We start from the raw sequence: 45,565 nt of genomic DNA, 5'->3' as shown, positions 1-45,565 counted from the left end.
CTCAATTTCTTGCAATCCTCGCTACGGACGCTTAAGTCCGACAGGCTGCTAGTCAATCTTCTTGCTAATCATTCTTCTTGTAAGTGGTCTGCAGCATGACCCGGGCATCTGTCGAGCCACCTGTTGCCAGTACGGTAATTCGATAAAACCGGGCCCAGTCACTAAAACTGGCCGGGTCGGGAATAGGGCCATCACTTTCCTTGGGTAGATAGCACCGGAACTCAACAATGTACTTGGCCTGAGCAGAAACTCCCTCCAGATTGATGACAGTTGTCCGATGCTTTGAAGACGTGGACCAGACAGACTCATCTTCCCATGGTCTGTCAGTGCTATTTTCGCAAGTTCCAACCTCGGTACTCTGGGTGCCATTGAAACAAAGCCCATTAATGCAGTCCGCATTAAAACTGGAAAGCGAAAGAATAGTATTGGCAACGTAATTTTCAGCTTCAAGCACGCCTACTTCGGCAGAGTGAAAGGCCAACTGTTCATTTCGGAAGTTACCGGTCATTTTCTCTTCCAGACTGGCCACCCTGATCGAAGTAATACCTGCTACTGTAATAATCAATAGCAGCACCAGACTAACCAGTAAAACACTACCCTGCTGGGACTCTATCGGACTCTTCATTGAGCGATCCTCACTGCGGAATTCGATTCCGCAACTCCATGGTGAACACAAAAGATCGGCGTAAAAAATTATCTGTGGGGGTTATTCGGTTTCCGGCAAAAAAATAGGACTGAGGTGTGTCCGTTACTTCCTGAAAACTTCTAACCAGTAATTCCATCCGGACACTGGTGACATTTTGCCAATCCAGACTGAATAACCCTATGTCTGAAGCCGTCCTGTACTGATTTGCAATGCCATCGGCGTCAGTGTCATAGCCATAACGCAGACTTAAGTCTTCTACACCTTCTAGAAGGGCTTCAGCTGAATTAATTGCGCCAGAGGCTGTTTCACCGGCAAACCTGCGATAGAGATTCGGAACACCATTGCTGTCCCTGAGGTAGTAAACGACAGACGACAGGGGAAAAACCTCTGAGCCGGTATGACTCTCGTCCCTGGCATCCGCAGCAGATGTCAGACAGTTATAGTTGCCACCCAACTGGCTGGTGCAGTTATACAAGTTGCCACTGGAAGCTGATTCGTGAGAGACCGTTGAGCCGGTGGTATTGGCTCCGGCGCTGAAAACAGAAACTCCCTGGCAGTCAGAGCGAACCGCAACCAGAAGATCCCCCTGATTAAAACTATGAGGTTCCGAAAGCGTCATTCTGGCTGTGCCGGTATTATGGCTGACAACATTCAGCCCGCTTTCCAGGTCAATCCTGTGTATGACAACACTCTCTGAAATAGCATTGCTATCGACTCTGGAATGATTAGCCACAGGAACACCCAGAATGCCCTTATCAAAGTGCGCCATCCAGGTGCGGTTATCCGTGTTGGTATATACTGCATTGGCAAGATCCGCACTGTGAGGACACCCTGTAGAACCAGCCATGCGAATATCCCTTGCGATCAGATCAATAGCAAAGCGGGCATTTTCCTGAATACGGGAGAGTTCATCCTGCAGCATGTAAGTACGATTGGCGGTCAAAAAAAGGTGTCCAATACCTGCGATAAGAAAAAGCCCCAGCAGCAGAGCGACCATCATCTCCACCAGCGATAACCCTGCCTGTCTTACCCTCTCTCCATTCATAATGCACTCCTCAACACCACTTCCCGTAAGGCTTGGGCACCACGGGAATCATTGAATTTCAGAGTGATGACATAAACACGACCTGAGGAAGTATCTTCCATGGCAATAGAGCCTGTGGCGTCTGGCAACTGACAGGCCATCTGGAATTTCCATTGCTGAACATCATAGGTAGCTAACTGAGACTCAGTGCAGGCTGAAGATTCACAACTATTAATAAAATCCTGAGTAGTACAACCAGCAGCAACATGCTCTAATTCCGTGGTAATGTAATCACTACCTGTGGCCGCGACTGTTTTATTGGCACGAATACGATCCATCATATCGTTAACAATAATGACAGCCTGGGAGCGGAGATAAGCCAACTGATTATGCTGAAGGCTTTTGGTTTGCAGGCCAGCCATGCCCAACACACCGACGGATATCACCAGCAGAGCCACCATAACCTCAATCAGGCTAACCCCATTTTGACGCAGTCGGTTGAGCAGGTTGCGTGTACTTCCTTTCATACGCACCTCAGTAGATTTCTCAGTCTAATCAGTTGCACGTTCCCGACTCTGACACCCTTGCTCTCCCGGTGAGACTCAGGACTATCTGCCTGACTTCAAAGCCACTCGAATTGGCTTCACAGAGAGTAAAAGTGCCTGCTTGTCGGGCTTGCCCATGATGGTTAAAACCCAGCGTATTGCCGTTATTCCACTGCATGGAAACCAGATTATCCGTTTTTTCAAAGACCCTGATTAACTGATCTCCCGAATCCAGAGCACCATCAGCATCTTCATCTTCAAACACCAGCCACCCTGTGCTCCAGTTCGTCAGTGAGTTATCACACCCTGACCCATTACTGGACTTGCAAATCGAAACAGGACTTCGTCGTTTAATAGCCTCACTTCGGGCCAGCAACATACTGCCGAACAGTGTCTGGGTATGTGCTGCGACACGACGATCTGCCAGCAAGTCTTTCAAAGAGGGAGCTGCAATAGCGATAAGAACTGCAAAAACAGACAGTGTTACCAGCATTTCAGGGAGCGTCATCCCTGCTTTGCTTATCCGCTTTTGAACCAGTCTGAACACCATAATCAGTTCTCTGCATCGCCACTTCAGGAAGAAGGTTTTTCATCGTTTTACTGCACTCTAGTTGTTCTTGATATCGAACCGTAGAAGTACCACTTAAGGGCCGGATAGTAAGACCACTTCAACCGACCAATGGCAAACACCACTTTATTTACCAGAATAAAAACCTGCGACACACAAGAAAAATACAATATTTATCGCAGCTCGTCCGGGCTAAATGCCGATTATCGATATCCACTGCCAACTGAAAAAACATTGTGATCAACTCTGGCATGCAACGTTGCAGTCCACGCTTTGCAACGTGCGAAAAGAAAAAAATAAATATAATAAGAATTACTTTCTAATGGATGTTCAGATTTCAACAACCGACTCAGGCTTTACCCTGATAGAGCTAATGGTGACAGTAGCCATCATCGCTATCGTCGCCAGTATTGCGATACCCAGCTATCAGAGCAGTATTCAAAACAGCCGAATTACCTCTAACTCCAACTCTGTACTTGCGGCTCTTCAATACGCCAGAAGCGAAGCTGCCTCCCGAAATATTCCTGTACAGGTCTGCGGATCCACCGATCAGACAAACTGTGACAACGCTGACTGGTCTGCCGGTTATATCATTCTCGAGACCAATACCAACACTGTGCTGAAAGTGTTTGAAGGCGTTACAGGAAATGTCATCACAGGAGGCGCAATCGTTGCATTTAATGACGAGGGTCATTCAACTAACAATACTCTCTCGGTTTGTGATTCACGCGGTAATAACTACGCAAATAGTATAACGATCAATGGTTCAGGACAGGTAAGGATTGGAGGGACTCCGTCGTGTTGAAGAAAGAAAAGGGCTTCACCATGATCGAAATAATGGTGGCAGTATTAGTTTTGGCCATCGGCCTTCTTGGCGTGGCAGGGTTACAGATACTGAGCATGCAATCTTCCAATGGAGCTTTAAATCGCAGCCAGGCCACGATGCTTGCTTATGACCTTGCCGAGCGGATGAGACGTAATCCTGGCACAGCTCTCAGTGACGGCTATTCAGACATTTCTATTGAAGCTGATGGTTCACAAAAGGCGGCTCCAAGCTCTCCAAATTGTATTTCTACCGGTTGTACCAATGCCCAGCTCGCAACACAGGATATCAGGGAGTGGCTTAACAATATCACCGATGTTCAAGGTATAGGGCTGAGCGGAAATGATTGGCAATCTGCTCTACCGGGAAGCACTGCCAGTCTGGTACGAAACGCTAATGAATTTACTCTGACTATTAACTGGACGGAAGCAGGTACTGATAATGGCAACAAGCAAGAGTTAAACAAGAGTTATGAGATGAGGTTTACATTATGACAACTATTCAGATGCCTCATCAGCAAACAGGTTTGGCTTTAGTAGAGTTAATCATTGCCTTAGCGTTAAGTGCAGTTCTGATGCTCGGCGTTACCAGAATGTTCGCAGACAGCGTTTCCAACAGTTCATCGGAAACGGCCCTTGCCCAGGTTCAAGATAGTGCTCGCATTGCCATGGAAGTCATCAAGAAAGACGTACGGATGGCCGGCTTTCAAGGCAATGCTCCAAGTTCCGTTGTACCAGAAGCCAATTCTCTGGTTGACCTTTCACAGCAGGCTGTGAGTATTGTTGCAGACACTACTGATGCTACAAACAGTGACACCCTTAGAGTACAGAGAGCTTTCGAAACCAGTAAATCAATGGACTTGAGCGATAGCAACGCAGGAAATGGAGTTGTAAGAGTTGTCAACTTTTATGACACTGCCAACGGCAACCAGTTACAGTTTGACCGGGCAATCTGTTATGACTCAGACGATATATTCTTGATCACTGATGGGCAAAAAGTTGCCACCTTTAAGCCCCAACAAGCTGCAGCATGCATCACAACCAATCCTGAAACCTCTAGTAATGAAAGAGTCACTCCAATCGGGGAGAACGACAACGGTATTAACTTATCAGTCTTTGCTATTCCTGATGATTGCTCGACAGCAACACTTGAATTTTGTCCTATTTTGTATCAACTGGGTTCTGCAAATGGAAGCACATATACAGTTCAAGACCGATTGGACTCAAGCAATAACCCATTAACAGCCACTGACGGAAATACTATTCCCGCTCTGTTCGTGAACGGGGATGAGATGGTAGAAGGGGTAGAGAACCTGCAGTTTCTCCTGGGCATTACGGATTCATCAGGAAACACTAAATATGCCGAAAGCTGTTCAGCAGCAGAGATTTCTTCTGGTGATTGTAATATTACTCATATAAAACTCAGTATGGTGGTCTCTTCAAGTTTCCCCGTCAGCTCACAGCAAAACAATCAGTCTTACCCCATCTTAAATATGCAGGCTGCCCAAAGTACATTTCAGCCCAATGACCGCAGGTTGAGAAGAGTATTTACTAGCACCATTCAGCTGAGAAATAGAGGCTAAACATGAATAAGACTAAACAAGATGGTGCGATCTTATTCGTCTCATTGATTATACTACTGCTGATTACCATCGTTGCTATAGGGAGTAGTCGCCTCTCAACAAACGGCCAGAGAATTTCATTTAACTATCAGCTGAAGAACTCAACCTTTCAGACTGCAGACAGCTCTTTGATTGAAGCTCAAGTCATGTTATCTGATAGCCCAATAGCATCAGAGCAAGCTAATGATTCTGGTGGATTTAGTTTAAGTTCAACGACAACCAATTCAGTTACTGGTCTGCAGATTCAGTCCAACACAAATACTGTTCGGACAGGTATTCTGGGGGGTAACTCCTTAAGTGCTGATGGTTCTGCACCAAAGGTTTACGTCTATACCACTGAAGCCACATCAGAACTTACCGCTCTGAATATCAGCACAGTGCTGGAAGAAGGCTTTATAAAGCCTGACGTCGTCTCAAACTAACAGGATGATAATAATGTTGTTTCGAAAAGGGCTAACAACGTTAGTCACCTCTTTATTATTAACAACCAGTACTCTGTCCTCTGCAGACGACACTGACATTTTTCTGAGTAATCCTAATTACGACAGCAGCATTAAGCCAAACGTCCTTTTTATACTGGATAACTCTGGCTCCATGGACTGGTCTCTAACTTATAATGATGATGCTGGCTATGGTGAGGACTCTCGTCTGGACGTGATGAAAGTTGCATTTTCTGACATTATGAGCAATGCATCTGATATCAATGCTGGCTTAATGAAACTTCATTCCAGATCCGGGGAGTCCAGCAGACTGACATTTCCCGTAAAAGATATCGACTCTCTCTATGGTTCAAATATTATTCTGGCTGGGACACCTGAAATTCTTGAGTCTTCTGATGATGCTGTGGAAGAGTCAACCAGTGGTAATGTCAACATAAGTTCACAGGAGCTAACTTTAGGCAGGTTTACCACACAAGCCATAAACAGTCATGAGAAAACCACTGAAATAGAAAATTACTATGATAATCCTGAGGGTTATGCGTCCGATAATTCAATGTTTTTCAGCTCCTTAGCCTACTCCTTCAGGGAGAATCAACTGAATGGTCTTTACTTTAGAAATTTAAATATACCTTCCAATGCGACCATAGAAGAAGCACATATAATTTTTAGAGGTTATGAAACGAGCCAGGAACCTCTCGAGATAAAAATAAATGCTCAGCTCTCAAAGAATCCAGAAGAGTTTTCCAGTTCACAGACTACTTTCGGTATTAGAACAAAAACATCTGAACACACACTATGGAGGCCAGGAGAATGGATTAGTGGAAACAATTATGAATCCGAAGATATTAAAGATGTGATTCAATCAATCCTTGATGAAAGCTCACTAAACTGGACTGCAAACGAAAAACTCAACAACCTCGCACTATTCTTAGAGGTTATTGATGGCCAGCCCGTTGATAGACACCTTGTAAAACTGCAGAATGGTAGCAGCTCCCCGAACGCTCCCAAGCTTTATATAAAATACTCTGCCCCTTCCAGAAATATCGATAATTTAACAGGCTTGCGCTTTCAATCCGTTGGTATTCCCAGCGGCTCTATAATTGATAGTGCAAAGATTGAGTTTACGTCGACAGAAAATCGCTCTGACAGTATTTCTCTGGATGTTTATGCCGGTAAGCCTACAGGCAGTAACAATACTCCATTTGCACAAAGTAATCAGAACCTCAGTAACAGAGGAAAATTTGGTCCAGTAGCCTGGACTCCTGGCCAATGGACTCAGGGAACTTCAGAAAACCCCAGTGTCTATGATGTGGATGTCAAATCATTACTCCAACAGGTAGTGAACGATAGCAACTGGTGCGGGAACGACAGCAGTACGTTCTATTTCCAAAGAAGCTCAGGTGATGGCAACCGAATGGCTCACAGCATTGATGGTAACGGCTCCAAAAAACCTCGACTTGTTGTCGAGTATACCCCCCCTGCAGATGGCAGTGGTTGTTTAACTGCAACACTTAATACTCGTATTAACGGTTCTGATCAGGATGCCTATGAGTGGCATTATGATGGAAACATGTACGTCCAATACAATGATATACGACTTGGTGGGAATCAGAGTACATACTCAAGCGGCGGACTGCATTACCCAAACCTTCCTCTGAAAAAAAATGCCACCATTCTTGAAGCTTATCTGGAACTGACTTCCGATGCTGACAGCTATGGCAACATGAACATCAGAATTCAAGCCGAAGACAAAGATACTTCTTCTGCGTTTACCAGTGGCTACAGAAATATAACGAAAAGAAACAGCCTAACTTCAGCATACGTTGACTGGGGTATAAACCAAAGCTGGAGTAAAGGGACAACCTACCGTTCACCTGATATCAAGAATATTATCAATGAAGTCATCAACCGAAATGGTTGGCGAGCAGGCAACAACCTGACTTTCATATTCAAAGCGACTGGAGGTGAACGCTATGTCAGGAGTTTTGATAGAAGCCCTTCCTATTCACCTAGACTGATTGTCAGAGTTGCCAGTGGAGGAATCGATAGTAGTGCAGGATACCGGGTAAAAGATCATCTGGTCTCCCTGGTTCAGAACATGTCAGCAGGTGGAGGAACTCCTATTGTTCCGAGTATGTATGACTCCGCCAAATATTATACAAGCAGCTTCGCAGGAAAGAGTTCCCCTATTATAAACGCCTGTCAGACTAACCACCTGGTATTACTTACAGATGGGCAAGCGAATAGTAATACCGACGCAGCAAAGAATGGTATTGCCAGTTTGACAGGACAGAGCTGCACAGCTGACGCCAGCAATGATGGTGAAAAGTGTGGCAGGACACTGGCAGACTGGATGGCAACCAATGACCTCAGCAGCTCTATTGAATCTGATAACGTAGTCACGACCCATACAATAGCCTTTGCAACTCAAACAGATCAGAATGCAAAAAAATTCATGGAAGATTTAGCGGCGGAAGGTAAGGGTAGCTATTTTGTTGCTTCTGATGCGAAGGAGCTGGCGGATGCTTTTAACGACATTGTCAACAGTATTCTTGATAACGAAAGTACATTTGCAGCACCTGGTGTAGCCGCAAATTCATTTAACCGTTCCGGACACCTCAACAAATTATATTATTCTATATTCAAACCTTCAGAGACCGATCGCTGGCAGGGCAACCTGAAAAAGTATCAATTGCTGGGAGATCCTGCTGAAATATATGATAACAGCTCAACGCCTAAGCCCGCCGTAGATACCTCTACAGGTTTTTTCAAAGAAGATGCGTTTAGTTTCTGGAGCACAAGTATTGACGGCGGTAAAGTCGAAAAGGGTGGTGTAAATGATATCCTCTCGGTTTCATCCTCCAATAGTAGTCATCGAAAAGTTTATACCTTTCTTGGTAGTAGTCCTGCAGGTGTAAATAGTGGCGCTCAAATCTTAACCAGCACTAATGCAGTCGTAGATACAAATAATTCGCTATCACCGACTCTGTTCGGACTAAGCGATAGTCAAACGACCGAAAGAGATGAGCTTATTAACTGGATCAGGGATCGTTCCAAAGGTATCGGAGACCCACTTCACTCCACACCTGCGTTGGTCAATTATAAATGTAAAAACTACTCTGCAAGTGCTCCTTTCAGCTGTGCAGAAAACCAGCTTGACCTCACCCTCTTCCTCGGTACAAATGATGGCATGTTCCACGCTGTTAATGCGCAGACAGGTGAAGAACTGTTTGCCTATATGCCAAAGGAATTACTTCCCAATGTCAGGCACTTAAATACCAATGGTTCTACTAATAGAACACCGGGTCATGGACGCCCTTACGGATTAGATGGTCATCTGGTTCTTTGGGCAAATGATGTGAATAAGAATGGCGTCATATATGGTGGAGCAGATACTGCAGATAAAGACAACGATGGTAACACTACAGAGGAGTTGAGTAAGACAACTCCAAATGATGGAGAGTTTGTTTACGCCTACGTAGGCATGAGAAGGGGAGGGAGAAATTACTATGCCTTGAATGTGACTGATACCGGCAATCCAAAAATGCTTTGGTACATTAATGGCGGTGTGGCCCCCTTCCAGCAATTAGGGCAATCCTGGTCAAGACCGGTTCGAACCAAGCTCAAAATTGGTGCTGATAGCAAGGACGTACTGATTTTCTCCGGGGGTTATGATGTCAACCAGGATTCTCAGGCTCTGTATTCACAAGACAGCATGGGAAATGCAATTTATATTGTCGATGCAAAAACCGGAGCTTTGATCTGGTCTGCCAGTCATTCAAGTGGACATACTCTCACCTTGAACAAAATGAAGTACAGTATTCCAGGTGGAGTGACGGTAGCGGATATCGATGGTGATGGATATGGCGACCAGCTCTTCTTTGCTGATACTGGAGGGCAAGTCTGGAGACTTTATATTAACAACTGCACAGCAGATTCAAATGGAAGTGTCAGTAACTGTGCCGTCCAAAGTCTCAGTGACAAACAACATCTCATATGGGCTGCAGATGATGATGGAGGCGGCTTCTCAGACAGTGATGATGGCGTCATTGCATACATCGGCTATTCGAATGATATGACAGCGACTCAGAAGAAGATAAATGCAAGAAAATTCTTCACTCGCCCAGACATCTCTGACCTGGCTCTGAACGGTAAAAGGCAACTTGCAATCAGCATTGGCTCAGGATTGCGTCCAGATCCTCTGGGTCTACTCAATAGTGATGTTCAAGATAGATTTTACATGCTGGTTTCACCAAAACTGGCAAACCCCACCGTCGATACTGCCAACAGAAGTAGCAAGGCTGTACCTCCTCACACGACAATCAAGCACAATGTCGGTACTCTTGCCAATTTCACTCCAGACAGCAATGGCAATGCCAGCACTGCGGAAATAGCCAAGTTCGGGGCAACCAATAACTACGGCTGGTTTATGAACATGAGAAATGACGAGAAGGTCATGAGTGATCCCGCGATCTACTCTTCTCAGATTTATTTCAATACTTACATACCCTCTGCACAAGCATCTAACACCTGCTCAGCTGTTGCAGGAGAAGCCTGGAGCTGGCAAGTAAACCTGACTGGTAAACTGGTTGAAAGAGACGAAATTGAAACTAATGGCATTGTGGGCAACTCAGTCTTTGTCAGACTTGCTTCAAACGCTGATGGCAGCGGGACAAAAGAGGATTACATTATCAGGGGACTTGATCCTGAAAAACTGAATTCAGGAAGCCCGGAAGGTAACACTTACTGGATACAAAAGAAATAATAAAGGGGAGTAACAGTGAAGAGGAATATTAAGGGTTTTACTCTGATAGAAATGATGATTGTTGTCGCAATCATTGGCATTCTGGCAACTATAGCAGTGCCAAGTTACAACCAGCATGTCACTACTTCTGCTATGAGGGATGCTGAGTCATCTCTGATTGGACTAGCTGGAGCAATGGAGAGACATAGAGCTCAAAGAGGCTCTTACCTGGGCGCTTCCGTTGGAGGTGGAGATGACAACAATGGTGCTCCCAGCATTTTTGTTACCCAGAGCCCAGAGAGTGGTAATGCCAACTTCAATCTGGCCATTGCAGTACCTGCGAATGGCAGAACCTATACGCTGACGGCAACGGCCACAGGAAGCTCCGGCATAACCGCCAATGCCACTATTACATTAGACTCTGTAGGGACTCGTGGTGGCACGGCTGCGGGAGCCTGGAACTAGCCACAAGAAAAAAAGCCCTCAGCAAAATTGGGGGCTTCCTGCAAAAACCAATCACCCCACAAAAATCTCAGCCATCAAAACATGACTCTGCCCCGGCTCCAGCTCTACGGGAACCTGAGGCAAGGTTACCGTTTCCACACAAACCATAGACTTGTAATCAAAAGTAGGCACGTCGTGCATTTTTTCTGCCCGAACAGGCCCCGGGTTCCAGACAACTGTGCCGTTGCTACCGGATTTTTTGATAGTGATTTTTCTTCCAATACCGGGATCATGCAGGATGCAGGTTTCGTTGTCATCAATATAGGTTCTGTCAACCTCACCCTCGATGATCACTTCGCCTTCCTGAATAAAAGCTCTGCTCTCGTCGGTCTCATCCAGGTAACGTTTCCCATCCAGTCCTTCAATCCAGATCAGATCCGTATTTGAAACACTAAAATAAGTATGCAACGCCTGACTTATTTGAACCTTCCTGGAGCCATTGTTTCTGGAGGTCAGACTGATTCTCAGTGTTTCTCCAACAATAATATCTATACCCAGGCCTGCTTTCCCATCCCATTCTTGAACACCGTCGATGGGCAAAGACAACACGACTCTGGTCTTGTCATTGTCCAGCGTTTCACTCAACTCATATTGCCAAAGTTTTGTACGGGCAAAACCATGATTGGGGCCTCCTTCCTTTCTGGAACCAAACCATGGCCAGCAAACGGGCACACCACCACGAATCGCTTTTCCCTCAGTCATATCTGCCAGTGGGCTCATCCAGAGGACTTTCTCCTGACCTTTTGGCTGATAACTCAAAACCTGTCCCCCTTGCAATGAAATCATGGCGTTGGCAAAAGGGTTGTCGATTTCAAGAACAGGCACAGAGCCCACCATTCTGGGTTTGATGGCAGAATTCGTTTGAAAAGTCATAGCGATACTTCCTGAGTTGAGAGATCAGAATAACAGACTCACCTTACAGTGAAATGATCAAATACCTCCTCTGCACGTCTACTTGCACCTATTATGAAAAAGGGAAGCTCAAGCCTCCCTTTTCGCTAATGTTAGAAACTTAAACCCACCCACAACCAGAATTTATCAGTATCGACCTTGCCAGCAGCCTCATCGCCGGCAGTGTAGGTCGCATACTTCACACCTGCGTTATAGTGTTTCCCAAACTTTTTGCTGTAAACCAGGTCGATCTCTTTACCCAGATCTTCAACAGTGGCGGTCTCTTCGTCAGCAGTAAAGTCGTGATAGGTAACCGACCACTTACCACCAAAGAGCTTGCCACCCACCGAAGCATAAAGATCTTTAAGACCCTCAGCAGGAGTGCTCAGGAACTGGTCCGTCCAGCCATTGAACTTATGAGCGGTAGCCAGTGGTGTCGAGAAGCCATAATTACCATCATCAGAGCCCAGCACTTCATAACCCACTTTGGTGGTAATACCGAATATCGCTACTCCACCTTCGACAAAGTAGAAATTGGCATCGTATTTATTTGAGCCTGATTCGCTCTCCTGAGTGGCATACTCTCCGGTGTAGAGGAGTTTCAGGTCACTGACATCTGCCGAACCTGAGAGTCGCACGCCGTAGGTATCCAGACTGTTGTCGGTATCATCATCCAACTCAAGTAAGTACGCGTAACCGGTCAGTTTGCCTAAGGGTGTGGCATAAGAAGCATTGAGCAAATGATCCTTGGATCTCAGATCCTTTTCTTCTGCAAAAATCCGGTTGCGTTTGTTGATGTAAGCGTACTTCAGTGACAATCCTTCAACAGGCATATAATCAGCGCTAAGGGCATTAAAGGTTTGTCGATCCTGTCGCCAGCCCACATGCCCTACAAAACGTTGATTGTCGTAAGCGATGACCTGTCTGCCGAGCTTTGCAGTCAACCCTTCCATTTTATATTGAATAAACGCCTGATCGACTTCCGTAACTCCCGGGTCAGCAATCACAGAATAGTCAGTACCATTGCCAACCGTATCATTGTAATCATCAATACCCGCTATGGACCTCGAGTCTTCAAATTCCAAAAGGCCAGAAAAGCCATAATAATCACCTGTCTTGTATCCCAATCGAGACCGAAGCGTCAGTGCTTTAGCATCTTTCTTGGTATTGTCTTGATCAACCGTCTCGTATCTGAGCCTGAAGTCACCAAACGCCTCCCCGCCGGTAAGCGCTTCTATAAATTCATCGGCCTGTACCTGAGTCGTTGAGACAGCCGCTGCCCCCGCAATAGCTGCTGCCAGTAGTGTTACCTTTGTGTGTTTCAAGGACTTAAACTCCGTTTTTTTGTTGTGAATAATCTTTTATCACCGGGGCGACAAAAATTATTTCTCTCGCTCATTGCTGATTTATTGTTGTTATTGTTGATTGAGCTGCGTTTTTATCCTTTCGGATACTACGCAGCCTGAAAGCTTTTCTTACTGCCGGAAGCTTCTTTTTTCTTTTTATGCTTGCTAATGTTTTCCACCTTGCGTTGTTTCTCATAGAGGAACTTCAATACTTCTGAGCGCAGGCGGGTGTACTCAAGGTCTTCTGCGAGAGCCAAGCGATCTCTGGGACGTTCCAGATTGATGTCAAGAATTTCACCAATAGTGGCTTCTGGCCCATTGGTCATCATGACGATACGATCTGACAGCAACACGGCTTCATCCACATCATGGGTAATCATAATGACGGTATTGTTCAGCTCCTGCTGGATCTCCATCAAAGAGTCCTGCATGTGAGCCCGGGTCAGGGCATCGAGGGCACCGAAGGGTTCATCCATCAGCAAAATTTCCGGCTGCATGGAGAGAGCCCTGGCAATGCCGACACGCTGCTTCATCCCTCCGGAAATTTCTTCAGGTCGCTTGTGCATGGCATGCTCCATATGCACCAGCTCGAGGTTATGCTCTATCCATTCTTTGGTTTCAGACTTGCTTTTTGAGCGTCCAAACACCTGCTTAACCGCCAGCTCAACATTCTGATAGGCTGTCAGCCAGGGCAACAAAGAATGATTCTGGAACACGACGGCTCTTTCCGGCCCCGGTTCCCTGACTTCTTTACCGTTAAGGACTACGCCTCCGGTAGTGGCCTGGTATAGCCCGGCAACAATGTTCAGTACTGTTGACTTACCACAACCCGAATGGCCAATCAGCGAAACAAATTCTCCTTTGCTGATCTTCAGGTCCACTCCTTTCAGTGCCGTGAATGGACCTTTTGGCGTATCAAACACCATGTCGATATGGCTGATATCCAATAAAGTGCTGGCTGCTTTTTGAGCGTTCATGTCTGTTTCACCTCCGTGTTGAATTAACTGGCTGTGCCGGCCTTGTCCCAGGAGACAAAACGCTGCAGCTGAAGCATGGTGCGATCCAACAGAAAACCGATAAACCCGATGACGATAACCGCCACCATAATCCGGGCCAGAGAGTTTGAGCTGCCATTTTGGAACTCATCCCAGACGAACTTTCCAAGACCGGGGTTCTGAGCCAGCATTTCTGCAGCGATCAGAACCATCCAGGCAACGCCTAACGACAATCTCATACCAGTGAAAATCATCGGTATGGAAGCGGGCAGAACAATTTTCTGAACATGCTTCAGGGCTGGCAGTCTCAGCACACGGCTGACATTCACCAGATCCTTCTCAATAGAAGAAACGCCCACTGAAGTGTTGATTACCATGGGCCACAGACAACAGAGCGTGACGGTAATCATGGAATTTAAAAAGGACTTGGCTACCAAAGGGTCAGGACTGATATAAACAGCACTGACGACCATGGTCACCAAAGGTAGCCAAGCCAGAGGAGAAACCGGTTTAAAAATCTGAATAACAGGATTCACTGCCGCATTCAGGGTTTTATTCAGTCCTATGGCAATCCCCAGGGGTATGGCGATGACTGCTGCCAGGACAAATCCACTCAGCACAGTGATAAGGCTGGTGAAGATCTGGTCTGGAAACGTTTCTTTACCGGTGTAGGCACGGATTTTGGGTACGTAATCCGGATCCTTCGCCAGTCTGGCTTCAATACGCTTCTCTTGTCGCTCATAGAAGGCCTGCTCTTTCACTCGTTCAGCGCTATGCTCTTCATAAAGCGACCCCATTTGCTCCCAGACTGCCGACGGTCCGGGAAATTTGCCCAGTGATGTATCAATCTTGCTGGCGGCTCCTGCCCAGATCATCAGAAAGACCAGGATGCCGGCAAAAGGAATCAGCAGGGTTCTAAAGGTTTTTGTTATTGTTGTTTTAAGACTTTCGGAAATAATTGGCTTATTGATGTTGTTATTGGCCAACGCAGTTTCAGTTGTCATGTTTGTTCTCTCCCCCAAACAGCCTTGAGCGGACAATTCAGTCCGAGCTTGCATGGATCAACCCTCAGGCTGATCCATTCAAGACGAAATCAGATCTTGTCGCCCTGCTTCAGACCAATACTGAACTTGTTGATGTACTCATTAGGTTTCTTGCCGTTGTAGACGATACCGTCAATGAAGTGAGTCTGTGGATTTCTGAACCCGTCTTCTTCAGCAAAGTTCGGGAAGTCGCTGACCTTAGCCAGTTTGTCTTTAATCAGGGACCTGGCAGCTGCTTCGTAGATGTCTGGACGATAAACTTTCTTGGCAATGTCGACGTACCAGGCATCGGGTTTATCTTCAGGAATCTGTCCCCAACGACGCATCTGAGTCAGATACCAGATCGCATCAGAGTAGTAAGGATAAGTCGCGTTGTAACGGAAGAAGACGTTGAAATCCGGTACTTCACGTTTGTCGCCTTTCTCATATTCGAAAGTCCCGGTCATGCTGTTGGCAATAACATCGTAATCAGCACCGACATAATTGGACTGGGAAAGTATCTTCACGGCTTCAGGACGGTTGGCGTTGTTGTTTTCATCCAGCCATTTGGCAGCACGGATCAATGCACGGGTCAGACGAATCGTGGTGTTGGGATATTTCTCGGCAAAGGCTTTGGTAATACCGAACACTTTCTCAGGATTGTCTTTCCAGATCTCATAATCCGTAACAACAGGAACACCGATATTTTTGAACACAGCCTGCTGGTTCCAGGGCTCACCTACACAGTAACCATAGATAGTGCCTGCTTCCATAGTGGCTGGCATCTGGGGTGGTGGAGTCACAGAGAGCAGTGCGTCAGCATTAATCTGACCCGAAGTATCTCCCTTGTGCGGAGCATAATATCCAGGGTGAATGCCACCTGCTGCCAACCAGTACCTTAATTCATAGTTGTGTGTAGATACCGGGAAGACCATGCCCATGTTGAATGGCTTGCCGTCGTCTTTGTACTTTTCCACAACCGGCTTCAGAGCATCGGCTTTGATAGGATGTTGAGGCTTGCCGTCTGCCCGCTTGGGAATATTTGGCTTCATCTGTTTCCAGATTTCATTGGAAACGGTGATACCATTACCATTCAGATCCATGGAAAACGGAGTGATAATTTCAGCTTTAGTCCCATAACCCATAGTCGCAGCAATAGGCTGACCGGCCAGCATGTGCGCGCCATCGAGTCGTCCATCGATCACACCATCGAGCAAGACCTTCCAGTTTGCCTGAGCTTCAATCGTGACGTACAGACCTTCATCTTCGAAGTAACCTTTTTCGTAGGCGATGGCTATGGGAGCCATGTCCGTCAGTTTGATGAAACCAAACCTCAGCTCTTCTTTTTCTGGATAGCCCAACTCAGCCTTTGCCTGCATCGATACAAGACCACTGACGCTAATCAGAGCACTCAGTGCGACCGACTTTAAGGGTTTAAACCACTTCATTCATTACTCCCAACATCTCTACTGATAGCTCACAGCCCTGCTACCTAAAGATTTATTATTCTGCACCGCTCCCTGAAAATGGCTCCTCGGCTATGGCGCCTGCTTCGCTCTGACAACCACATCCTGTCGTCTTGCATTTCAGGGACACGGTACATCCATGTAAAAAAAAGCGCCCACCGCGCCTTGGAAATTCTTCCAGACAGCGGTGAGCGCCTTTGCTCTCTTTCACAACGCCTTTGTTGTGAATGTCTGTTCCCGCCACCCTTGACAGGAACATTTTTTATTGTTGTAGCTGACTTTAAGCATTCTTCATGCCAACTATTTTCAGTCTCTAACTATGCTTATTTTTTGAATTTTCTTTCATTTTATTTCAGCTTGGTGCATCGCAGTGAAAATGCGCACCAACAACGTGCAACCTTCCGATCATGACGTTTTTTCTTCTAACATGTTGAAAACATCAATGACATTTCTGGCCACAGCCGCCACAGTTTTGCCGTTATCCATAGCCATCTTTCTTAACTTTTTATATGCCAGGTCTTCACTAATCCCTTGCCTGGTCATCAGCAAACCCTTAGCCCTGTCCAATATCTTTCGATCTTCCAGACGACTCCGGGTCTGCACCAGCTCATCTTTCAATGACTGGTATTCCTGAAAGCGGGCAACGGCTACGTCAATAATAGTTTTGAGGCGTTGTGGCTGAAGGTCAGCCACGATGTAGGCATTAACACCGGATCGAATAGCTTGCTGGACAATATTCTCGGTGGTTTGCTCTACAAACATGACGACAGGAAGTGGAGAAGCCTTACTGATCAAAGCGAGCTTTTCCAAAAGCGAAGGGGCAGGTTTATCCAGACCAATCACCAGAATATCGGGCAAGAGGCTGGAGACAAGGGTCAGCAGGTCCTCATTCTGTTCTTGTCGCTCAATGACTTCATAACCAAACTCATTCAGTGCGCGGTTCAAAACAGATAGTCGAGACGAACGGTCTCCAATCAACAACACTGAATCCATAACCTGCAACATTCTCTTCCCTGAAAAGATAACTATTCACAGGTTATTTATAAGCAAAGGCTGTACCAGAGCAATCAGGATTCAGTTAAGCATTTAGAAATCAAACTTCTACGATCCGAAGTTCTTTGGGCATAGTGAAAACAATATTCTCTTCTTCACCCTCAAGCTCTTTCGGCTCTTCAGCGCCTAATTCAATCAGTCGGTTGATAACACCTTTCACCAGCACTTCGGGAGCGGAAGCACCTGCGGTAATACCCAGAGTTTGTTTACCTTCCAGCCACTCAGGCTGAATATCATCAGCACCATCAACCAGGTAAGCTGATGCACCTGTTCTTTCTGCCAACTCCCTGAGGCGATTGGAATTGGAACTGTTCACAGAACCTACCACAAAGACTGTATCGCATTCCGACGCCAGAGCCTTCACAGCATCCTGACGATTTTGAGTGGCGTAGCAGATATCGTCTTTACGTGGTCCGTTAATTTCAGGGAACCTGACTCTCAGAGCATCAATCACCCTCGCAGTATCGTCCATGGACAGTGTCGTCTGAGTCACGTAAGCAAGATGTTTCGGATCTTTCACTGCCAGTTTTTGAACATCGTCTTCTGTTTCAACGAGGTACATCTTCCCGCCATTAGCGTCGTCGTACTGGCCCATGGTACCTTCCACCTCGGGATGACCATCATGACCAATCAGAATACACTCCATGCCGTCACGGGAGTACCGCACAACTTCCATATGGACTTTTTTGACCAGAGGACAGGATGCATCAAAGACTTTCAGACCTCGACGGTCAGCTTCTGCTTCGACCGCTTTGGAAACACCGTGAGCACTGAAAATAACGATAGAATCATCCGGTATCTGATGAAGCTCCTCGACAAATATGGCACCACGCTCTTTGAGATTTTCGACCACAAACTTGTTGTGAACAACTTCGTGACGCACATAAATAGGAGGCTCAAAAACATCCAGAGCCCGGTTTACAATGTCGATAGCCCGGTCAACGCCTGCACAGAATCCCCGGGGATTTGCCAGCCTGATTTTCATACCTCAGCACTCTTTATCTAGTGTATGAGTTTCTGGTGTATTAGCCGCTTGAGTGATGTTCAGAACGTTCACTTCAAACAACAGTTCTTTACCTGCCAGTGGATGATTGAAGTCCACCTGAACATGACTGTCTGTCAAACCTGTAATAACGCCAGCCAGCTCAGAGTTGGCCGCATCGGCAAAAGAAACGACCAAGCCCTCCTGCAACGCCATGTCACCAGAGAAACTGTCCCTGGCAAATTCCCTGATATTTTCAGGATTGGGCATGCCAAAAGCACCGGCAGGAGGAATTCTGAAACTGCCCTGATCGCCCTCGGACAGACCATAGATCACCTGCTCAAAACCCTGAGGCAGGTTTCCATCCCCCACGACAAAAGTGGCAGGCTGGCCATCAAAATTACTGTCTACCACCTGCCCGTCCTCCAGTTTCAGGGCGAAGTGCAGCGTTACCTGCTTTCCTGGTCCTACCACAACATCAGACATTGTTTTTCTATACCCGCTTTCGAAAAATCCATTCATACACAGACAATGGCAACCGTCAGCCAAGAGGTTCCGGGTGCCTCACAGTCCGATATAATTTCAGCTATGACTGTTGTGTTGAGGCCGGAAAATATCCAGAATCAACATCGCAGCACCGGAGGTAATGGCCATATCCGCCAGATTGAAGGATGGAAAATACCAGCCGTCATAATACACCAGCAAGAAATCCACGACGTAACCATTCATGAACCGGTCATAAAGATTGCCCAGTGCACCTCCCAGTATCAGAGCCATGGAACATGCCTGCCATCTTTCATCTTTTTTCATTCGGGCAAGCCAGATGACCAGCATCAGACTGACAACCGATGCCACTCCCACAAAAAACCACCGTTGCCAGCCCCCTTGATCACTCAGAAAACTAAAAGCAGCGCCGGTATTATAGGCCAGAGTCAGTGAGAAAAAGGATGGGATGACAGGCACCTGCTCATAAAGATATAAACTGTCCACTACCCGATGCTTGACCAGCTGATCCAGAATCAGAACCACTCCACTGATCCACAACCAGTGGAGCATTCCCCAGGAATTTTTTCTCATACCGTTGAGGCCCTTTTAATCTGTCTTAGTGAGTCCCAGTTAAATCTTATGCCGAGTCGTATAAACGTCGATATGGTTACAAACCGAAATATAAGATAAAGCTCTAAGCCTATAACTCGAGGAACTTAGTATTCCTTCTCTGGTTGACTGTTCTTGCAGTCAAAAAATGGAGCACCAGTGAGTGAAAAAATGCCCGAACTGTATCGGGCATTTCTGACTCATGATGATCAATCAGGCAAACTTCCTTACTTCACCTTCACCATCAACATTATCAACACAACGGCCACAGAGTGTTTTGTGAGCTTCGATAGTGCCAACGTCTTCACGACGGTGCCAGCAACGAACACACTTCTCATGCTCTGACTTGCGAACAGCCACCTTCAGACCATCAACATCGGTATCCACGGCATTAATAGCTTCACAAAGAGGCTTCAGTTCAGCCTTGGAAGTAATCAGGACAAAGCGCAGTTCATCGCCAAGCTTGCCCAGTGTTTCGAGCAGTTCTTCATTGGCAAACAAGGTTATTTCTGCTTCAAGTCCGCCACCGATCACACTTTCATTACGGTCACCTTTTCGAGCATCTTCAAGAGCCTTGTTAACAGCGTGTTTCACGGTCATGACGGAGTTCCAGTATTCAGCACCCAACTCATCACCCTCAAGACTTATCAGGTTTTCATACCAGGTTTCCAGCAGAACAGACTTGCTGCGCAGACCAGGAATAGCCTGCCAGATCTCATCAGCTGTAAAACTGGTGATAGGCGCTATCCAACGGGCAAACGCTTCAACGATATGGAACATAGCGGTCTGACAGCTTCGACGCGCCAGACTATCTGACTGCGTTGTATATTGACGATCCTTGATAATATCCAGATAGAAACCGCCCAGATCCAGAGAGCAGAAATTATGGACTTTCTGGTAAACATTCAGAAAATTGTAGCTGTCATAAGCGTCAATGACTTCTTCCTGCAATTTCATGGCTCGATCCACTGCCCAGCGATCCAGAGACAGCATATCGTCCCGGGCCACAGTGTCAGTTTCAGGGTTAAAACCGTTCAGGTTAGATAGCAGAAAACGAGCCGTGTTTCGAATACGACGATAGCTGTCTGCCGTACGCTTGAGAATTTCATCAGATACGGTCATTTCTGCGGTGTAGTCAGTTGCAGAGACCCAGAGGCGCAGAATATCGGCGCCCAGTGACTTGAATACCTTCTGGGGAGCAATGACATTACCCAGAGACTTGGACATCTTGCGACCATTGGCATCCACCGTGAAACCATGAGTCAGGAGCTGCTTATAGGGAGGCACTCCTTTGGTAGCAATACCGGTCTTCAGGGATGACTGGAACCAGCCACGATGCTGGTCAGAACCCTCTACATAAATATCTGCAGGTGAATGCAGGCCCTTGCGACGATCCAGCACAGAATAATGAGTGACGCCGGAATCAAACCAGACGTCCAGAGTGTCTGTCACCTTCACGTAATGTTCAGCGTCTTCCGCTGTTAAGAGGTCAGAAAGCTCCAGATCAAACCAGGCATCCATACCTTCACGCTCGACTTTCAAGGCCACTTTTTCAATCAGGGCAGAAGTATCCGGGTGCAGCTCTTCGGTTTCCTTGTGAATAAACAGAGCAATGGGCACCCCCCAGGTACGCTGACGAGAAATACACCAGTCGGGGCTCTGACCCAGCATGGACTCCATACGGTTACGGCCCCAGTCCGGAGTGAACTTGACGTTATCCAGTGACTTCATGGCGGTATTCAGCAGACCTTCTTTTTCCATGCTGATAAACCATTGAGGTGTAGCCCGGAAAATCAAAGGCGTTTTGGTTCTCCAGCAGTGTGGATAGCTGTGCACCATTTTGGCCTGAGCCAGCAAACGACCATTACCTTCGACCGCTTCGACAACCTTTGGATCAACCTTGTAAACGTGTTCACCAGCAAACTGTTCAACGTGGCTGCGATAAACACCGGCATCATCCAGGTAGTTCAGAGTGCCAATGCCGTATTTTTTACCAACATTAAAGTCATCCACACCGTGGTCAGGTGCAGTATGAACACAGCCGGTACCAGCGTCGGTTGTGACGTGATCACCCAGGATCAGTGGGATTTCACGCTTGTAGAATGGGTGGGCAACTTTTTTGCCTTCCAACCGGACGCCCGGGCTACGGGCAATCATGGTGTAGTCTTCAATGCCATAACGCTGCATGGCTGACTCAACCAACTGCTCGCCAAGAATCAGTCGTGCAGGCTGACCGTTTACCTGACACTGAATCAGGGCATAACCCAATTCAGCTCCCAGTGTCACCGCCTGAGAAGATGGCAAAGTCCATGGCGTTGTTGTCCAGATGACAACAGCTACCTCCCCTTCACCTTGCTCTTCACTGTCAAAATCAAATGCAGACAGCAGGTCAGCATCATCAAGAGCGGCATAACGCACATCAATCTGGGTGGACGTTTTTTCCTGGTATTCCACTTCAGCCTCAGCCAATGCAGAACCTCCGGCCACACTCCAGTAAACAGGCTTATAACCTTTCACCAGATGACCGTTGTCGGCTATTTTACCCAGGGCTCGAATTATGTCGGCTTCGGTCTGGAAATCCATGGTCAGATAGGGCTTATCCCAGGCACCCAGAATGCCCATGCGCTTAAAGTCTTCACGTTGACCATTAACCTGTTTGCTGGCGTAATCACGGCATTTGGCACGGAAAGTTTTAAAATCAACCTTATCACCCGCTTTGCCCAGCATACCTTCCACTTTGTGCTCAATCGGCAGACCGTGGCAGTCCCAGCCCGGCACATAGGGCGCATCAAAACCGCTCAGGGTTTTGGACTTGATGATCATGTCCTTAATGATTTTATTGACCGCGTGACCGATATGAATATCGCCATTGGCATAAGGAGGGCCATCATGCAGAATGAACTTTTCACGACCTTCAGATACCTTGCGAATTTCTTCATAAAGCGCCTCGTCGTACCAGCGCTTGAGCATTTCAGGCTCACGCTTGGCCAGATTTCCACGCATTGGGAAATCAGTCTCCGGCAAGTTCAATGTATGCTTATAGTCGGTCATAGTTGGATCTCATCATCACACGTCTTGCGGGCCAGACACACATGCCCATCAATCGTCATCCCAAACTGTTTTAAGAAACTCGTTCGGAGGTTCCGAACGACGTTCCCGGCAATCTTCTCACGACCTGTTCCATCTAAGCGTTCATGAAACAGGTTTTTCAATCTGGCTTATTGATGAAAGAAGCTTCTTGCTGCTTTTACATCATCGGTAATCGCTGCCTTGAGGGCATCCAGCGATTCAAACTTTTTCTCATCACGGATTTTCTTAATAAACTCAACCCGCAGAGTGTGGCCATAAAGGTCTCCCTGGTAATCCAGAAGATGCACCTCCAGCATGGCACGCTTAGCCTCCAATGTGGGCCTGACACCCAGATTCGCTACCGCATCGTGGCTTCGGCCATCGAACAACACCCTGACTGCAAACACTCCCTGTATGGGCAGCGTCCGCCTGCAGACACGTATATTGGCTGTTGGAAAACCCAGCTGCCTACCCAGCTGCCGACCTTTGATAACACGCCCCATCATGGTGAAGGGACGCCCTAACAATTTTTCTGCTGCACTCAGACTCACATTCGCCAACTGCTGACGGATCCGGGTACTACTGATACGATCCATATCCATGGATACCGTTCGGGTATCGCACACCTCAAACCCGAACTGATCGCCCATCTTTCTCAGGTGCGCAAAATTTCCCTGCCGTTTCAGTCCGTAACGGAAATCATCTCCCACTATCAGGTAGCGTATGTCCAGCCCATCCACCAGCACCTTCATAACAAAATCATCTGGCGTAAGGTTTTGCAGCTTCTGATTAAAAGGCAGGCACAATACCTGTTCAACACCGGCCTCTTCCAGAAGCGTCAGTTTTTCTCTCAGGTTGGAAAGCCTCGGCGGCGCCTGACCGCCCTGAAAATATTCCCGGGGCTGAGGTTCAAAAGTGATCACGCAGACCCTGACGCCCAACTCGAAGGCTTGCTGCCGCAGTGTCTCCAGGATAGTGCGGTGCCCCAGATGAACACCATCAAAATTACCAATAGTCGCAACACAGGCGCGATGCTCCGGTCTGATATTGTGCATTCCGCGAATCAACTGCATTGGGCGGTTTATTCTCTGTTAGGCTGGCAAAGGCAGGGATTATATCTCAGGTGCGTTATGGACTTAAGAGCCATATTCATCAAATCGCTGCTCTTTTTTCCGGGATTGAATATTTCGCTCATGAAACTGCTAAAAGGAAATCTGGCAGACAATAACAAGCTGTCCGCCGGACCCTGGTCTTTAATGTCTGAATTGAGCAGGGCGCAATCCCATGACCAAGAGTGCCGCTGCGTAAACAGCAAGTCCGGCACCAACCACTTTCGCCATTTCAGACACTCTCTGCCAGAGCGTGGCATCCAACCACCAGACAGCCTCCCCCGCCATCCAGACCAATAGCAGCGCCATTGCAAGATTGGCAAAGATCAGACGCCCACAGAATAACCACCACCCCGATTCAGGAGTGAATACTCCGGAACGTTTTAACCCCCACAACAATAACCCGGCATTCAAGAAGGCAGACAAAGTGGTAGCCAGAGCCAGACCAGCATGTTTCAGCCAGAAAACCAACATCAGATTAAGAGCCATATTGGCCACCATCGCGATAATGGCAATCTTGACCGGAGTCTTGGTATCCTGACGGGCAAAGTAGCCTGGCGCAAGCACCTTGATCAACATAAAGGCGATCAAACCCAGAGAATAAGCCCGCAGACTCATACCCGCCATCACCACATCCCGGTTCTGCATCTCACCGTAATCAAATAATGTTGCCAGCAGAGGCTCTGACAATATGAACAGCGCAATGCCCGCTGGAACGCCAATCAACAGGACAAGACGAATAGCCCAATCCAGGGTTTTGGAAAACTGATCTCCGGCGTCATCAGCATGCTTGCGAGAGAGGCTCGGAAGAATCACTGTGGCAATGGCGATACCAAAAACACCCAGCGGCAGTTCTGACAGGCGGTCAGAGTAATAAAGCCAGGAAACACTTCCGGTTTCCAGAAAAGATGCCAGCACCGTATCCAGCAACAAGTTGATCTGACTGACGGATACCCCGAATAACGCCGGAATCATCAGTTTTACGATTCGCCTCACACCTTCGTGCTTATGTCCCCACCCGGGGGCAGGCAGCAGGTGAATCTGCAGTAAAAAAGGAATTTGCAGCAACAACTGTGACACACCGGCAATCACAACCCCCCAGGCCAGAGCCATGACAGGCTCATCAAACCATTGTGACAGGAAGACAGTTGAGCCAATCAGACTGAGATTCAGCAGGACCGGGGTAAAGGCAGGTACCGCAAACCGGTTGTAACTATTCAGTATGGAGCCCGCCAGAGCAGTCAGCGATATCAGCAAAAGATAGGGAAAAGTAATCCTCAGCATCTCTTCAGCCAGCAGCAGCTTTTCAGGGTAATCAACAAAACCCGGAGCAAACAGGCGGATTAAAAGGGGAGAGGCCAGCATACAGACCAGAGTCACCAGCAGCAGCAAAACCGTCAGGGTACCACTGACCCGACTGAGCAGATAGCGCACCTCTTCAAAGCTGCGTTTACTACGATACTCTGACAACACTGGTACAAATGCCTGGGAAAAAGCGCCCTCAGCAAACAGCCGACGAAGAAAATTTGGAATCTTGAAGGCTACAAAGAATGCATCTGCTGACGAAGTAGAACCAAAGTACCCTGCAATGACTACATCTCTGGCCAACCCCAACACTCTGGAAAGCATGGTCATCATTCCCACAACCACACTCGATCTCAACAAACCGGGCGTTTTATCCTCATCTTCACTCTTCTGAGGGCTCTCTGATAGGTTCTCTATGGACATTCAGGTTGCTCAAACGATCAAAAACTGGCGATAGTACTGAGTTGTCAAAGTTAATAACAGCATGATGCGGGTTTGCGTGCCAAAGCGTCAAGAAGCCTTATTGACAACCCTTGTTCAAATAGGCATGATTCCGCGACTCGACTGTATGGGTATGGCACTGGTGAAGCCCTTGCCCGGGGGATTCGTCGGTGACGCGGCAAACACCATACTCCCAACAGGGTGCCCGAAGCAGCCCTGTTTAAAGACAGTGCAAACGGTTAATCAAGATTCTTAGGAGCACCACAAATGGCTAACTCTCCATCCGCCAAGAAGCGCGCCCGTCAGGCTGAGAAGCGTCGTAATCACAATGCTTCCCTGCGCTCCATGGTTCGTACTTCCATCAAGAAAGTAGTTCGCGCCATCGAAGCCAAAGACATTGAACTGGCTAAAACTGAATACATCGCGGCTGTGCCAGTGATCGACCGCATGGCCGACAAAGGCATCATCCACAAAAACAAGGCTGCTCGTCACAAGAGCCGCCTGAATGCACAGATCAAAGCTCTGTCTGCATAATTGTTAGCCCCGCGTAGCAAGGGCATTACAAAAAGGCCGGTTTTTTACCGGCTTTTTTTATGCCTTTACAAATTGAAACTTTAAATTCACAACTATACTTCCGCATTGTTTCTTTCTACCCCCTCTCAACGAGGATCTTAATCATGCGGTATGTTTATTCGTTACTCTTGCTCGCTTTCAGCTGCCTGACAGCAACGCTCTCTTATGCGACGCCCGCTCCACAGGAATTCACTTTGGTATTTTGCGCCCCAAAAGGCACATCGACTGAGGTAATTACCGAGATGGGAATAGCCAAATTCGCCTACAAAATAAACCCCGTCGAGGCTGCTGCAATCGTACAAGAGACGGTGTCTGATTACCCCACACTTCCAAAAGTCGTCTGCACCGGCGAGATCACAAAGATCATGCAGATAGCCAAAATTGGCAATCACCCTACTCCGACCGAAAGCGATCATGAGTTCTTCCGGAAGATCGCAGATGCTGTTACCAAGACTCACGCGTCGTTCGAGACATTCGCCAGGGGCGACAATCAGTTCCTTTACCGAACTATCGCCATGGAGAACGCAAAAGAGGTTTTCATGGACTCCAGGAATGCTCAAGCCTCCGAACAAAAAGATTCCGGCCTGACCAATAGTGGAATCAGCGATTATATGAGCAAAAATACCGGCATGCTCCTCCTGCTTCCACCTCTGGCATTCGGTGCAGCCGGTGCCTCTGAATACACCATTTACTACGTTATGGCACTCGCTCTGGGTATTTCGTTTCACCAAACAGGCATCTGGAATTCACTGACTATCTTGACACTGAATACCGCCGGCATCATTGCTCAGGCAAACCTTCTTTACCAACAAAACAAGGGCGCCGAGTTTCAAGACGATTGGGATACCGGAGGCTATGCTTTAGAGACAGTAAAAGAGGAGTATCAGAAGTTACACACGGAAGGCACAGATTATAACACTGTAGCAACCACCTCATGGGCTGTTCTGAGCCAACAAGTCGCAGTCTCTGCATTTACCTTCAGCTCCATCAAAATGGCAGCGGCCAAATATTTAGGCATGGGCGCAAGAAGCGCTCTGGGTGTTTCATTTGGTCAGGCTGCCTTTAACATTATCTTTGAAAGTTTGACAGGCTCCCCTCTGGAAGACTGTATCCCCATTTTCAAATACAATAGGAAACACAGCGCCATCAGTGCCAAAAACTGGCCTTACTACGGCAAAAAATTTGTCGCCTCCAACTTTTTCCTGATTCTCTGGGCTGCCAAACAATCAGGATTGATTGCCAGCCATACTGCCTGGCTGGGCAAACACTTGGCAAAAGCATCATCCTTTCTGTGGAGAAAAAACAAACAGGAATAAAAGTGTGAAAACCGGGATCAGATCATGAAGTCTACTTTCAAAATAAGTTACGATCTGGTCCCATAGACCCCATAACTGGCTCAATGCCCTGCAAGCACCATATTATCTCGATGCAAAAGCTCAGGCTCTCCCGAATAACCTAGCAATTCACCAATCCTGTGACTGGGTTTACCAATAATTTTCCTGGCATCATCTGAACCATAATTGATCAAACCACGAGCCACTTCATGGCCGGACTCATCGACACAGGCCACCATCTCCCCGCGGAGGAAGCGCCCCTCTACAGCCTTTACCCCGACAGCAAGAAGGCTTTTGCCCTGATTTTTAAGCACATTCACTGCACCCGCATCCAGCATCAGCTTACCTGAAGTCTGCATATGCCCCTGCAACCACTGCTTGCGAGCAGCCATTCGTTCATGATCCGGCGTGAGCAAAGTACCCAGAACTTCCTGCTCAAAAAGACGACGGATGACATTCTCAATCTTCCCACCGACGATGACTGTTGCCGCACCAGAAGCCGCAGCCTGACGAGCTGCCCGAAGCTTGGTTTGCATACCACCGCGACCCAGACGACCGCTGACACCACCCGCCATAGCATCCAAAACAGGATCAAGGGCTCTGGCCTCATTCATCAATCTCGCAGCGGGGTTTTTACGAGGATCTTCTGTATACAAACCATTCTGATCCGTCAGAATCACCAGAACATCGGCCTCCACCAGATTGGCCACCAGTGCACCGAGGGTATCGTTATCACCAAATCGAATCTCATCGGTCACAACGGTATCGTTCTCATTAACGACGGGCACCACCCCCATATCGAGCAACGTCCTCAGGGCACTGCGAGCATTCAGATATCGTTGACGATTACTGTGATCAGCGTGAGTCAGCAGCACTTGGGCTGGTTGAACATCATGCCTCTGAAAACTGCTTTCCCAAGTTTGAACCAGTCGCGTCTGACCCACAGCAGCAGCAGCCTGAAGCTCATTCAGAGCACTCGGCCGCTGCTTTTTCCCAAGCTTTTCCATACCTGCCGCTACCGCCCCGGATGATACCAGAACCAGCTCAATGCCCTGTCTACGCAGTTCGCACAACTGATCAACCCAACCATCAATCTGTTCAACGGCCAGACCACGTCCTTCATCCGTTAACAGGGCGCTGCCTATTTTGACCACCCAGCGCCGGGCTGTTTTCAGTCTGCTACGCTCACTCATGCTACTCTCCTGCGCTCTCTTCTTTAAGATCAGGGTGCGTAGAACACTTCAACGTCATCATCATCGTCATGATCATCATCGTCTCGAGCCGCTTTTTCAGCCTTTCTGGCCAGACGCTGCTGCCTTCTCTCTTCTGCCAGCTCGCGCATTCGCCTGCGAGCCTCTTGTTCCAGCTTGTGACGAACCTCTGCTTCCTGAGCGGCCATTTCTGCATCTTCGCTTTCCTGAAGATTACGTTCTTCAATGTAAGTCATCAGGTCCTGAGCCAGCTTTTCTGTGCCCCGGGAAGAGATTGCAGAAATCTTATAAACAGGACCTTCCCAACCCAGTTCTGAGATCACCTGATCACAGACTCTCTTCTGCTGATCTTCCGGCAACAGGTCGAGCTTGTTCAATACCAACCATCGCTCACGCTCAGCCAGGGCAGGACTAAAACGTTTCAATTCATCCACAATGGCATTAGCAACATGTACAGGATCGCTCTCATTAAATGGAGCCACATCAACCAAATGCAGGAGTACACGACAACGTGAAAGATGTTTCAGGAATCGAATCCCCAAGCCAGCACCTTCAGCGGCACCCTCAATCAGACCGGGAATATCAGCAATAACAAAACTGCGATGTTTCTCCACACTCACTACACCCAGGTTAGGCACCAGTGTGGTAAAGGGATAGTCTGCCACTTTCGGCTTAGCCTGAGAGACTGAGCGAATAAAGGTGGACTTACCTGCATTGGGCATACCCAGTAGACCCACGTCGGCAATAACCTTGAGTTCCAGTCGAAGCGAACGCTCTTCACCCAGAGAACCTTTGGTAGTCTGCCTCGGAGCACGGTTGACGCTGGATTTAAAACGGGTGTTACCCAGACCGTGCCACCCCCCCTGGGCTACCAGTAGTTTCTGGCCCACGTGAGTCAGATCACCCATCACTTCTTCTGTTTCATCATCCACAACCGTAGTGCCTACAGGTACCGGCAATTCTAAATCCTGCCCCTTGGCACCGGAACAGTTGCGACCACGACCCGCTTCGCCACTTTCTGCCTTATAACTGCGCTGATAACGATAATCCACCAGCGTGTTCAGGTCATTCTCTGCAACCACATAGATGCTGCCACCGTCACCACCATCACCGCCGTCCGGTCCACCCTTGGCAACGTATTTTTCACGCCTGAAACTCAGGCAGCCATTGCCACCTTTGCCAGCCTGAACTTTGATGGTGGCTTCATCAACAAACTTCATTCAAAACCTCCCGCAGCAATGACTTCAAACGGTCAATACCTGCAGATAAATACTCAACCAGATGCCCACAGCAAAAGAAAAGCATTGACCTCCAGACACTCAACCTCAGGAGTCTACACCACTCAAATCACTTTACGCACATACAAGAAAGCCCCGCCAAAAAGCGGGGCTTTTCTATGGCGTCACCCTCAACAGGGGGGCGAACACCAGAAGTACTGTTACGCAGCTTCGATGCGAACGTACTTACGCTTCTGAGGACCTTTAACCTCAAAAACAACCTTGCCATCAGCCTTGGCGAACAGAGTGTGATCCTTGCCAATGCCGACATTCTCACCCGCGTGGAATCGGGTACCACGTTGTCGAACCAGGATGTTACCTGCGCTGACGACCTGACCGCCGAAACGCTTAACGCCAAGGCGTTTACTTTCTGAATCGCGACCGTTACGAGTAGAACCACCCGCTTTTTTGTGAGCCATGCTGCTCTCCTTTTAGCTCGGTCCAACAGCCGGCTACCACACCAGATGCAGACCTTAGAAGTATTTAACGAACTGCTTCCAGCCCATCAGCCATGCCTTTTAAAGGCCTGAATTAGCCAGCAATGCCGGTAATTTTCAGCTCAGTGAACCACTGACGGTGGCCCATTTGCTTGCGGTGGTGCTTACGACGCTTGAACTTGATGATCTTGATCTTTGGACCACGACCATGAGCTACAACTTCAGCAGTAACCTTGGCACCCTCAACAACAGGAGCGCCAATTTTGACTTCTTCTCCGTTGGCTACCAGCAGTACATCACTGATATCCAGACTCTCACCTGCCACTACGTCCAGCTTTTCAACCTTCAGGGTTGTGCCTTCAGCAACACGGTACTGCTTGCCGCCAGTTTTGATAACTGCGTACATATTTATCTCCGAAAATCCTAAATAGCCTCTTTGTCAAAGGCATCCGGCGAGATCAGGACTCATTCAAAAGAATAAAGCCAAGGTACTCTGACCGGAATTTTCAATACTATCTACGTCTATCTGATCATCACTTCCAGATGGGCTGCGCCGCATAAGCCTCTGGTCAGCTCTGAAAACAGAGCCCAAAAGCATGACAAAATGGACCGCCGCCCGGATTCTCAGCCAGATTGTTAGACAGGGGCGCAAATTCTAAGGAATTGCAACCCGACTGGCAACCCCGATTTGTCTACGATACTCCCAGAGATTATACCCATGAAACAAGCACTGAAGTCATACAGCTATTGACAGTCAGGCGGCCACTACCTAGGATGCTCGATTTGCCAATCTCTGCAGCAGCCATATGCCTGAACGCAACAAGCACTCCTTTCAAACCGTTGTCAGCGAAGATTTTGCCCTGGTTAACCAGTGCATCGCCGAACAGCTGCATTCGGATGTTGTCATGGTCAGCAAGATTGGCCAGTACATAATCCAGTCCGGAGGCAAGCGGCTCAGACCCCTTCTGGTTCTGCTGACTGCACGCGCCACAGGCTTCCGGGGGCATGATCATATCCCACTGGCGGCTATCATCGAGTTTCTCCATACCGCAACCCTGCTGCACGATGATGTCGTGGATCAATCTGACCTCCGCCGGGGACGTGACACAGTGAATGCCCTCTGGGGTAATGCTCCCAGCGTTCTTGTGGGCGACTTTCTCTATTCCCGTGCCTTTCAAATGATGGTCGGCCTTGACAACATGAAACTGCTCAGGATCCTCTCTGATGCCACCAACATCATTGCTGAAGGTGAAGTCATGCAGTTGATGAATATCAACGATGCCAGTGTGACAGAAGAACAATATATGGATGTCATCCGATGCAAGACTGCCATGTTGTTTGAAGCTTCTACTCATACTGCCGCGACCCTCTCCGGTGTGGATAGCGAGGTTGAGCAGTCCCTGAGAGACTATGGCCATCATCTGGGCATGGCATTTCAACTGGTGGATGACCTGCTGGATTATGAGGGCGACAGTGAAGACATGGGAAAAAACCTCGGTGATGATCTGGCAGAAGGCAAACCTACCCTGCCTCTGATATTCGCTCTCTCCGAAGGCACCCCGGAGCAGAAAGCGTTGGTCAGGGATGCCATTGAACAGGGTGGCCTGGATAAGATTGATCAAGTGGTTGAGGCGGTTCGTTCCTGTGGGGCGCTGAATTATACATCCCTGAAGGCAAGAGAACAGTCTGACAAGGCTATTACCTGCCTGCAAGCCCTGCCTGACAGTGAGTTTCGTGACGCGATGGAAGATCTGGCACGTTTTGCTGTGGCCAGAACGTTCTGAACAGATGGCCGCAGCAGGTTTACTGGAACTCAATGACACCGATCCCCATCCACTGTTCGTTCATATGAGTGATCTCAGTGACACGCTGCCTCTCCCGATAGGATAGCCGCAGGTCGTTCCAGCAACGCCGCGTGCCGCCGTCGAGGTGATCGTATTCAGTCCCATGAATATCGTGGAAGCCGCACAAGCGGGCGTACCGCCCGAGGTTCATAAAGTCACGCTTCATGCCGTGATAGGAATGGTCACCATCAATGAACACTACGTCAAAAGCCCGTCCGCAAAAATCAGCGGAAGTCATGGACACCTGCTTTCGGAGCGGGAGGCGCTGGGCGTAGTGATCCCAGTCCCGGAAGTTGTCTTCAATGTCCACGCAATGATATTCAAGTTCCGCATTGAATCGACTTAGGACCGCAGAGGTAAATGTCGCAAATCCTCCATACATCACGCCTATCTCGATGAACGAGGCTGGCTCGCGTTCGATGCAAAGCAGCAGGAAGTCAACGTACTCCGTGGGAATTTGCAGCAACCCGAAATTCGATGCACTTATGTATTCCTGGAATGCGCCGTACAGTTCCCAGCCCTGGTATATGCATCCGAAGCGTTTCAGTAGCTGGAGCAGGTAGGCGCGCCGCCTCAACTGCTCTGGCGGAGCAGTAAGAATTTCGTCGATGACCTCCCGGCCCTTCGCCATGTCGTGACACAGCGCATTATCTTCCATTCGGGACAGTGCTTCATTCATTGGTTTAAACCCGTTTTTGATTCTGAGAGCACCCTTGCGCAGGGCTTCAATGTCGGTTTTAACAGCATCTTTGAATGAGGATTTCAATTCAAAATACATAGAACTCCGCTAAGCGGGTCTCAAAAAGACTCACTCGCGTGAAGCCAAACCCGTCGCATCGTTGAAGTCAAGATAGCATCAGAATGCATATCTCGGAGAACGCGGCAAAATACTTTCTATCTATGCCAGACTTAATGAACTTTTTTCAACAGCCAAGGTTGTCAGATCAAGCAGCCTATAGCCAATTGGTCAACGTATTTTACGGCACTGGGCAGATTAGGGGGGGGGCAGTTCCAAAGGTTCATTGTTGCCTGAGGACTGCCAGACATGACCATCAGCCACAATGATCTGTGACTTTATCCAACTGTCCTGAAGACTGGCTGGATAACCCTCCCTGAAAAAAACCGAAATTTGTTCGCTTTAAAACAGTGTTTGATCTCTAACATCGAGCAGGGATCTAATATTTTGGCATGTGGCCACCTCAGAAAATACTTACTAGAAACCTAAATCGAAACTGATATCTGGACCGCTTACATCGAAGCTGCCTAAATCGAGACTGCCACCGAGACCGCTTACATCGAGGCTACCTAAATCGAGACCGCTTACATCGAGGCTGCCTAAATCGAGACTGCCACCGAGACCGCTTAAATCCAGACTGCCTACATCGAGGACGTCCCCAAAGACTGAATCTGAAATAGACAGGTTTATTCCAGAAGAGCCATTTGTGCTGTCCAAGGATAAGTTTTCGGTTACAGCATCGGAGCATCCAGAAGCCACCTCGGCAATATGCAAGCCAGAGCTTATATCAAGTGGCTGGTCTGTAATATTCCCGACATTAATATCATCTAAAAAGCCGGAAGCGGGTGTGGATAAATTTCCTGTGACAGTAGACGGAGAAAGATCTCCGCGCACATCACAGGTATCAAATGAATAACTGCTACCCATATTGACGGGATATTCAGGGTTTAACAGGGCAGTGTACACATACGGCATCCAAAATCCATCTATTGGAAAAAACCAGGCAGCAGGATTCATTTGAGCCAAGCTATAGTAATAACTGCCAAGCTTCTGATGGTGCAACGACAATGAGTTGTCTAATTCTTGCTTTTTCTGGCTCACAATTTTATCGAATTCATGGGATTTAATTAAGACCTGAGCGTCAAGCTTGCGCTTAAGATTACCGATGGCCATTTCTTTTATCTTCTGACATCTGTTTTCTGTGGTTGGATTAGCTTTGATCTTTTTAATCATTGTATTTATTATATTTGGTCTCGGTATATGTCTTTGGTAAGTATTTGGGTTCATATGTGTTTCATTAAAAAACTTGTCGATTAGTTTTTCAGCGCTTTCTCTCATTTCGTCTGTGGGCGCTATTATCATAGCCTCCAAGGAAAGCGTAATAGCCTTTTTTAAAGGTTTTTCTACTCTTTCTGTATCATAACGATTTAGAATGTAACGAAAACCAAGATCAGCTTTAGAAAATTCCTCGAAAGCTTTTTCAATTTTTTCATTATAACGAATGCGAATACTTGGTTCTCTAATTAGAGTGCTAATTTGATGTTGATAATTAGCTTTTTGTGAGTCAATAATCTTTTTAACCCGTGACTGACTGTTTTTAATAAAAACTTCTCTTGATGCGTCTACGGCTTTATAAAACTGCTGATGGATTTTCTGTTCAATAATTTTTTTATGAAGTTTCCTGAGGTCAATATGATCTGGATTTATTGCTAAAGCTTTTAGGCAAAAGGTGCTCTTGTCTTTATCAAAAGCGGTATGTTTGGTGAGCTGGTAAAAGTGCTCAAATCTGGCTGCCTGGGATACCACTTTTTTATATAAGATATCAAAATGTTCTGAGAAATGTGAATTTAAGGCAGTAACTTTATTAAATGTATGGAGTGCATCATCAAAGTCTTTAATAAATGTGCACATTTTATAGAATAATCTGTCGGCAACTTCATCTTTGCGCAGTCCGCCCAGTCCGGCAAGACTTACTCTGATAAAAGCCTTTATCCCGGCAGCTAATGAGTCGACCTCGTTGATTAGTAAAGAAGATGCCTTTTTGAGAATTATTTTTTTACTGTCTTCACGGATAGCATTCATCTTCTTATCAAGTAAAAACAGTGATTCAGTGGATAGCTCTTCAGGTAAATCCTCTATTGTTTTTATCATACGCTGAATAAGAAAATTATGACTTAAATCTGACAGGGTTCTTATATATCCTTCATGATTTTCAACAAATTCTATTAACGACTCCATAGTGTCGAGTGAATCAAGGTGACGACACAAATTACCGACGGCCATGTCATTCAGTGTTGCATTCAAATTTTTAAGAAACTCTAAGTTACTTAGTATTCTATCTTGCCCCCACGTCTGCAGATTAATGCGAAGATGATTCAATCTTTTTTGCTCTTGCTCTATCTTTTGATCGACCAAACAAGAAACCCTGTATATCAACTGGAGAGTCTCGGCATTACCGGAGTCAGGGTGTTGAGCCTGGTCCTCGTCAAATAACGTCTTTAATGAGTCTTTCAACGAACAGAGCGTATCGGGAAATGCAATGAACTCAGATAGTTCTGAGTAGACGAGGTTTAGTAGGGGGTGGATACTGGAAAATGATTGGGTGGCACGCTTCAGGTTATCTTCCAAAAGCGTATCTATGCTCTGTATTTGTTCATCAAGTTTCTTCTGTAGCCTGACGTATCTTCTGTTATCGTGACTGCGTATGGGCCACTTAAGATTATCATCTATATTAGACTCCAATGTTCTCAACGCCAATTTGTTGCGCTGATAAGCTTCCAAAGGCTCATCCTTATCGGCATAAGTTTGAAAGCTATTCCGATAGCTATCAAGCTGGCGTTCATTTTCTCTAAGGTCTAAATGCAACCGAAAAGGTTTGGGTAGCAGGCATCGAATGCATGACTGTTCAATTGCAACAATTCTGGAGCGTCTTTGCAGTCCGGTACTTTGTGGTCCAGGTGTTAAGGCCGATGAATCGACGTTCACAAGGGGCAACACTGAAGAAGTGGTTTGCTCTCCATGATTTTGGGATGAATGCCATCTCGCATCAGTCTTTGCCAAGGAAAAATCATTTATCATAGTAATCTCCAATTTGTGCATGAGTGGTCAGTTAGACACAGACGCTGAGATAAGCCGATTAATCAATTCTTGCTAAGTGGTTCCTCAGTTGTTTTCCAGTATTTCTGACCATAATGACAAATTGGACAGTGATTTCATGAAAAGGTTTCAAACATTTTGCTGTTATTTTCTCATTACGTGAAATCTTTGCTGCATTGCTGATAAAGCCTGTCCTTCCAGTCTGTGATCCTGCCATCGTTGCTTCACTCAAAAAAGACATAAACTGCTCCCGACATCCTGTGACGGTGGATTCAGGTCAGATAATTAATTTTAATGTCTTCCTGGCAATATTCGGACTACTCTAACGAGAGCATTTTTGCCCCTTCGATCCGGACGATAGAAATCGTAGATCAAAATCTGATAGATGAATAAAATGAAGGGTCTATCAAACTGATGGGTTCTGAGGTGCAGCTTGATCCCATAAGTGATTGAAACCTGGCTTGGCAGTTGGAGATTCTCACGCCGTAGAGCACCGGAAAAAAAAGGTGGGCAGATTTAAAGCCCGCAAGAGCTTCGGTGACTATTTCACTCTAAACCGGGCTTTATGAGCAAGCTGATGAGCAAATTCACCCAGACGCTTTTTGTTCAACTGAGTCTTGAACCCGGGCAAGTTGATATTCATTTGCTGCAATTCAAGATTACCTGAACCAAACTGGAAAGCCTGACTGAGGTTGCGATCTTCCCGGCTAACGGGTTTGCGAGGATCAGGGACATAGCCTCTGGCCTCCACCTCGGCAGCAAAGCGCTTGATCGAGGCGTCGGCTTCTCCGGTTCGGTCCTTACCACTTTTACAATTGATATGACCCACCGCGCCTATCTTGAATGCCAGCAACTGGATTCGCTCAACCATCTTATAAGCATCTTCGCCTTCTGTTCGATAGTCGCCTGAAACATGAAGATCCCTTATTTGTTCAACCAGCATACGGACAACCTGCTTGGATTGCTCCGGGGCAGAGCCAGCCAGATAGTCGCCTACCCAACCTCCTACGGGATCAAACTGCTCAACAGAGCCCATCAGTTCAATAAGGCCCTCATTATTGACCCGCCTGGCCTCACCCCAGGGACGGACAACGGACTTCAAACCACCCAATGAAAGTGAATTGACACCATAATTGGTGTTGGCCAGCTTCATATTGACTCTGAGTTGATGTTTTTCGCCGTCGGCATCAGAAATGACCAATGGCTTACCCTCGTTAAGTTCTTTCTGAATTTCCTTGAGGGCGGCGACCTGCTCTCTCTGCATCTTCAGTTCATCATCATGAATATGCAGATAGTGCCTCAGTTTGTCGGCACTGAGCATAGACGTGGAGAGCATTTTCAAAGGAACAGGCTGCCCCGATGTCAAATAGTCGGGATTATCATCCAGAAACTGTTTTACAGCGGCCGTCACCAACTCCCTGGCCCGGTTTCTGGCTGCGGCAAGTCGGGGCTCTTTTTCTTTTATCCCATAGGCACAGAGGGTTCCGGAACGCAACCCTTTGAACAGAACTTTCTTGTTCCCCTTTTCTGCAGTCGACAGCTCAGATTGCGCCATATTGACGGCATGAAAGCGTTCACTGGTTTCAGTCGAAGGCCTGCCCATACCCTGATAAGAATGTTCAAAGATATCTTTTGCACCTTCTCCCCATTTCATTTGCGAAGCAGGGGTCAGCTGACTCTCATAATGCCGGGTTCGCCCCTCAATCCTCACATCCAGATGGGTAGTGATTTTTTCCCATTGAACTGTTGAGAGCACCAGACTGCGTGATTCTTTCAGTTTCTTCCTGGCATTATCCAGACCCACCTCTCCAAGCCGCTTCAATATACAGGCTGTATAAGCCTCTGCATCAACCACGGGCAGAGCGTCAGCGTGGGAAGCTCTTCCTGTTAGCTTCGCTCTGGCTGGAGGAAGATCATTGTCTGTTCCTTCCTGAATACGGTTAAAATGGTCACTCCACGTCTGGTGCAATGCCTTCAACTCTGCCAGCTTTTTGGTTTTCTTTCTGCTGAACAGACCTTCCTTACCTGAGTTGTTGATGAGTGCACTTTCATGCTCAATTTCACGCTTGAGAACATTAATAGCAGAAACCATCTCCAGACATTTAAACTTTTTCCACTGCTGCGGCCCCAGTGGATTCTCCTGATCACTGACCTCCAGCTGATCGATAAAATCCAACACACCATCGAGCTGCCCCACCAGATCATGGATAAGGGCCTGCTGCAATTGGGCAGGCAAATTTTGTGAATGACGCTCCAGTGCGTCCAGCGTCTTGATAAGCTGCCTGGCAAGCTCTCTGGCTTCTTCAGCCTGTTGGGCATAGCTGATGTTCTGCAGACGCTCCAATGGAGAACCGGAGAGAAGACCTGAAACACGGTTGGTGTAATACTCGGCATTACCTATCAGCTTCATCTCGTATTGACTGATATAGAGATCATCACCTTCTATCGGAGTTCCCGGGACTTTGTCCCTATCAAAGTGCTCTTCGGCCCAGAGCCTGAGCTGACCGGGAAAAAGAGTATGCCCCCCCTCTGCTTTGCTGTTGAGAAAGCGGGCCGTTTCGGGAATAGTGGTTGAGAAGATGGATTCATGATGACCGACTGCTTTTACCGCAAGTTCAAGAGCCTTTGATTGGCTCAGATAATCGGTATGACCAGAGAGCTGAAACTGAACGACTTCCTTAAGATGCTCCTGCTCGTGTGAAGGAAGAGATCGCCACTTAAAAGGTGTCGCAGTCTCAAACGCTTTTTCCACCATATCGGAATCCAGCCAGAGCTCTATACTGCTACAATTCAGCTTTCTGACATCTCTTAACAGGTCTGTGGCACGTGTTTCCAGCTTTTTAATGGTTCTTTGGTTCAGCGGCTTGCTTTTGAGATCATTGTGAAGCTGATTTTCCACAAAACTGCCGTACTTGGATACAAATGCCGTAGTCCCTTCACTGGCACTGAGTTTTTCACCTTCCCTCAGTTCTCTGACAGGTAGCGGCAGCAGCTCGGCCTCCCGACCACGCCACTTGCCTCTGACAGAAATGTCAGTGGATTCATGCTGCCCTCTGTCCAGCAGGGGTTGCAAACATTGCAAAGTCCGTTGCGATGGATTCAAAGCACTCACTTCCCTATCACCAATCTCCTCGCAACTGTTATCGGCCGGTTTAGCCAAAAGTCCTGCGTTATCAGGCACAACACCTGATTTCAATCTTTCATGATGAGTCTGGCTTTGCGCAACAGAGCGGATATAATGTCGCCATTTTTTCAAGCTCTGAAATCAGGCAAAACATCAATGAGTGGATTATCCCCCGAAGTGGCAAAGCGTCGAACCTTTGCGATCATCAGTCACCCGGACGCTGGTAAAACCACCATCACGGAAAAGCTCCTGCTTCTGGGTGGTGCTATCCAGATGGCAGGTACTGTAAAAGGCCGCAAAACCGGTCGCATGGCCACTTCTGACTGGATGAAAATGGAGCAGGAGCGGGGGATCTCGATCACTACCTCGGTCATGCAGTTCCCTTATAAAGGTTGCACTGTCAACCTGCTAGACACTCCCGGACACGAAGACTTCTCAGAAGACACCTACCGCACCCTGACGGCTGTGGATAGCTGTCTGATGGTGATTGACGGCGCCAAGGGTGTCGAGGACCGTACTATTAAACTGATGGAAGTCTGTCGTCTGAGAGACACCCCTATCTTCACTTTCGTCAACAAGATGGACCGTGAAGTCCGGGACCAGATTGAAGTGTTGGACGAAGTGGAAAGCATCCTGAAAATCCAGTGCGCTCCCATCACTTGGCCGATCAGCATGGGCAAAAACTTCAAAGGGGTTTATAACCTTTACACCGACACCATTCACCTCTTCACACCGGGTCAGGGACACACAATACCCGACGACATTCGTATCAAGGGACTTGAGTCTGAAGAAGCTAAAGAGCTGCTGGGTGATATTCACGAAGACTTTGTGGATGAAGTGGAACTGGTACGTGGCGGCAGCCACGAGTTTGATCTGGAAGCCTATCATGCCGGCAAGATGACGCCTGTTTTCTTTGGCACTGCCCTGGCCAACTTTGGTGTCCGTGAAATGTTGGATGACTTTGCCAAGTGGGCTCCAGCCCCCCTGATCCGAGAAACAGACCAACGAACCGTGGAACCGGACGAAGCCAAATTCTCCGGCTTTGTCTTCAAGATCCAGGCCAATATGGACCCTAAACACCGTGACCGCATCGCCTTCCTGCGCATCTGCTCTGGCAAATACACCCGTAATATGAAAATGAAGCATGTACGGATCGGCAAAGATGTAAAAATTGCCGACGCTGTGACCTTCCTGGCCGGTGATCGCTCCCATGTGGAAGAAGCCATCTCTGGTGACATTATCGGCCTGCATAACCACGGTACCATCCAGATTGGCGATACTTTCAGTCAGGGTGAAGAGATCCGCTTTACCGGAATTCCACACTTTGCCCCCGAGCTTTTCAAACGCGTTCGCCTGAGAGATCCTCTGAAGCTCAAACAGCTTCAGAAAGGCTTGCAACAGCTTTCAGAAGAAGGCGCAACCCAGCTTTTCATGCCTCTGAACAATAACGACCTGATCCTGGGTGCGGTAGGTGTACTCCAGTTTGATGTCGTTATGCGTCGTCTCAAGGATGAATATAAAGTGGAAGCCATGTACGAACCGGTCAACGTCAATACTGCCCGCTGGGTGGATTGCGCAGACGAGCGCAAGCTGGAGGAGTTTAAGCGGAAGTGTGGCGACAACCTGGCTATTGATGGGGGTGGATACCTGACTTATCTGGCACCCACCCGTGTTAATCTCTCACTGGCAGAGGAACGCTACCCGGATATCACCTACCGAACGACCCGTGAGCACTAACCTCCCCTGTATCCTGCCACTTGGCTTTTAGAAGGTGTCGAAAAAGCGGAGTAGCAGGATCAACTTATCTGCATCGCCAGAATTGCACCAGCTTCAGTGATCCATGCTGCCGTGATCCATTGAGCCGTGATTCATCTCACCATGTTTCATGGCACTGTCATGGGCCGCATCTTTAGTTTGCTGACGAAGATCTTTTACCGGCACTTTGACATCTACAGCATCTCCGTCAGAGAAGTGCAGGGTGATATCAACCTCACCACCGGCTTCCATTGGTCTCTTCAACCCCATCAGCATGATATGATTGCCACCGCTTTTCAGAGATTCTGTCTTGCCTGCCGGAATATCAATATCTTCCAGCTCGAACATTTTCATCATATTCCCTTCATGCTTGTGGCCATGCAGCTCCACACGAGCCGCACTGGCACTGTCAGCAGAGACCAGCTTGATATCTTGTTTACCCTTATTGGTAATAGTCAGAAACGCCGCAGAGTTTTTGGAAACAGCCGGTACCGCTCTTGCGTACTGATCCTTTATCTCAACATCTGCTGCCTTAAGGGCCATAGATGTCATGGCGGGGAAAACAATTGCGAAAATAGCTGCCAAAGGCTTCATACTTTAACTCTCCAGTTCAAAAACAACCGTTGTCACTTCGGAACCTGACTCAATCACCAGTTTGGCCAACCAGACCATTTCCTTATCAACCGTGCAAAACGTCAGATTGCCCACACCACTGTAGACCGTAGACCCAAAAAAAGAGGGCTGCTTGTAGAGTGGAAAAGGAGCTAATCCCATTGACATGTCCCGACCAATAAACTCCATGGTAATCCTGTCTGCAGACAGACCTTTCAGACGAACTTCAACATCAAGGGGTTCCAGCTTTGGCAGGCTGGATGGCCTGATATTCAGCTCAATCTGACTGTCTCCTGTCGTCAGTCGACATCCTTCAGACACCAGACATTTCTTCTGATAGCTCTGTCGGGTCAGCCCTGTTTCAGATTCCAGCTTGAAGTAGCGGGGTAAAAAAACCAATGCTGCAATCAGCACCACCAAAACACCCAGCCCTGTGTACTGCTTTATTTTCATCGGGGTAACATAACAGACTGACGCTCTGTGACCAAATATGTGATCATTATGACCCCCATGCCGGAATTGTTCGACAGCCACTGCCATCTGGACTTTCCTGAGTTTGATCAGGATCGTAATAAAACCCTTGAACAATGCTGGCTCTCAGGTGTCCACTCAATCTGCATACCAGCAACGGAAGCCCGTTACTGGCCCAGAGTGCTGAAACAAGCTCATTCGGTGCCAGATTCTGTGCGACTTTATGCCGCACTTGGATTACACCCTTATTTTCTGAAAAGCCATAAACCTCATCACCTTGATGAACTGAAAGTATTCCTGACGCGTCATTCCGAAACCGTTTGTGCAGTGGGTGAGATAGGTCTGGACTACTCGCTGACTGACTCAAACCGTGACGAACAGCACTTCTATTTTGTCCGACAACTGGAACTTGCCGACCGTTTTAAACTGCCCGTCATTCTGCACTGCCGAAAAGCACACGATGAGATCCTCAAACAAATCAGACAAATCAAACTGGAGAGAGGTGGCATCGTACATGCCTTTTCTGGCAGTGAACAACAAGCCCGACAATATATAGAACTGGGATTCAAGCTGGGGTTTGGCGGCACAATCACGTACGAGAGGGCCAGAAAAACACGTCAGCTGGCCACCTCGTTGCCTCTGAGTAGTATAGTCCTGGAAACCGATGCGCCGGATATGCCGATGTCAGGCTATCAGGGCCAGAGGAACACTCCCGCCCGATTACCTGTTGTTCTGAAGCATCTCGCACAATTACGTTCCAGCTCTGTAAAAGAGATCGCGCGGGCTACTACTGAGAATGCATTATCAATCCTGGGAAAATAACCTCATTGGAATCCGTCTCCAGAGGTTCAGTTAGATTACCCCCGATCACCATGTCATCAACCTGGCGAACAGGACCGACCGCTGAGCTCAAGAGTGATGACAGCGACGAAGATGAACTGGAACTGGAAGAAGAATAGAAACCTGAATCATCGTCACTGCCTCCGCCATTGTGAACGCCAGCATTCGGATGAACCACCGGAACCACCCCAGCCATATCACCCGGCACACCCTGTCCGGGCGTAGCAAACATCCAGCGATTGACACCATCGTAGATCAATACCGGCTCACCTTCCGGAAGAGCAGCTAATTCACTAATGCTGCCATCCAGGTTAATGCTCCAAAGCTTAATCACACTTCCTAAACGGATCATAAGATACAAGGGCTTGTCGGGTGGATGACTCGATCCCATCAGGGCTGCCCATGTCATCAAAATCGTAGGAAGCCCACCCAAATTACCTTGTGACAGAAAATCAGCTTCGGCCTCAATATCTCCGGCAACCCAGCCTAGCAGTCTTCTCTGGGCATCAGTTAGTCTGTTATTCTTCCAGGCATTCCATAATTGTCTTAACAGGGCAATGACTCTGTCACGATTCAAGTAATACGGTCGCAGGACAGACTCCAGTGAAACAAATAAACACTCGCTACCATGTTCGACCTGATAAAGAGTTAACCCCAATGGTTCCAACAACGTCTTAATGTTTGAAAGAAACCTTTCATGCTCCATCGCCACCAGACTTCTTCCGGACATCAAAGGTTGAAAGTGATGACGCATACGAGCACTAAATACTTCCGAACTCAATGGGTTCTGTTGAAAAAGGCGAGTCAGGGCAAAACCCGAATTAAAATGATGAAGTTGCAACTGTCGAACCAGTTCTGGCAGCACTGAATCAACCGTCTCTTCCGTCAGCTCCGGGACTTCGTTAATTGCATGCCAATAAAAATGAACATCTGAAAGGTCGGCATTTCTTTCCCTCCAGGTTTTAAACTGTTCAAACAAAACCTGCAAAATGGCAAACAATTCTTGTTGAGTCCGATTGCCCAGAAGATAATTTCGCTTCCACATATTCCAGCTAATTAAATTATCATCACTATTAAGAAACAAGGCATGATCAATGGAAGCCCTAGCCCCCGGATCATTAACATGAGTGCCTTCGATAATAAGAATATCGCAGGTGATCTTCCGGGTTTCTTCCGGGCCCAACCGACCCTCCAGATGACGACAATAAGGGGTATACCGAAAAGAATCACCCCGGGCTATTGCTGCCAGACATCTGTCTCTCAAGTCCGCGCGATACTCTTTACCATCGTTGTTACCGGATGCACCATCGCCCAGATGACTGAACATTTCACGTCTGTCTGCGCGGGAGTGTAAAAAGGTATCAATCCCCAGCGTTTCAAGATTACAGGCCCTGCCTGCCAGATCCGGCTGTAATTGATGATAATTTGCAGCAGCAGCTCGAAGTTCTTGAGTAAATTCATCAAGAAAGGTGGATTTACCGGCTCCGGAAGGTCCATCCAGACCAATAGTAAAAGGTCTTGAAGAAGTACTTTCCCCTTCAAGATTACCCTGTCCAAGATTATAGAGATAATCAAGATAAGCATTAATTGCGAGTGCTTGAATAACCAGACTGTTTGATCCTTCAGCAGCAGCCCAGGGAATAGAAACAATAAAAACTATGAATAAAGAACGACGTCCCGTTCGAAGAAAATTCTTTATTTTTTTAATGAGCAAAACAACAACCTCAATCCAATAAATATGACCTTATCAAAAGTAGACTAAATCATTTCATTCTGCTGCCAGGAAGCTGACTTTATTTTACTCATAAAAAAACTCTGAAATAAACAAGGTTCCTTTCACTTTGAATACATTTCTATTTTACATCTTTTAAGCTATTTATTTAGCTACCCATAGGAGTCAGATAATTTCTGAATCAAGACTGCCTGAAACCTTATTTATTCCCCCTTTCATGCCGCTTTAGCGCCTTGCGTGCTCTCTGACGCACCATTTTTTGCTTCAGAGCCGAGAGTTTATCAATAAACAACACACCATCCAGATGATCAATTTCGTGCTGAAAAGCTTCTGCAAGGATACCCTCACCCTCAATCTCGAAAAATTGACCATAACGATCCTGAGCCCTGACTTTTACCCAGCCAGCCCGCTTAACCGCGGCCCAGCAACCCGGCAGTGACAGACAGCCCATCTCCATTTTCTGTTCACCTGACTTCTCAATAATCTCCGGGTTTGCAATGACCAGGGGCTGACTTTTATCAGATGAGACATCAATCACTGCCACTCTCATTCCCAAACCCACCTGGGTAGCAGCCAGTCCGGCACCATTGACGGCATACATAGTTTCGTACAGGTCATCCACGATTTTCTGAAAATCCGAACCAAAGTCAGTAACAGGAGTGGTGGGAGTTCTTAATGCAGGGTTGGATTCCGGAACCAGTTCTAAAATCGCCATGGGATTTCTTCTGTGTGTAGTTTGTTGGTTGTTACATAAAACTATAGACAGAAAAAAGCAGTGAAAATGGTCGGGGTAGAGAGATTCGAACTCCCGACATCCTGCTCCCAAAGCAGGCG

The 45,565-nt window shown here is 47.5% G+C and carries 39 protein-coding genes; 11 read left to right on the top strand and 28 right to left on the bottom strand.

Features of this window, described 5'->3' with window-relative positions:
- Window positions 1-64: 64 nt before the first annotated feature.
- Genes KDK19_RS17510 through KDK19_RS17495 form a run of 4 tightly spaced genes read right to left on the bottom strand, consistent with a single transcriptional unit; the run spans window position 65 to window position 2,765 of the window.
- The gene (locus KDK19_RS17510; protein WP_257288108.1) at window positions 65-625 is read right to left on the bottom strand and encodes a PilX N-terminal domain-containing pilus assembly protein; all 561 of its coding nucleotides are present in this window, start codon (window positions 623-625) and stop codon (window positions 65-67) included.
- A 10-nt stretch (window positions 626-635) separates the two neighbouring features.
- Window positions 636-1,691, bottom strand: a complete 1,056-nt coding sequence (locus KDK19_RS17505; protein ID WP_257292467.1) for a PilW family protein — start codon at window positions 1,689-1,691, stop codon at window positions 636-638.
- Window positions 1,688-2,197, bottom strand: coding sequence for a type IV pilus modification protein PilV (gene pilV, locus KDK19_RS17500; protein ID WP_257274545.1), 510 nt, complete (start codon window positions 2,195-2,197; stop codon window positions 1,688-1,690). Before pilV (KDK19_RS17500) ends, KDK19_RS17505 begins: the two co-directional genes overlap by 4 nt.
- 28 nt (window positions 2,198-2,225) lie before the next feature.
- Window positions 2,226-2,765, bottom strand: coding sequence for a GspH/FimT family pseudopilin (locus KDK19_RS17495; protein WP_257274544.1), 540 nt, complete (start codon window positions 2,763-2,765; stop codon window positions 2,226-2,228).
- 340 nt (window positions 2,766-3,105) lie between these two features.
- Here KDK19_RS17495 and KDK19_RS17485 point away from each other — a divergent pair, with 340 nt between their 5' ends.
- Genes KDK19_RS17485 through KDK19_RS17455 form a run of 6 tightly spaced genes read left to right on the top strand, consistent with a single transcriptional unit; the run spans window position 3,106 to window position 10,876 of the window.
- Window positions 3,106-3,588, top strand: coding sequence for a GspH/FimT family pseudopilin (locus KDK19_RS17485; protein WP_306674515.1), 483 nt, complete (start codon window positions 3,106-3,108; stop codon window positions 3,586-3,588).
- Window positions 3,582-4,100 carry a type IV pilus modification protein PilV gene (gene pilV, locus KDK19_RS17480; protein ID WP_257288104.1) on the top strand — a complete coding sequence of 173 codons (519 nt, stop codon included), beginning with the start codon at window positions 3,582-3,584 and terminating at the stop codon, window positions 4,098-4,100. Before KDK19_RS17485 ends, pilV (KDK19_RS17480) begins: the two co-directional genes overlap by 7 nt.
- Window positions 4,097-5,188: a PilW family protein gene (locus KDK19_RS17475; protein WP_257292466.1), complete on the top strand. Its 1,092-nt coding sequence runs from the start codon at window positions 4,097-4,099 to the stop codon at window positions 5,186-5,188. Before pilV (KDK19_RS17480) ends, KDK19_RS17475 begins: the two co-directional genes overlap by 4 nt.
- A gap of 2 nt (window positions 5,189-5,190) precedes the next feature.
- The gene (locus KDK19_RS17470) at window positions 5,191-5,649 is read left to right on the top strand and encodes a PilX N-terminal domain-containing pilus assembly protein (RefSeq protein ID WP_257292465.1); all 459 of its coding nucleotides are present in this window, start codon (window positions 5,191-5,193) and stop codon (window positions 5,647-5,649) included.
- Between the two features lie 13 nt (window positions 5,650-5,662).
- A complete protein-coding gene (locus KDK19_RS17465) occupies window positions 5,663-10,432 on the top strand; it encodes a PilC/PilY family type IV pilus protein (RefSeq protein WP_257292464.1) in 4,770 nt (1,589 codons plus the stop codon).
- Between the two features lie 15 nt (window positions 10,433-10,447).
- Window positions 10,448-10,876: a type IV pilin protein gene (locus KDK19_RS17455; protein WP_368736471.1), complete on the top strand. Its 429-nt coding sequence runs from the start codon at window positions 10,448-10,450 to the stop codon at window positions 10,874-10,876.
- 51 nt (window positions 10,877-10,927) lie between these two features.
- Here the strand turns inward: KDK19_RS17455 and KDK19_RS17450 are convergent, their stop codons facing one another.
- The 12 genes from KDK19_RS17450 to murJ all read right to left on the bottom strand — a co-directional run bounded on the left by KDK19_RS17450 (window position 10,928) and on the right by murJ (window position 25,671).
- A complete protein-coding gene (locus KDK19_RS17450; protein WP_257255630.1) occupies window positions 10,928-11,788 on the bottom strand; it encodes a D-hexose-6-phosphate mutarotase in 861 nt (286 codons plus the stop codon).
- A 131-nt stretch (window positions 11,789-11,919) separates the two neighbouring features.
- On the bottom strand, window positions 11,920-13,131 hold the full coding sequence (locus KDK19_RS17445) for an alginate export family protein (RefSeq protein WP_257280469.1): 1,212 nt from the start codon (window positions 13,129-13,131) through the stop codon (window positions 11,920-11,922).
- 128 nt (window positions 13,132-13,259) lie between these two features.
- Window positions 13,260-14,129: an ABC transporter ATP-binding protein gene (locus tag KDK19_RS17440; RefSeq protein WP_257255053.1), complete on the bottom strand. Its 870-nt coding sequence runs from the start codon at window positions 14,127-14,129 to the stop codon at window positions 13,260-13,262.
- Window positions 14,130-14,152: 23 nt separating this feature from the next.
- Window positions 14,153-15,151 (bottom strand): ABC transporter permease, encoded by a 999-nt coding sequence (locus tag KDK19_RS17435; protein WP_257255052.1) that lies wholly within the window; start codon window positions 15,149-15,151, stop codon window positions 14,153-14,155.
- Window positions 15,152-15,240: 89 nt separating this feature from the next.
- Complete coding sequence (locus KDK19_RS17430) at window positions 15,241-16,617, bottom strand: CmpA/NrtA family ABC transporter substrate-binding protein (RefSeq protein WP_257280467.1); 1,377 nt, start codon at window positions 16,615-16,617, stop codon at window positions 15,241-15,243.
- A 423-nt stretch (window positions 16,618-17,040) separates the two neighbouring features.
- On the bottom strand, window positions 17,041-17,640 hold the full coding sequence (locus tag KDK19_RS17425; RefSeq protein ID WP_257255213.1) for an ANTAR domain-containing response regulator: 600 nt from the start codon (window positions 17,638-17,640) through the stop codon (window positions 17,041-17,043).
- 88 nt (window positions 17,641-17,728) lie between these two features.
- Window positions 17,729-18,673 (bottom strand): 4-hydroxy-3-methylbut-2-enyl diphosphate reductase, encoded by a 945-nt coding sequence (ispH, locus tag KDK19_RS17420; RefSeq protein ID WP_257255214.1) that lies wholly within the window; start codon window positions 18,671-18,673, stop codon window positions 17,729-17,731.
- Between the two features lie 3 nt (window positions 18,674-18,676).
- Window positions 18,677-19,156 (bottom strand): peptidylprolyl isomerase, encoded by a 480-nt coding sequence (locus KDK19_RS17415; protein WP_257255215.1) that lies wholly within the window; start codon window positions 19,154-19,156, stop codon window positions 18,677-18,679.
- A gap of 96 nt (window positions 19,157-19,252) precedes the next feature.
- Complete coding sequence (gene lspA, locus KDK19_RS17410; RefSeq protein ID WP_257255216.1) at window positions 19,253-19,747, bottom strand: signal peptidase II; 495 nt, start codon at window positions 19,745-19,747, stop codon at window positions 19,253-19,255.
- A gap of 231 nt (window positions 19,748-19,978) precedes the next feature.
- Window positions 19,979-22,816, bottom strand: a complete 2,838-nt coding sequence (ileS, locus tag KDK19_RS17405) for an isoleucine--tRNA ligase (protein ID WP_257255217.1) — start codon at window positions 22,814-22,816, stop codon at window positions 19,979-19,981.
- A gap of 167 nt (window positions 22,817-22,983) precedes the next feature.
- On the bottom strand, window positions 22,984-23,907 hold the full coding sequence (ribF, locus tag KDK19_RS17400; RefSeq protein WP_257255218.1) for a bifunctional riboflavin kinase/FAD synthetase: 924 nt from the start codon (window positions 23,905-23,907) through the stop codon (window positions 22,984-22,986).
- Window positions 23,908-24,087: 180 nt separating this feature from the next.
- Entirely contained in the window at window positions 24,088-25,671 is a 1,584-nt protein-coding gene (gene murJ, locus KDK19_RS17395; RefSeq protein ID WP_257255219.1) for a murein biosynthesis integral membrane protein MurJ, read from the bottom strand.
- Window positions 25,672-25,956: 285 nt separating this feature from the next.
- Between murJ and rpsT the strand changes: the two genes are divergently transcribed.
- Both rpsT and KDK19_RS17385 read left to right on the top strand, forming a co-directional pair.
- Entirely contained in the window at window positions 25,957-26,223 is a 267-nt protein-coding gene (rpsT, locus tag KDK19_RS17390; RefSeq protein WP_257255220.1) for a 30S ribosomal protein S20, read from the top strand.
- 143 nt (window positions 26,224-26,366) lie between these two features.
- The gene (locus KDK19_RS17385) at window positions 26,367-27,578 is read left to right on the top strand and encodes a hypothetical protein (RefSeq protein ID WP_257280464.1); all 1,212 of its coding nucleotides are present in this window, start codon (window positions 26,367-26,369) and stop codon (window positions 27,576-27,578) included.
- An 80-nt stretch (window positions 27,579-27,658) separates the two neighbouring features.
- On the opposite strand, the gene proB is transcribed toward KDK19_RS17385, so the two are convergent.
- The 4 genes from proB to rplU form a co-directional block, all read right to left on the bottom strand.
- Window positions 27,659-28,789: a glutamate 5-kinase gene (proB, locus tag KDK19_RS17380; RefSeq protein ID WP_257274524.1), complete on the bottom strand. Its 1,131-nt coding sequence runs from the start codon at window positions 28,787-28,789 to the stop codon at window positions 27,659-27,661.
- A gap of 29 nt (window positions 28,790-28,818) precedes the next feature.
- Window positions 28,819-30,027 carry an Obg family GTPase CgtA gene (cgtA, locus tag KDK19_RS17375; RefSeq protein ID WP_257280463.1) on the bottom strand — a complete coding sequence of 403 codons (1,209 nt, stop codon included), beginning with the start codon at window positions 30,025-30,027 and terminating at the stop codon, window positions 28,819-28,821.
- Window positions 30,028-30,245: 218 nt separating this feature from the next.
- A complete protein-coding gene (rpmA, locus tag KDK19_RS17370) occupies window positions 30,246-30,503 on the bottom strand; it encodes a 50S ribosomal protein L27 (RefSeq protein WP_257274522.1) in 258 nt (85 codons plus the stop codon).
- A gap of 112 nt (window positions 30,504-30,615) precedes the next feature.
- Window positions 30,616-30,927, bottom strand: a complete 312-nt coding sequence (gene rplU / locus KDK19_RS17365) for a 50S ribosomal protein L21 (RefSeq protein WP_257274520.1) — start codon at window positions 30,925-30,927, stop codon at window positions 30,616-30,618.
- Between the two features lie 400 nt (window positions 30,928-31,327).
- Between rplU and ispB the strand changes: the two genes are divergently transcribed.
- The gene (gene ispB / locus KDK19_RS17360) at window positions 31,328-32,305 is read left to right on the top strand and encodes an octaprenyl diphosphate synthase (RefSeq protein ID WP_257292463.1); all 978 of its coding nucleotides are present in this window, start codon (window positions 31,328-31,330) and stop codon (window positions 32,303-32,305) included.
- Between the two features lie 19 nt (window positions 32,306-32,324).
- Here the strand turns inward: ispB and KDK19_RS17355 are convergent, their stop codons facing one another.
- From KDK19_RS17355 to KDK19_RS17340, 4 genes are all read right to left on the bottom strand, one after another.
- Window positions 32,325-33,143, bottom strand: a complete 819-nt coding sequence (locus KDK19_RS17355) for a class I SAM-dependent methyltransferase (RefSeq protein WP_257280461.1) — start codon at window positions 33,141-33,143, stop codon at window positions 32,325-32,327.
- 435 nt (window positions 33,144-33,578) lie between these two features.
- On the bottom strand, window positions 33,579-36,179 hold the full coding sequence (locus tag KDK19_RS17350; RefSeq protein ID WP_257292462.1) for a hypothetical protein: 2,601 nt from the start codon (window positions 36,177-36,179) through the stop codon (window positions 33,579-33,581).
- Window positions 36,180-36,237: 58 nt separating this feature from the next.
- A complete protein-coding gene (locus tag KDK19_RS17345) occupies window positions 36,238-36,438 on the bottom strand; it encodes a hypothetical protein (RefSeq protein ID WP_257288097.1) in 201 nt (66 codons plus the stop codon).
- A gap of 300 nt (window positions 36,439-36,738) precedes the next feature.
- Window positions 36,739-39,357: an inositol phosphate phosphatase SopB gene (locus tag KDK19_RS17340; protein WP_257275325.1), complete on the bottom strand. Its 2,619-nt coding sequence runs from the start codon at window positions 39,355-39,357 to the stop codon at window positions 36,739-36,741.
- Between the two features lie 120 nt (window positions 39,358-39,477).
- Here KDK19_RS17340 and KDK19_RS17335 point away from each other — a divergent pair, with 120 nt between their 5' ends.
- Window positions 39,478-41,058 carry a peptide chain release factor 3 gene (locus tag KDK19_RS17335; RefSeq protein ID WP_257275324.1) on the top strand — a complete coding sequence of 527 codons (1,581 nt, stop codon included), beginning with the start codon at window positions 39,478-39,480 and terminating at the stop codon, window positions 41,056-41,058.
- A gap of 93 nt (window positions 41,059-41,151) precedes the next feature.
- Here the strand turns inward: KDK19_RS17335 and KDK19_RS17330 are convergent, their stop codons facing one another.
- Both KDK19_RS17330 and KDK19_RS17325 read right to left on the bottom strand, forming a co-directional pair.
- Window positions 41,152-41,670 carry a copper chaperone PCu(A)C gene (locus KDK19_RS17330; RefSeq protein WP_257275323.1) on the bottom strand — a complete coding sequence of 173 codons (519 nt, stop codon included), beginning with the start codon at window positions 41,668-41,670 and terminating at the stop codon, window positions 41,152-41,154.
- Window positions 41,671-41,673: 3 nt separating this feature from the next.
- Complete coding sequence (locus tag KDK19_RS17325; protein ID WP_257275322.1) at window positions 41,674-42,141, bottom strand: hypothetical protein; 468 nt, start codon at window positions 42,139-42,141, stop codon at window positions 41,674-41,676.
- 27 nt (window positions 42,142-42,168) lie between these two features.
- Here KDK19_RS17325 and KDK19_RS17320 point away from each other — a divergent pair, with 27 nt between their 5' ends.
- A complete protein-coding gene (locus KDK19_RS17320) occupies window positions 42,169-42,981 on the top strand; it encodes a TatD family hydrolase (protein ID WP_257275321.1) in 813 nt (270 codons plus the stop codon).
- Here the strand turns inward: KDK19_RS17320 and KDK19_RS17315 are convergent.
- Both KDK19_RS17315 and def read right to left on the bottom strand, forming a co-directional pair.
- The gene (locus tag KDK19_RS17315) at window positions 42,947-44,713 is read right to left on the bottom strand and encodes a P-loop NTPase fold protein (protein ID WP_257292461.1); all 1,767 of its coding nucleotides are present in this window, start codon (window positions 44,711-44,713) and stop codon (window positions 42,947-42,949) included. The two genes, KDK19_RS17320 and KDK19_RS17315, sit on opposite strands and share 35 nt — an antisense overlap.
- 217 nt (window positions 44,714-44,930) lie before the next feature.
- The coding region (gene def / locus KDK19_RS17310) for a peptide deformylase (RefSeq protein WP_257292460.1) at window positions 44,931-45,565 on the bottom strand (635 nt) is incomplete at its 5' end.

It is taken from the genome of Endozoicomonas sp. ONNA1, assembly GCF_024606325.1.
In the GTDB taxonomy this organism is placed as follows: domain Bacteria; phylum Pseudomonadota; class Gammaproteobacteria; order Pseudomonadales; family Endozoicomonadaceae; genus Endozoicomonas_A.
This window is presented reverse-complemented; position numbering and strand designations above follow the sequence as displayed.

Coding starts and splice junctions, on each gene's coding strand:
- KDK19_RS17440 (WP_257255053.1), bottom strand. CDS start 14,129: ATGAACGCTCAAAAAGCAGCCAGCACTTTATTGGATATCAGCCATATC.
- KDK19_RS17495 (WP_257274544.1), bottom strand. CDS start 2,765: ATGGTGTTCAGACTGGTTCAAAAGCGGATAAGCAAAGCAGGGATGACG.
- KDK19_RS17330 (WP_257275323.1), bottom strand. CDS start 41,670: ATGAAGCCTTTGGCAGCTATTTTCGCAATTGTTTTCCCCGCCATGACA.
- ispH (WP_257255214.1), bottom strand. CDS start 18,673: ATGAAAATCAGGCTGGCAAATCCCCGGGGATTCTGTGCAGGCGTTGAC.
- KDK19_RS17430 (WP_257280467.1), bottom strand. CDS start 16,617: ATGAAGTGGTTTAAACCCTTAAAGTCGGTCGCACTGAGTGCTCTGATT.
- KDK19_RS17335 (WP_257275324.1), top strand. CDS start 39,478: ATGAGTGGATTATCCCCCGAAGTGGCAAAGCGTCGAACCTTTGCGATC.
- KDK19_RS17505 (WP_257292467.1), bottom strand. CDS start 1,691: ATGAATGGAGAGAGGGTAAGACAGGCAGGGTTATCGCTGGTGGAGATG.
- KDK19_RS17510 (WP_257288108.1), bottom strand. CDS start 625: ATGAAGAGTCCGATAGAGTCCCAGCAGGGTAGTGTTTTACTGGTTAGT.
- rplU (WP_257274520.1), bottom strand. CDS start 30,927: ATGTACGCAGTTATCAAAACTGGCGGCAAGCAGTACCGTGTTGCTGAA.
- cgtA (WP_257280463.1), bottom strand. CDS start 30,027: ATGAAGTTTGTTGATGAAGCCACCATCAAAGTTCAGGCTGGCAAAGGT.
- lspA (WP_257255216.1), bottom strand. CDS start 19,747: ATGAGAAAAAATTCCTGGGGAATGCTCCACTGGTTGTGGATCAGTGGA.
- proB (WP_257274524.1), bottom strand. CDS start 28,789: ATGAGTGAGCGTAGCAGACTGAAAACAGCCCGGCGCTGGGTGGTCAAA.
- KDK19_RS17425 (WP_257255213.1), bottom strand. CDS start 17,640: ATGTTGCAGGTTATGGATTCAGTGTTGTTGATTGGAGACCGTTCGTCT.
- KDK19_RS17470 (WP_257292465.1), top strand. CDS start 5,191: ATGAATAAGACTAAACAAGATGGTGCGATCTTATTCGTCTCATTGATT.
- KDK19_RS17415 (WP_257255215.1), bottom strand. CDS start 19,156: ATGTCTGATGTTGTGGTAGGACCAGGAAAGCAGGTAACGCTGCACTTC.
- KDK19_RS17345 (WP_257288097.1), bottom strand. CDS start 36,438: ATGTCTTTTTTGAGTGAAGCAACGATGGCAGGATCACAGACTGGAAGG.
- KDK19_RS17485 (WP_306674515.1), top strand. CDS start 3,106: ATGGATGTTCAGATTTCAACAACCGACTCAGGCTTTACCCTGATAGAG.
- murJ (WP_257255219.1), bottom strand. CDS start 25,671: ATGTCCATAGAGAACCTATCAGAGAGCCCTCAGAAGAGTGAAGATGAG.
- rpmA (WP_257274522.1), bottom strand. CDS start 30,503: ATGGCTCACAAAAAAGCGGGTGGTTCTACTCGTAACGGTCGCGATTCA.
- KDK19_RS17465 (WP_257292464.1), top strand. CDS start 5,663: ATGTTGTTTCGAAAAGGGCTAACAACGTTAGTCACCTCTTTATTATTA.
- ribF (WP_257255218.1), bottom strand. CDS start 23,907: ATGCAGTTGATTCGCGGAATGCACAATATCAGACCGGAGCATCGCGCC.
- KDK19_RS17325 (WP_257275322.1), bottom strand. CDS start 42,141: ATGAAAATAAAGCAGTACACAGGGCTGGGTGTTTTGGTGGTGCTGATT.
- KDK19_RS17355 (WP_257280461.1), bottom strand. CDS start 33,143: ATGTATTTTGAATTGAAATCCTCATTCAAAGATGCTGTTAAAACCGAC.
- KDK19_RS17475 (WP_257292466.1), top strand. CDS start 4,097: ATGACAACTATTCAGATGCCTCATCAGCAAACAGGTTTGGCTTTAGTA.
- ispB (WP_257292463.1), top strand. CDS start 31,328: ATGCCTGAACGCAACAAGCACTCCTTTCAAACCGTTGTCAGCGAAGAT.
- pilV (WP_257274545.1), bottom strand. CDS start 2,197: ATGAAAGGAAGTACACGCAACCTGCTCAACCGACTGCGTCAAAATGGG.
- KDK19_RS17385 (WP_257280464.1), top strand. CDS start 26,367: ATGCGGTATGTTTATTCGTTACTCTTGCTCGCTTTCAGCTGCCTGACA.
- rpsT (WP_257255220.1), top strand. CDS start 25,957: ATGGCTAACTCTCCATCCGCCAAGAAGCGCGCCCGTCAGGCTGAGAAG.
- KDK19_RS17435 (WP_257255052.1), bottom strand. CDS start 15,151: ATGACAACTGAAACTGCGTTGGCCAATAACAACATCAATAAGCCAATT.
- KDK19_RS17450 (WP_257255630.1), bottom strand. CDS start 11,788: ATGACTTTTCAAACGAATTCTGCCATCAAACCCAGAATGGTGGGCTCT.
- ileS (WP_257255217.1), bottom strand. CDS start 22,816: ATGACCGACTATAAGCATACATTGAACTTGCCGGAGACTGATTTCCCA.
- KDK19_RS17350 (WP_257292462.1), bottom strand. CDS start 36,179: ATGATAAATGATTTTTCCTTGGCAAAGACTGATGCGAGATGGCATTCA.